This is a genomic window from Amycolatopsis sp. (assembly GCF_036008905.1).
Taxonomy (GTDB): Bacteria; Actinomycetota; Actinomycetes; order Mycobacteriales; family Pseudonocardiaceae; genus Amycolatopsis.
Window position 1 is genome coordinate 1 of the sequence record NZ_DASYMU010000107.1, and the last position, 56,269, is coordinate 56,269.

At 68.1% G+C, this 56,269-nt stretch carries 56 protein-coding genes (1 of these 56 cut by a window edge); 29 read left to right on the forward strand and 27 right to left on the reverse strand.

Annotation, left to right across the window (positions count from 1 at the left end):
* The 3 genes from VGP60_RS19635 to VGP60_RS19645 form a co-directional block, all read right to left on the reverse strand.
* A partial coding sequence (locus VGP60_RS19635) for an SDR family NAD(P)-dependent oxidoreductase (RefSeq protein WP_327549493.1) occupies positions 1-185 on the reverse strand: 185 nt, incomplete at its 3' end.
* 35 nt (positions 186-220) lie between these two features.
* Positions 221-964 carry an SDR family oxidoreductase gene (locus tag VGP60_RS19640; RefSeq protein WP_327549494.1) on the reverse strand — a complete coding sequence of 248 codons (744 nt, stop codon included), beginning with the start codon at positions 962-964 and terminating at the stop codon, positions 221-223.
* An 88-nt stretch (positions 965-1,052) separates the two neighbouring features.
* Complete coding sequence (locus VGP60_RS19645; protein WP_327549495.1) at positions 1,053-1,736, reverse strand: TetR/AcrR family transcriptional regulator; 684 nt, start codon at positions 1,734-1,736, stop codon at positions 1,053-1,055.
* Between the two features lie 245 nt (positions 1,737-1,981).
* Between VGP60_RS19645 and VGP60_RS19650 the strand changes: the two genes are divergently transcribed.
* From VGP60_RS19650 to VGP60_RS19675, 6 genes are all read left to right on the forward strand, one after another.
* Positions 1,982-4,762, forward strand: a complete 2,781-nt coding sequence (locus VGP60_RS19650) for an AfsR/SARP family transcriptional regulator (RefSeq protein WP_327549496.1) — start codon at positions 1,982-1,984, stop codon at positions 4,760-4,762.
* A 343-nt stretch (positions 4,763-5,105) separates the two neighbouring features.
* Positions 5,106-5,687 carry a sigma-70 family RNA polymerase sigma factor gene (locus tag VGP60_RS19655; protein ID WP_327549497.1) on the forward strand — a complete coding sequence of 194 codons (582 nt, stop codon included), beginning with the start codon at positions 5,106-5,108 and terminating at the stop codon, positions 5,685-5,687.
* Between the two features lie 94 nt (positions 5,688-5,781).
* Positions 5,782-6,285, forward strand: a complete 504-nt coding sequence (locus VGP60_RS19660; RefSeq protein ID WP_327549498.1) for an RNA polymerase sigma factor — start codon at positions 5,782-5,784, stop codon at positions 6,283-6,285.
* Positions 6,278-6,982, forward strand: a complete 705-nt coding sequence (locus VGP60_RS19665; protein WP_327549499.1) for a sigma-70 family RNA polymerase sigma factor — start codon at positions 6,278-6,280, stop codon at positions 6,980-6,982. The genes VGP60_RS19660 and VGP60_RS19665 overlap by 8 nt, the downstream gene beginning before the upstream one ends.
* 641 nt (positions 6,983-7,623) lie before the next feature.
* A complete protein-coding gene (locus tag VGP60_RS19670) occupies positions 7,624-9,039 on the forward strand; it encodes an FAD-binding oxidoreductase (protein WP_414640380.1) in 1,416 nt (471 codons plus the stop codon).
* A 16-nt stretch (positions 9,040-9,055) separates the two neighbouring features.
* Complete coding sequence (locus VGP60_RS19675; protein WP_327549500.1) at positions 9,056-10,321, forward strand: class I SAM-dependent methyltransferase; 1,266 nt, start codon at positions 9,056-9,058, stop codon at positions 10,319-10,321.
* 80 nt (positions 10,322-10,401) lie between these two features.
* Here the strand turns inward: VGP60_RS19675 and VGP60_RS19680 are convergent, their stop codons facing one another.
* Positions 10,402-11,562, reverse strand: a complete 1,161-nt coding sequence (locus VGP60_RS19680; RefSeq protein WP_327549501.1) for a GGDEF domain-containing protein — start codon at positions 11,560-11,562, stop codon at positions 10,402-10,404.
* A gap of 245 nt (positions 11,563-11,807) precedes the next feature.
* On the opposite strand from VGP60_RS19680, the gene VGP60_RS19685 reads away from it, so the two are divergent.
* Entirely contained in the window at positions 11,808-11,960 is a 153-nt protein-coding gene (locus VGP60_RS19685; protein ID WP_327549502.1) for a hypothetical protein, read from the forward strand.
* Here the strand turns inward: VGP60_RS19685 and VGP60_RS19690 are convergent.
* Entirely contained in the window at positions 11,957-13,204 is a 1,248-nt protein-coding gene (locus VGP60_RS19690) for an MFS transporter (protein WP_327549503.1), read from the reverse strand. The genes VGP60_RS19685 and VGP60_RS19690 overlap by 4 nt on opposite strands.
* 116 nt (positions 13,205-13,320) lie before the next feature.
* Between VGP60_RS19690 and VGP60_RS19695 the strand changes: the two genes are divergently transcribed.
* The 6 genes from VGP60_RS19695 (at position 13,321) to VGP60_RS19720 (ending at position 19,445) form a co-directional block, all read left to right on the forward strand.
* Positions 13,321-13,869 carry a MarR family winged helix-turn-helix transcriptional regulator gene (locus VGP60_RS19695; RefSeq protein WP_327549504.1) on the forward strand — a complete coding sequence of 183 codons (549 nt, stop codon included), beginning with the start codon at positions 13,321-13,323 and terminating at the stop codon, positions 13,867-13,869.
* 148 nt (positions 13,870-14,017) lie between these two features.
* Positions 14,018-14,821, forward strand: a complete 804-nt coding sequence (locus tag VGP60_RS19700; protein ID WP_327549505.1) for an alpha/beta hydrolase — start codon at positions 14,018-14,020, stop codon at positions 14,819-14,821.
* A complete protein-coding gene (locus VGP60_RS19705; protein ID WP_327549506.1) occupies positions 14,818-16,065 on the forward strand; it encodes a PP2C family protein-serine/threonine phosphatase in 1,248 nt (415 codons plus the stop codon). Before VGP60_RS19700 ends, VGP60_RS19705 begins: the two co-directional genes overlap by 4 nt.
* Positions 16,065-16,421: an STAS domain-containing protein gene (locus VGP60_RS19710; protein WP_327549507.1), complete on the forward strand. Its 357-nt coding sequence runs from the start codon at positions 16,065-16,067 to the stop codon at positions 16,419-16,421. The genes VGP60_RS19705 and VGP60_RS19710 overlap by 1 nt, the downstream gene beginning before the upstream one ends.
* A gap of 1,113 nt (positions 16,422-17,534) precedes the next feature.
* Entirely contained in the window at positions 17,535-18,248 is a 714-nt protein-coding gene (locus VGP60_RS19715; protein WP_327549552.1) for an NPP1 family protein, read from the forward strand.
* A gap of 174 nt (positions 18,249-18,422) precedes the next feature.
* Positions 18,423-19,445: a nucleoside hydrolase gene (locus VGP60_RS19720; RefSeq protein ID WP_327549508.1), complete on the forward strand. Its 1,023-nt coding sequence runs from the start codon at positions 18,423-18,425 to the stop codon at positions 19,443-19,445.
* 8 nt (positions 19,446-19,453) lie between these two features.
* Here VGP60_RS19720 and VGP60_RS19725 read toward each other — a convergent pair whose 3' ends face one another.
* The 3 genes from VGP60_RS19725 to VGP60_RS19735 all read right to left on the reverse strand — a co-directional run bounded on the left by VGP60_RS19725 (position 19,454) and on the right by VGP60_RS19735 (position 21,997).
* Positions 19,454-19,648 carry a trypsin-like serine protease gene (locus tag VGP60_RS19725; RefSeq protein WP_327549509.1) on the reverse strand — a complete coding sequence of 65 codons (195 nt, stop codon included), beginning with the start codon at positions 19,646-19,648 and terminating at the stop codon, positions 19,454-19,456.
* A gap of 204 nt (positions 19,649-19,852) precedes the next feature.
* The gene (locus VGP60_RS19730; RefSeq protein WP_327549510.1) at positions 19,853-20,764 is read right to left on the reverse strand and encodes an ABC transporter permease; all 912 of its coding nucleotides are present in this window, start codon (positions 20,762-20,764) and stop codon (positions 19,853-19,855) included.
* Between the two features lie 117 nt (positions 20,765-20,881).
* On the reverse strand, positions 20,882-21,997 hold the full coding sequence (locus tag VGP60_RS19735; protein WP_327549511.1) for a DUF3592 domain-containing protein: 1,116 nt from the start codon (positions 21,995-21,997) through the stop codon (positions 20,882-20,884).
* Between the two features lie 188 nt (positions 21,998-22,185).
* Between VGP60_RS19735 and VGP60_RS19740 the strand changes: the two genes are divergently transcribed.
* The 3 genes from VGP60_RS19740 to VGP60_RS19750 are packed head-to-tail and all read left to right on the forward strand — an operon-like array spanning position 22,186 to position 23,487.
* Entirely contained in the window at positions 22,186-22,647 is a 462-nt protein-coding gene (locus tag VGP60_RS19740; RefSeq protein WP_327549512.1) for an SRPBCC family protein, read from the forward strand.
* The gene (locus tag VGP60_RS19745; RefSeq protein WP_327549513.1) at positions 22,644-22,997 is read left to right on the forward strand and encodes a metalloregulator ArsR/SmtB family transcription factor; all 354 of its coding nucleotides are present in this window, start codon (positions 22,644-22,646) and stop codon (positions 22,995-22,997) included. The genes VGP60_RS19740 and VGP60_RS19745 overlap by 4 nt, the downstream gene beginning before the upstream one ends.
* A gap of 46 nt (positions 22,998-23,043) precedes the next feature.
* Positions 23,044-23,487, forward strand: coding sequence for an SRPBCC domain-containing protein (locus VGP60_RS19750; RefSeq protein ID WP_327549514.1), 444 nt, complete (start codon positions 23,044-23,046; stop codon positions 23,485-23,487).
* A 12-nt stretch (positions 23,488-23,499) separates the two neighbouring features.
* Here the strand turns inward: VGP60_RS19750 and VGP60_RS19755 are convergent, their stop codons facing one another.
* Together VGP60_RS19755 and VGP60_RS19760 are read right to left on the reverse strand one after the other, a co-directional pair.
* Positions 23,500-24,132 (reverse strand): hypothetical protein, encoded by a 633-nt coding sequence (locus VGP60_RS19755; RefSeq protein WP_414640381.1) that lies wholly within the window; start codon positions 24,130-24,132, stop codon positions 23,500-23,502.
* Positions 24,063-26,888: a glycoside hydrolase family 2 TIM barrel-domain containing protein gene (locus VGP60_RS19760; RefSeq protein WP_327549516.1), complete on the reverse strand. Its 2,826-nt coding sequence runs from the start codon at positions 26,886-26,888 to the stop codon at positions 24,063-24,065. Before VGP60_RS19760 ends, VGP60_RS19755 begins: the two co-directional genes overlap by 70 nt.
* A 215-nt stretch (positions 26,889-27,103) precedes the next feature.
* On the opposite strand from VGP60_RS19760, the gene VGP60_RS19765 reads away from it, so the two are divergent.
* The 3 genes from VGP60_RS19765 (at position 27,104) to VGP60_RS19780 (ending at position 30,201) form a co-directional block, all read left to right on the forward strand.
* Entirely contained in the window at positions 27,104-27,457 is a 354-nt protein-coding gene (locus tag VGP60_RS19765; RefSeq protein ID WP_327549517.1) for a YciI family protein, read from the forward strand.
* Positions 27,454-28,668, forward strand: coding sequence for an RNA polymerase sigma factor (locus VGP60_RS19770; RefSeq protein WP_327549518.1), 1,215 nt, complete (start codon positions 27,454-27,456; stop codon positions 28,666-28,668). The genes VGP60_RS19765 and VGP60_RS19770 overlap by 4 nt, the downstream gene beginning before the upstream one ends.
* A 450-nt stretch (positions 28,669-29,118) precedes the next feature.
* Entirely contained in the window at positions 29,119-30,201 is a 1,083-nt protein-coding gene (locus VGP60_RS19780; RefSeq protein ID WP_327549519.1) for an aldo/keto reductase, read from the forward strand.
* A gap of 23 nt (positions 30,202-30,224) precedes the next feature.
* On the opposite strand, the gene VGP60_RS19785 is transcribed toward VGP60_RS19780, so the two are convergent.
* Together VGP60_RS19785 and VGP60_RS19790 are read right to left on the reverse strand one after the other, a co-directional pair.
* Positions 30,225-30,737 carry a GNAT family N-acetyltransferase gene (locus VGP60_RS19785; RefSeq protein ID WP_327549520.1) on the reverse strand — a complete coding sequence of 171 codons (513 nt, stop codon included), beginning with the start codon at positions 30,735-30,737 and terminating at the stop codon, positions 30,225-30,227.
* Positions 30,738-30,780: 43 nt separating this feature from the next.
* A complete protein-coding gene (locus VGP60_RS19790) occupies positions 30,781-31,212 on the reverse strand; it encodes a PPOX class F420-dependent oxidoreductase (RefSeq protein WP_327549521.1) in 432 nt (143 codons plus the stop codon).
* 49 nt (positions 31,213-31,261) lie between these two features.
* On the opposite strand from VGP60_RS19790, the gene VGP60_RS19795 reads away from it, so the two are divergent.
* Both VGP60_RS19795 and VGP60_RS19800 read left to right on the forward strand, forming a co-directional pair.
* Positions 31,262-31,708 carry a MerR family transcriptional regulator gene (locus tag VGP60_RS19795; RefSeq protein WP_327549522.1) on the forward strand — a complete coding sequence of 149 codons (447 nt, stop codon included), beginning with the start codon at positions 31,262-31,264 and terminating at the stop codon, positions 31,706-31,708.
* 122 nt (positions 31,709-31,830) lie between these two features.
* A complete protein-coding gene (locus VGP60_RS19800; RefSeq protein WP_327549523.1) occupies positions 31,831-32,160 on the forward strand; it encodes a hypothetical protein in 330 nt (109 codons plus the stop codon).
* A 327-nt stretch (positions 32,161-32,487) separates the two neighbouring features.
* Here VGP60_RS19800 and mptB read toward each other — a convergent pair whose 3' ends face one another.
* Together mptB and VGP60_RS19810 are read right to left on the reverse strand one after the other, a co-directional pair.
* Positions 32,488-33,978, reverse strand: coding sequence for a polyprenol phosphomannose-dependent alpha 1,6 mannosyltransferase MptB (gene mptB / locus VGP60_RS19805; RefSeq protein WP_327549524.1), 1,491 nt, complete (start codon positions 33,976-33,978; stop codon positions 32,488-32,490).
* A 203-nt stretch (positions 33,979-34,181) separates the two neighbouring features.
* Positions 34,182-35,120 (reverse strand): DMT family transporter, encoded by a 939-nt coding sequence (locus VGP60_RS19810; RefSeq protein ID WP_327549525.1) that lies wholly within the window; start codon positions 35,118-35,120, stop codon positions 34,182-34,184.
* Here VGP60_RS19810 and VGP60_RS19815 point away from each other — a divergent pair.
* Positions 35,119-36,534, forward strand: a complete 1,416-nt coding sequence (locus VGP60_RS19815; RefSeq protein ID WP_327549526.1) for a PLP-dependent aminotransferase family protein — start codon at positions 35,119-35,121, stop codon at positions 36,532-36,534. The two genes, VGP60_RS19810 and VGP60_RS19815, sit on opposite strands and share 2 nt — an antisense overlap.
* A gap of 146 nt (positions 36,535-36,680) precedes the next feature.
* Here VGP60_RS19815 and VGP60_RS19820 read toward each other — a convergent pair whose 3' ends face one another.
* Both VGP60_RS19820 and VGP60_RS19825 read right to left on the reverse strand, forming a co-directional pair.
* Entirely contained in the window at positions 36,681-37,331 is a 651-nt protein-coding gene (locus VGP60_RS19820) for a TetR/AcrR family transcriptional regulator (RefSeq protein WP_327549527.1), read from the reverse strand.
* Between the two features lie 12 nt (positions 37,332-37,343).
* Positions 37,344-38,111: an SDR family NAD(P)-dependent oxidoreductase gene (locus VGP60_RS19825; protein ID WP_327549528.1), complete on the reverse strand. Its 768-nt coding sequence runs from the start codon at positions 38,109-38,111 to the stop codon at positions 37,344-37,346.
* A 128-nt stretch (positions 38,112-38,239) separates the two neighbouring features.
* Here VGP60_RS19825 and VGP60_RS19830 point away from each other — a divergent pair, with 128 nt between their 5' ends.
* Both VGP60_RS19830 and VGP60_RS19835 read left to right on the forward strand, forming a co-directional pair.
* A complete protein-coding gene (locus tag VGP60_RS19830) occupies positions 38,240-40,054 on the forward strand; it encodes an NAD(P)/FAD-dependent oxidoreductase (RefSeq protein ID WP_327549529.1) in 1,815 nt (604 codons plus the stop codon).
* Between the two features lie 110 nt (positions 40,055-40,164).
* Positions 40,165-40,563 (forward strand): hypothetical protein, encoded by a 399-nt coding sequence (locus VGP60_RS19835; protein ID WP_327549530.1) that lies wholly within the window; start codon positions 40,165-40,167, stop codon positions 40,561-40,563.
* Positions 40,564-40,643: 80 nt separating this feature from the next.
* On the opposite strand, the gene VGP60_RS19840 is transcribed toward VGP60_RS19835, so the two are convergent.
* The 5 genes from VGP60_RS19840 to VGP60_RS19860 all read right to left on the reverse strand — a co-directional run bounded on the left by VGP60_RS19840 (position 40,644) and on the right by VGP60_RS19860 (position 45,335).
* The gene (locus VGP60_RS19840) at positions 40,644-41,489 is read right to left on the reverse strand and encodes an ABC transporter permease (RefSeq protein WP_327549553.1); all 846 of its coding nucleotides are present in this window, start codon (positions 41,487-41,489) and stop codon (positions 40,644-40,646) included.
* Positions 41,489-42,472, reverse strand: coding sequence for an ATP-binding cassette domain-containing protein (locus VGP60_RS19845; RefSeq protein WP_327549531.1), 984 nt, complete (start codon positions 42,470-42,472; stop codon positions 41,489-41,491). The genes VGP60_RS19840 and VGP60_RS19845 overlap by 1 nt, the downstream gene beginning before the upstream one ends.
* Positions 42,473-42,924: 452 nt before the next feature.
* Positions 42,925-44,034: an SDR family oxidoreductase gene (locus VGP60_RS19850; protein WP_327549532.1), complete on the reverse strand. Its 1,110-nt coding sequence runs from the start codon at positions 44,032-44,034 to the stop codon at positions 42,925-42,927.
* 15 nt (positions 44,035-44,049) lie between these two features.
* Positions 44,050-44,625 (reverse strand): TetR/AcrR family transcriptional regulator, encoded by a 576-nt coding sequence (locus VGP60_RS19855; protein ID WP_327549533.1) that lies wholly within the window; start codon positions 44,623-44,625, stop codon positions 44,050-44,052.
* 113 nt (positions 44,626-44,738) lie between these two features.
* Positions 44,739-45,335: a cadmium resistance transporter gene (locus VGP60_RS19860; protein WP_327549554.1), complete on the reverse strand. Its 597-nt coding sequence runs from the start codon at positions 45,333-45,335 to the stop codon at positions 44,739-44,741.
* Between the two features lie 169 nt (positions 45,336-45,504).
* On the opposite strand from VGP60_RS19860, the gene VGP60_RS19865 reads away from it, so the two are divergent.
* On the forward strand, positions 45,505-46,050 hold the full coding sequence (locus VGP60_RS19865) for a hypothetical protein (protein ID WP_327549534.1): 546 nt from the start codon (positions 45,505-45,507) through the stop codon (positions 46,048-46,050).
* Positions 46,051-46,060: 10 nt separating this feature from the next.
* Here the strand turns inward: VGP60_RS19865 and VGP60_RS19870 are convergent, their stop codons facing one another.
* Positions 46,061-46,960 (reverse strand): helix-turn-helix transcriptional regulator, encoded by a 900-nt coding sequence (locus VGP60_RS19870; protein WP_327549555.1) that lies wholly within the window; start codon positions 46,958-46,960, stop codon positions 46,061-46,063.
* Positions 46,961-47,086: 126 nt separating this feature from the next.
* Between VGP60_RS19870 and VGP60_RS19875 the strand changes: the two genes are divergently transcribed.
* Positions 47,087-47,935 carry an SDR family NAD(P)-dependent oxidoreductase gene (locus VGP60_RS19875; RefSeq protein WP_327549535.1) on the forward strand — a complete coding sequence of 283 codons (849 nt, stop codon included), beginning with the start codon at positions 47,087-47,089 and terminating at the stop codon, positions 47,933-47,935.
* Between the two features lie 110 nt (positions 47,936-48,045).
* Here VGP60_RS19875 and VGP60_RS19880 read toward each other — a convergent pair whose 3' ends face one another.
* The 4 genes from VGP60_RS19880 to VGP60_RS19895 form a co-directional block, all read right to left on the reverse strand.
* Positions 48,046-48,909, reverse strand: a complete 864-nt coding sequence (locus VGP60_RS19880) for a dioxygenase (RefSeq protein ID WP_327549536.1) — start codon at positions 48,907-48,909, stop codon at positions 48,046-48,048.
* Between the two features lie 54 nt (positions 48,910-48,963).
* Entirely contained in the window at positions 48,964-49,776 is an 813-nt protein-coding gene (locus VGP60_RS19885; protein WP_327549537.1) for a citryl-CoA lyase, read from the reverse strand.
* Positions 49,769-50,956, reverse strand: a complete 1,188-nt coding sequence (locus tag VGP60_RS19890; RefSeq protein ID WP_327549538.1) for a CoA transferase — start codon at positions 50,954-50,956, stop codon at positions 49,769-49,771. The genes VGP60_RS19885 and VGP60_RS19890 overlap by 8 nt, the downstream gene beginning before the upstream one ends.
* Before the next feature lie 105 nt (positions 50,957-51,061).
* A complete protein-coding gene (locus VGP60_RS19895; RefSeq protein WP_327549539.1) occupies positions 51,062-51,871 on the reverse strand; it encodes an IclR family transcriptional regulator domain-containing protein in 810 nt (269 codons plus the stop codon).
* Between the two features lie 200 nt (positions 51,872-52,071).
* Between VGP60_RS19895 and VGP60_RS19900 the strand changes: the two genes are divergently transcribed.
* The 3 genes from VGP60_RS19900 to VGP60_RS19910 all read left to right on the forward strand — a co-directional run bounded on the left by VGP60_RS19900 (position 52,072) and on the right by VGP60_RS19910 (position 54,809).
* Positions 52,072-53,520 carry an amidohydrolase family protein gene (locus tag VGP60_RS19900; protein WP_327549540.1) on the forward strand — a complete coding sequence of 483 codons (1,449 nt, stop codon included), beginning with the start codon at positions 52,072-52,074 and terminating at the stop codon, positions 53,518-53,520.
* 48 nt (positions 53,521-53,568) lie between these two features.
* Complete coding sequence (locus tag VGP60_RS19905; protein ID WP_327549541.1) at positions 53,569-54,438, forward strand: aldo/keto reductase family oxidoreductase; 870 nt, start codon at positions 53,569-53,571, stop codon at positions 54,436-54,438.
* A gap of 128 nt (positions 54,439-54,566) precedes the next feature.
* A complete protein-coding gene (locus VGP60_RS19910; RefSeq protein ID WP_414640382.1) occupies positions 54,567-54,809 on the forward strand; it encodes a LamG-like jellyroll fold domain-containing protein in 243 nt (80 codons plus the stop codon).
* Between the two features lie 61 nt (positions 54,810-54,870).
* Here the strand turns inward: VGP60_RS19910 and VGP60_RS19915 are convergent, their stop codons facing one another.
* On the reverse strand, positions 54,871-56,269 hold the 3' portion of the coding sequence (locus tag VGP60_RS19915) for a LamG-like jellyroll fold domain-containing protein (protein ID WP_327549542.1). Its footprint extends 1,781 nt past the window's final position; the window shows 1,399 of its 3,180 coding nt (coding positions 1,782-3,180); its start codon lies off the right edge, out of view; its stop codon occupies positions 54,871-54,873.

A 56,269-nucleotide genomic window follows, 5' to 3' on the forward strand; every position in this document is an offset into this window, starting at 1 on the left:
TCGATGCCGCGCAGGTCCGTGCCGTGCTCGCCGTTGTACGCCTTGATTTCGTCGAGCCGCGGCGCGTTGCGGCCCGCGGTGTCGCGGATCCCGGCGTAGACGGTGTGACCGGCGTCGGCCAGCGCCCGTGCGGTGAGGGCGCCGATCCCGCTGGACGCGCCGGTGATGACGATGACCTTGCTCATGGCGGTGACTCCTGTCTGGGTTGCTGGGAAGGGAGTTAGATGATTCCGCCGTTGGCGCGGATGACCTGGCCGTTGATCCAGTGCGCGGGGCCGGCGAGGAACGAGACGACGTCGGCGATGTCTTCGGGCTTGCCGAGGCGCTCCAGCGGCGGCTGCGCGGCCATCCGCGAGATGGTCTCTTCGTCCTTGCCGTCGAGGAAGAGCGCGGTGGCGGTCGGGCCGGGCGCCACGGCGTTGACGGTGATGCCGCGGCCGCGGAGTTCGCGGGCGAGGATCAGGGTCATGGCTTCGACGGCGCCCTTGGTGGCGGCGTACGCGGCGTAACTGGGGATCGCCAGCCCGACGACCGAGGTGGAGAAGTTGATGATCGCGCCGCCGTCGCGGACCTGCTTCGCGGCCAGCTGGTCGACGACGAAGGTGCCGCGGATGTTGGTGCGGTGCATACGGTCCAGCGCGTCGAGGTCGATGTCGACGACCGGCGCGAGGTACATGGTCCCGGCGGCGTGCACGACGACGTCGACCCCGCCGTAGGTGTTCCGCGCCGCGTCGAACACGGCCGTCATATCGCCCTCGTCGGCGACGTCGCCGCGGACGGCGATGGCCTGCCCGCCCTTGCCGGTGATCGCGGTGACGGCTTCGTCGGCCGCGACTTTATTGCCGGCGTAGTTGATGACGACAGCGAAACCGTCGGAGGCGAGACGCTCGGCCGTTTCCCGGCCGATACCGCGGGATCCGCCGGTGACGATGGCGACGCGGGCGGTGTTTTCGGTGCTGGTCATGAGAAATCTCGCTTTCGAGGGTGTTTTGGGTGTGCGGTATCGCCGGAGGTCGCGGGGTGCGGCTTCCGTTGGTGGTACTGGTTTTTTCCTAGTCGGACAGCTTGGTGAGCCACTCGTCCAGCAGGGCCGTCTCGGGTCCGCTGAGCGCGTCCGGCGGTGTCTTCCGCAGGATCGCGCCGAGTGACGCGGCGGCGGTGGCGGTGTCCTGTGCCGTTCCGGGGGCCGAGTCGTTCCGGGGCGTCAACACCGCGGCGTGGACGGCGTCGCGGACTCGAGTGGAGACATCCGGAGTGTAGGTGTCGGTACGGCTGACGAGCATCAACGCGACACCCACATTCGCGGACATGATCATCTGCCCGGCGGTTTCGGGGGACACCCGCAACCGGCCGGCGGCGGCGCAGCGTTCGAGGACCTCGAGGAGAAGCCGGTGGGCTTCGGCGGCGGCCTCGGGCGGGGCACTGACAGCGGGGGAGTACATCAGCCGGTAGTACGCCGGGTGCCCCACGGCGAACGCGACGTGGCTGTCCCAGCCGTCACGGAGATCCTGGACCGGGTCGGCCGACGGGGTGGCGGCCCGCTTGCCGGCGAGGTACTGCTCGAACCCGTAGTCGACGACGGCGGAGAGCAGGCCCTCCTTGTCGCCGAACTGGCGGTACAGCGCCGGTGCGCCGACCCCGGCGGCTTCGCAGACCGCGCGAGTGGATACATCGGCCACCCGTGAGTCGGCGAGGAGCGTGGCCGCCGCTTCCAGGATCTTTGTTCTCGTACTCATGGGAATAACGTTAACACGTCTGCGATAGCAATGATACCGATGTGACGTAGCAATCTTACGGTCTTTTGTTAGCGGCGATTCGGATGAAGTTGATCGCGCTGAGGCAACCGTGGCGAGCCTTCAGGCGTAGGTCTCCCGGGGCGCATTACTACTCCGGAGTATCCCCGGATGTGTGTTTCGCAACCGCGCTAGTTGTGACACTCTGGGGTCAAATGTCACGTACGTTGATGTCCAAGGGGGATGTCGTGGCTTCAGGAGTGTGTTTCTACCGTTTGCTGGGATCGCCGGCGGTCGAGCTGGACGGCCGGGAGGTCGAGCTCGGGCCGCCGCAGGCGAAAACGGTGCTCACGGCGTTGCTCGTGGCGGCCAACCGGCTCGTTTCGAGCGACAAGCTGGCCGAGGAACTGTGGGGAGACTCGCCGCCGGCGTCGGCGAGAGTGCAGGTCCAGGGGCTGATTTCGCGGCTGCGGCGGGCGTTGCGGTCGCCGGACGGTGAACAGCCGATCCAGACCAAGGGCACCGGTTACGTCCTGCGGGTGGAGCCCGGCCAGGTCGACGTCGACCTCTTCGGGGAAGGGATCGCGGACGGCCGGGCGCTGCTCACGGAAGGGCGCTACGACGAGGGAGTCTCGCGGATCCGGGATACCTTGACCTTGTGGCGTGGCCAGGCATCGGCGATGGCGGCCGACGTCCTCGGGCAGTGGGAGGAGCTGCGGCTCGCCGTGCTGGAGGACTGCGTCGAGGCCGAGCTTCTCCTCGGCCGGCACGACCGGCTCGTGCCCGAACTGCGGGAACTCGTTGCGGCGTATCCGTTCCGCGAGCGGTCCTGTGGTCAGCTCATGACGGCGCTCGCCAGGGCCGGACGGATCGCGGAGGCGTCCGAGGCCTACCGGAAATGGCATCGGCGGCTCGCCGACGAGCTCGGTGTCGAGCCGTCACCGGCCATCCGCGCGCTGCACAGCGACATCCTGCGAGCCGAACCCGGGCTGAGCTCGCCGGGTTACACCGTCTACCGGAAGCTGGTCGCGCCTTGCCAGCTGCCGCCGGGCCTGCCGGACTTCGTCGGCAGGGAAGCACAGGTCCAGGACTTGCTCGCCGAGCTCAACCCGGACGAAAGTCGTGACACCCCACCGGTTCTCGTGCTCACCGGGGTCGGCGGGATCGGCAAGACGTCGATGGCGGTCCGCCTCGCCCGCCAGATCCGTGACGCCTATCCGGACGGCCAGCTCTTTTCCGCGCTGCGTGGCACCACGGCCGAGCCGCGCACGCCGGAAGCGGTGCTCGCGGGTTTTCTGCGGTCGTTCGGCGTGCCGTCGGACATGATCCCGCCCGATCTCGACGAGTGCGCGAGTTTGTTCCGTAGCGTGCTGCACGGCCGCCGGGTCCTGCTCGTGCTCGACGACGCCGCGTCCGAGACGCAGCTTCGCCCGCTGGTCCCGGCCGAACCGGGCTGTGCGGTGATCATCACCAGCCGGTTCTCCCTCGCCGGCTTGGAACTGGGCCGGTCCGTGCCGCTCGACGTGCTCTCCACCGGCGACGCCGCCGCACTGCTGGCACGGCTCGTCGGCTCGCTGGATCTCGACGAGGAAGCCGAGTCCGCGGGGCAGGTGCTCGAGTACTGCGGTGGGCTGCCGCTGGCGCTGCGCATCGTCGGCAGCAGGCTCGCCGACCGGTCCCTGTGGAAACTCGGGGACGTGGCGACGGCGTTGTCGGTCGAACGGCAACGCCTGGATTGGCTGCAGACCGGGGATCTGGCCGTCCGCAGCAGTTTTTCGCTCAGCTACCGGCAGCTGGATCCCGATCGGCAGAAGCTGTTCCGCCGGCTCGCGCTCCTGCCGTCGGCCGACTTCCCCGAGTGGGTGGCCGCGGCGGCCATGGACGTCGACAGCGTCGAAAGGCCGCTCGAAGACCTGCATCGCCGCAACATGGTTCAGCTGGTCGAACGCGGCGGAGGACGGCCGCGCTACCGGATGCACGACCTGCTGCGCTCCTTCGCGCTCGAAGCCGTCGCCGAGGAATCGGCCGCCGAGCGGGCCGCGGCGACAGGCCGCGCCCTCGGCGGCTGGCTCTGGCTGGCCGAACGCGCGGCGGCCCGGCTGCCGGGCAGCGTGCTGCGCCCGGCGCCGGGGGAGGCGACGCGCCGCCCGATGGACCCGGCGGCCGCTGACGCGCTGGTGCACGACCCGCTCGTGTGGTTCCAGGCCGAGCACCTGGGCCTCGAAGCCGCGATCTCCCGTGCCGCCGACGCCGGACTGGGCGAGATGGCCTGGGAACTGGCCGTGGTCGGCGCCGACTACTTCGACCACCGCGGGCAGTACGCGGAATGGTCGCGCTGCCACAAGCGGGCGCTGGGCGCGGCGATTTCCAGCGGCTGCGTCCGCGGGGAAGCGGCGTTGTTGCGCGGGCTCGGCCAACTGCATCTCTATCGGGACGAATTCCCGCAGGCCACCAAGTTGCTGAGCCGCTCGCTGAAGCTCAGCGAAGCGATCGGCGATCGACGCGGAATGGCCAGCGCGCTCACGGGATTGGGAGTCGTGTCGAGGGCGACAGGGCGGCCTGACGAAGCTCGTGAGCGGGGACAGCGGGCGCTGGTGATGTTCACCGAAGCCGGACACGGTCTGGGTGTGGCGCATATGCACACTTCGCTGGCCGTCGCGTACCTGGAAATGGGACGGCTCGGCGAAGCGGAAGCCGAGCTCGACCGGGCCATGGCCGTGTGCGCGGAACTGGGCGACGACCACCGGACAGCGTTGGTGCTGCGGCGTTTTGGCCAGCTGCACCTCGCGCGCGACGATCCGCGCCGGGCGATGACCTGCCTGCGGCGGGCGCTGGGCCTGCTGGAATCGCTGCGGGACGAGCAGTGCGCCGCCCAGGTGCGCCTCGACATCGGCCGCACGCACACGATCCTGGGCGAACGCCAAGCCGCGGCCAGGGTGCTGACGGGCGCGTCTTCCCAGTTCGTGGGAGTGGGGAACCACAGCAGCGCGGCCGCGTGTGAGCGCCTTCTCGGCAGCCTTGTGACATAGTCGGATATAAATAATTCGGCTATTACGGGGAAACCGCAATTGTGCGGTAGTGACTGGCCGCTGCCCTGTTGGTGGCCGGTCTCGTCCTGCTGATCCGGATGAGCAAGGTGCCGCGCGGACCAGTGCCCAGCGCCTGAATGGCCGAGTATGTCGTTGCTTTTCCACCCATATTCGGCCTAACGAGTGAAGTCGAATCGAAGGCAACCTTCACCGTTGTCAAGTCGTTGTACTCAGAGGTGCTCGTGCGGCACCTATCCCGTGAGGACTGCTTGCGATCCGAAGCTGATGAGGGGGCGCCAGAGCATGGACGACGGGGACTACGACGCGCAGCCAGGCGCGTGCCATGTTGCGTGAATCGGTCCGGACGACCCCGGATCGGGAGATCGGTGAGATCGCCGCGGCAGCGGTCGACGGCGACCAGGACGCCGTCGCGAGGTTGCTGGCCTATCTGCGTCCGCTCGTGGTGCGGTACTGCCGCGGCCGGTTCGGCGGGCAGGAACGCTCGTTCGGCTCGGCGGACGACGTCGCCCAGGAGGTGTGCGTCGCGATCCTGAAATCGCTGCCGTCCTATCGCGATCAGGGCCGGCCGTTCCTCGCGTTCGTGTACGGCATCGCCCAGCACAAGGTGGCCGACGCGCACCGGGCGACGGCCAGGAACCGTGCCGAACCGGTGGGGGACCTGCCCGAATCGGCGGCTCCGGGGGAAGCCGGCCCCGAGGCGAGCATGCTGCGGGTCGAGCTGAACGAACAGATGTCCCGGCTGCTGGAGAAACTGCCGGAGAAGCAACGGGAAATCGTGCTGCTGCGCGTGGTGGTGGGGTTGTCGTCCGAGGAAACCGCGGAGGCCGTCGGGTCGACGCCGGGTGCCGTCCGCGTTTCGCAACACCGCGCGCTCGCCCGGTTACGCCAGGAACTCGGCGGCTGAGCCGCAAAAGCGGCCAAGTCGTTGCACGTAGCGGCCTTTTCGGCGTACTTACCCCTTGAGGGCTGGTTACGGCGGTGAGGGGCGGTGGTGCCGGGTGGGCGGTGACAACGGTTTCACCGAGTTCTTCGCGGCCGACTTTCCTTTGCTGGTGGGTTTTCTGTGCAAACACGGCTTCGAGACCGAGGTCGCCAGGGACGCGGCGTCGGAGGCCATGCTGTGCGCCTTCCAGGCCTGGGACTCGATCGGCTCGCCCGGCGCGTGGGTGCGGCAGGCGGGGATCCGGCTCGCGGCCCGGCAGGTCGCCAGGGCCCGTGACGGCGTCAACCGGGCGATCCGCAGCGACTGGGCGTGCCCGGACGAGTACGCCGAGGACAAGCTGATGGTCCTGCTCGAGAACTCGTCGCTGGTCGTGACCGTGCTCGCGCGGCTGCCCGAGCGGCAGCGCGTGGTGATGGCGTGGTCCCTCGACGGGTACACCCACGCGGAGATCGCGGAGCGGCTCGGTGTCCGGCAGGGCACGGTCCGCTCGACCGTCCGGCACGCGCGCAAACGGCTCAGGCGGATCTACGTGGAGCTCGGAGGTGTCGATCGTGGATGACTTCGACCGCTGGTTGCGTGATGCCGACACTGCCTTCGCCGACGCTCTGCGCTCGGGCCTGGACGTCAAGGGCACCCTGGCCCGCATCAAATCGCGCGCCGAAACCGGGCACTGCGTCGCCGTCCGCGTCCGAGGTTCGTGGGATCCGCAGGAATCGGTCGCCGAAGCCGTCGACGGCGATCCCGAGGCCGTCGAGCGGCTGCTGCGGTTCATCTGCCCGCTGGTGCTGCGATACTGCCGCGCCCGGATCGGCAGCCGGGAACGCTCCTTCGCGTCAGCGGACGACGTCGCACAGGAAGTGTGCCTCGCCGTGCTGATGGCCCTGCCGTCCTACCGCGACGAAGGGCGGCCGTTCCTGGCGTTCGTCTACGGCATCGCGCAGCACAAGGTCGCCGATGTGCGCCGTGCTGCGGCGGTGAACCGTATCGAGCCGGTGGCCGAGATCCCAGATGAGGTGGAGAGTGACGTCGGGCCCGAGCAGCTGGCACTGCGGCATGAGCTGAACGAGCGGATGTCCCGGTTGCTGTCGATGTTGCCGGCCAAGCAACGGGAAATCGTGGTGCTGCGGGTCGTGGTGGGACTGTCGGCGGAGGAGACCGCGGAGGCTGTGGGGTCGACGCCGGGGGCGGTCCGGGTCGCTCAGCATCGGGCGCTGGCGCGGCTTCGGCAGGTGTTCGATGCTGAGGAAGCCCTTTAGTGGCACGGTAAATGGGTGGGCACGGCTGGGTGTGGCCGGGTTTGCCGTGGTGTGAAGGGATCCTTCCTTGCGGTTTTTGGCAGGAAGGGTTCCTTCATGGCAGTCCTGAGGTATGTCGCCATCACTGGTTTTTTGGCGGCTTTGCGCGCTGACGGTTTCGCGTCGCCAGGGCGTGACCAGGTGTGGAAGTCGCGTGTTGTAGGCGCCCTGCCGCCGCGAAACCGTGGGCCTTCGGCCAAAGAGGGCGCGCGTGGTGGTTTTTTCGCCTGCCGCCCAACGGGCTTACTGCGGTAGCTCGAGACTTTGCGGCCGCATGAGTGCAGTAAAAGTGGACCGGGTTTGTGGTTGGCCACGCAAGTCTTGACTCGAGATGGCCTGGCTGGGTTAGCCGTGGCACGTGGGTGGGCACGGCTGGTTGTGGGCTTGGTGCGCCCGGCTTGTCGCGGATGCGCGCCATGTGGTGTCGACGGTTTGCTGGAGATGAAGAGCTTGCTCCCCGCCTGCTTGTAGCTGTCCGGCCAGGCGGGGGGCGGGCTGGCCGTCCCATCCGCCGGTTCGTGCTGAATCACCCTCCCGTGTAGGTATCGGACATCTGGCGCGGGGGAGGTGCGGATGCGCGGCGAATAATGGATCATTGCAGGATGGCTGGTAGACGCAAGGGCGTTATGGACCGGTCGCCGGGTGACGTGACCTCGCGTCGTTCCGAGCACGACGCACGCGTCGCCGGGTTACGGAGGCAACTGGCCGACGTGCCGGCGGACGCGGCGGTGCGGCTCGCGAAGCGCACCTCGAACCTTTTCCGGTCGAGGTCCGCCACGAAGACACCCGGCCTGGACGTCTCCGGGTTCATCCATGTCCTGGAGGTCGATCCCGAGGCGCGGATCGCCGAGGTCGAGGGCATGGTCACCTACGAGAAGCTGGTGGACGCCACGCTGGCGTACGGCATGATGCCGCTGGTCGTGCCGCAGCTGAAGACCATCACGCTGGGCGGTGCCGTCACCGGCCTTGGCATCGAGTCGTCGTCGTTCCGCAACGGGCTGCCGCACGAGTCGGTGCTGGAGATGGAACTGCTCACCGGCGACGGCCGCGTGCTCGTCGTGCGGCCGGACAACGAGCACAGCGAGCTGTTCTACGGCTTCCCGAATTCGTACGGCACGCTCGGTTACGCGCTCCGCCTGAGGATCCAGCTGGAGCCGGTGAAGGAGTACGTCCGGCTCACCCACGTCCGGCACCACGATCCCCGCGAGTACTTCGAGGACATGGGCCGCCTGTGCGAGACCCGCTCCCACGAGGGCGCGGCGGTGGACTTCGTCGACGGCACCGTGTTCGGGCCGGACGAGATGTACCTCACCATCGGGACGTTCGTCGACGAAGCACCCGCGGTGAGCGACTACACCTGGCTCGACATCTACTACCGGTCGATCCAGCGACTGAAGGTCGACCATCTGACCGTCCGGGATTACCTGTGGCGCTGGGACACCGACTGGTTCTGGTGTTCGCGCGCCTTCGGGGTGCAGAACAAGTTCGCCCGGTTCTTCCTCGGGCGGCGGCTCCTGCGGTCCGAGGTGTACTGGAAGCTCGTCGCGCTCGACCGCAAGCACAAGGTGGCCGCGAGGATCGAGCGGATGCGCGGAAACCCGCCCGAGGAGACGATCGTCCAGGACATCGAGGTGCCGCTGGACCGTGCCGTCGAATTCCTCGACTTCTTCCAGCGTGAGATCCCGATCAGCCCGGTGTGGGTTTGCCCGGTCCAGCAGCGTCCGCAGGGCGTCAACTGGCCACTGTACGAATTGGACCCGGAAGCGCTGTATGTCAACTTCGGGTTCTGGTCGGCGGTTCCGCTCGAGCCCGGTGAGCGCGACGGGACGCACAACCGGATGATCGAGACGAAGGTTTCGGAACTCGGTGGCCGGAAGTCGTTGTACTCGGAGAGTTTCTACCAGGAGGACGACTTCTGGCAGAGGTATAACGGGAAGGCGTACCACGCCTTGAAAGACCGATACGACGAGAAGCACAGGCTGCTCGACCTCTACGACAAGTGCGTCCGGGGCCGTTGAGCAAGGAGAAGAACACATGAGCAGGTCACGGACTCCCGTCGCGCAGATCCTCGAACGTCTGGTGGGACCGCGCAGCGAGTTGTCGATCACGGCGTACGACGGCAGCTCCAGCGGACCGGCCGGGGCCAAGGTCGGCATCGAGGTGCGATCGCCACTGGCGTTGAGCTACCTGCTGTCGTCGCCGGGGGATCTCGGCGTCGCTCGTGCTTACGTGGCAGGGCATTTGGACGTTTCGGGCGATCTCTACACGGCTCTTCACGCGCTGGCCGCGCAGGCCGATCAGGTGACCGCGGCGGACAAGGTGTGGCTGCTGCGCGAACTCGGCCCGCAGCATCTGCGCCGGGTGGAGCCACCCGTCGAGGAGCTGCCCAGCCGGTTCCGGCGCGGCCTGCACGGCTTGCGGCACTCCAAATCCCGGGACAGCAGCGCGATTTCCCGGCACTACGACGTTTCCAACCGGTTCTACGAACTGGTCCTCGGCCCGTCGATGGCGTACACCTGCGCGGTTTTCCCCACCGCGGACGCGACGCTGGAAGAGGCGCAGAAGAACAAGTTCGACCTGGTGTGCCGCAAACTCGACCTGAAGCCCGGCATGCGGCTGCTCGACGTCGGCTGCGGCTGGGGCGGCATGGTGGAGCACGCCGCCGAGCACTACGGCGTCCAGGCGCTCGGTGTCACCCTTTCGCGGGAACAGGCACAGTGGGCGCAAAAGGACATCGTCGCGAAAGGGCTGGCCGACAAGGCCGAGGTCCGGCACCTGGACTACCGCGACATCAAGGAAACCGGTTTCGACGCGGTGTCGTCGATCGGACTCACCGAGCACATCGGCGCGCGCAACCTACCGTCGTACTTCTCTTTCCTGGCTTCGAAAGTCAAGGTCCACGGCCGGTTGCTGAACCACTGCGTCACGAACCCGAACACCCGCGTGCCGCACCGCTCGCGCGGCTTCATCGACAGGTACGTGTTCCCCGACGGCGAGCTCGAAGCCTCCGGCGAGATCGTGTCCGCCATGCAGGACAACGGTTTCGAGGTCCGGCACCTGGAGAACCTGCGCGAGCACTACGCCGAAACCCTCGCGGGCTGGTGCGCGAACCTCGACGCCAACTGGGACGAGGCCATCGCCGAAGCCGGTGCGGGCCGCGGCCGGGTGTGGGCGCTGTACATGGCCGCGTGCCGCCTCGCGTTCGAACGGCGCGAGATCGAGCTGACCCAGGTTCTCGGCGTCAAGGTCGGTGCCGAAGGCGACGCCGGCATGCCCCTGCGCCCGGACTGGGGCGTCTAGGAGACCGCGGGACCATGTGCCCAGGCGCGGCTGGTGGGTGGCTCGTGAGTGGCTACGAGTGTTCTAGCACTCGTAGCCACTCACGAGGGGGTGTCGTGGGCGGGGCTTAGGCGGACTTGGTTGCGTCCGGCGTTCTTCGCGCCGTAGAGCTGGGTGTCGGCGGCGAGGAGCAGTTGCTCGTAGGTCTGCCCGGACTGGGGGAACACCGCCGCGCCGATGGTCGCCGTCATGCCGGTGACGGTTTCCGGGCCGCCGTTCAGCGTCTGCGAAAGGATGATCGGACGGCCCAGCGCCGCGCGGATGCGTTCGGCGACGGCGAGTAGTTCGATCGGGTCGATGTCGGGCAGGACGATGGCGAGTTCGTCGCCGCCGAAGCGGGCCACCAGGTCGTCGCGCCGGACTTCGGCGAGCACGGCGCGCGCGATGGCTGTCAGCGCTTCGTCTCCGGCGGGGTGGCCGTAGACGTTGTTGATATCGGAGAAATGGTCGAGGTCCAGCATCAGCACCCCGACCGAGGTCCCGGCCGACTTCGCACGCAGCAGCTCGGCCTTGACCACCTCGGCCCAGTACGTGGGCGCGGCGAGGCCGGTCTTCGCGTCCGTGCGCGCCGCCCGCTGGAACTGCGGGAGCAGCAGGTCTCGGTGGACGCACAGCACGGTGACGGCCAGCACCGGCAGCACCCACGGATGGTCGGCGATCAGCGCGGCCGCGGCGATGCCGAGCCCCAGTGCCGCGGCGACGACGAGCTGGTCCGACAGGTCGCCCAGCGCCTTCCTCAGCGTGGAACCGGGAATGGACAACAGGATCACGCCGACGACGAGCGCGTAGTTGACCAGCCACCAGGTGGCCGCGGCGGTGAGCACGACGAGCAGTGACCACAGGCTGGTCGGGATCTTCGGCACCGTGGTCAGCCCGCCGACCTGCAGCATCGCGGATGCCGCCACCGAAGCGACGACGAAGGTCGACGCGGAGAAGATCTTCCGGTGGGCCTTGGCCTGCCCGTAGACCCGCAGCCAGGAGTAGACGTACGACGCCACGATCAGCGCGACGACGAGCGGCAGCGGGATCAGCAGGACGGCCGCGCAGACCCACAGCGATTTGAGGTTCGTGTACGGCGCTCCGGCGACGGCTTTCTCCCGGCGACGCTCGATCGTGCGTACGGCTTCGAGGTGCAGGACGGCGGCCGCGGTCAGGATCGCGAACCAGCCCCACTGCTGATGGGTCGGAGCGGGTGTTTTCACTGTGCAGATGCACGTGAAGATCAGGGCCAAAACGTCGATGACCAGCACATACCAGGTTGCTGATCTGGGCAGAGTCCACATCGGCCATTGCCGGGGTGAGCTCCGCCGCGCTCGGTCGTTCACACTGAACGCACCCTTCGATGGCAGCAGATGTGAGCACCTCACCGTAAGAGGCGGCTCACCTGGTGTCGATCACCGGGGCCCTGTTCAACCCGAGTGGACCAATGGAAAGGACTGTGATCACCATGAGTGACAACCGGCGAGGCAACGAGTGGACCATGCGCGGCAACGAGTGGACGCTGCGGGGCAACGAATGGACCATGCACGGCAATGAATGGACGATGCGCGGGAATGAGTGGACCTTGCGCGGGAACGAGTGGACCTCAGCGGCCCACTAGGCGGGATCGGCAGTGCCCGATCCGACGGCCGTCGGTTCGCGGCGGGCCCGCCTCCAAGCGAGTCCCGCCGCGGCCGCAGCCACCACACCCAACCCGCCGGTGACGGCGATGACCGTCGACGGCACCGCGTACTCCGCGCCCACCCCGACCAGCACGATGCCCAGTCCCTGACTGGTTTTCAGCGCGGCCGCGGCCAGTCCGAACGCCTGACCGCGCCGATGGTCGGGCACCGCGCGCACGAACTCCGCCGACGCGGGCAGGTGATACGCGCTCGCCGCCCCCGAGAGGAACCACAGCAGCACCGTCACCGAAAGTCCCGGGTTCAGCGCACACAACGTCAGCGGGACACACGAGCCGATCGCCAGCGGCCCCAGCAGGCGTAACCGCGTCGCCGGCGCCCACCGGCTGACGATCCACATGCCCACCACGGCCCCTGCCGGGCTCGCGGCGAGCAGCAGTCCGAGCGCTTGCGGTCCGCCGCCGATTTCGGCCGCGTAGGGCGCCGCGAGGCCTTCGACGGTCACGTAGAATCCGGCCACACAGGCGACGGCCACGAGTGCGCGCAGCTTCGGTGTCGTCGCGACGAGTACGGCACCCGCGCGCAGGCTCGGCCACCAGCGTTCGGACTCCGAGCCGGGCGTCGACGGTTTCGGTCTCGCCCGGATCCCGAGGCGCACCAGCGACGCCGACGCGAGGAACGTCGCCGCGTCCGCCAGAAGTCCTTGGGACACCCCGATTCCCGCGACGAGGATGCCCCCGGTGGCGAACCCGATGACCTGGGACAGCTGGACGGTGATGTCCATGACGCTCTTGCCGAGCACGTACCTGTCGCCGACGAGCGCCACCGCCAGCGTCGCGGCCCGAGCCGCGTTGCCCGGCGCGCCGATCGACTGCACCAGCACCAGCAATACGCCGACGAGTACCAGCGGCATGCCGGGGATGGCCATCAGCGCCACCGTCACCGCGCGGGCGACGTCGGCCACCACCATCACCTGACGTCGTGGCCAGCGGTCGGCGAGCCCGGACAGCAGTGGTCCGGCGACGACGTCGGGAAGGTAGGTCAGCGCGTAGGTGAGTGCGGACCAGCCAGGGGATTTCGTGCGGTCGAAGACGAGGACCGACAGGGCGACGCGAGCGAGCTGGTCGCCCGCCACCGACACGAGCTGCCCGGCGAACACCGCCTGGAACTCGCGCAGCGCGAAGACCTGGCGGAACGTCGCCGCCGGCTCTTCCGTGCCCGCCACTCGCGCCCCCAGGCAACTACGAAGTGCAGTGCTTCCGGCACCGACCGTACAACATCTTCAGTAGCCGCAGCAGCGGATTGACAATTGGGAAGTACGTATTAAAGTACGACTTCACTATGAAGAACGTACATAAACCCACCCTGGAACATGACCCGGACGGTCAGCTCTTCGACGTCCGGGTCAGGACGGCGATGGCCGAGTTCACCGCCGGCGAAGACACGCTCGCCCTCGAAGCCGCGGCCGCCACCCGTACGGCCAGTCAAGCGATGGAACGCTTGCGGGGACACGGAACCGGGAGCCGCGGCCTGAGTTCCGGCGCCCTCGACGTCCTCATCCGGCTCAGTGCGGCCGGGACGGGGGTCAGCATCGGCGACCTCGCGCGGTCGGCCGGGGTGAGTTCCCGCAACGTCACGGGCTTGGTCGACACCTTGGAGCGCGAAGGACTGGCGGAACGGGTCGCGGACAAACAGGACCGCCGATCCGTCCTCGCCGGGATCACCGCGGCCGGGCAGGAATGGCTCGAATCCTTCCGCGGGCCCACGAAAGCCGCGATGGCCGCGGTCTTCCACGGCTTCACCCCGGCCGAGATGACCCAGTTGCGGCACCTTTGCCTGCGCCTGGTGGAAAATCACCAACGAGTCGAGGAACACCTGAACCGCCCGTGACGCGACGATGACCGCCGGTGGGTGATGCGCGCCTGATACGGCAGAGCGTGGCCGAACTTTGCTGATCGGCTGAAACACCGGCGAGGCCGCGCAGACGAGCGGCGTCGCCGATGCCCGCCGCGGGCAGGTGAGTGCAAGGATGGTCCGCATGGACGTCCGTGCCAGAAATCATGTGGTGGTCACCGGCCGGGAAGACGGTCCGGTCGTCGTGCTCGCGCACGGATTCGGCTGCGATCAGCACATGTGGCGGCTGGTCGTGCCCGCGCTGGAGGAACACTTTCGGGTGGTCGTTTTCGACTATGTCGGCGCGGGCCGCTCGGACCTCGCCTCGTGGCGGGAAGACCGCTATTCCGACCTGGCCGGCTATGCCGACGACGTCCTGGACGTCCTCCACGAGCTGGGCCTCGAGCAGGTCGTGTTCGTCGGGCATTCGGTGAGTTCGATGGTCGGCGTGCTGGCCGCGATCCGCGAGCCGGACCTGTTCGCGAAGCTGGTCCTGATCACGCCGTCACCCCGGTACATCGACGACGGCGAATACCGCGGCGGGTTCAGCCGCGAGGACATCGACGAGCTGCTGGAATCGCTGGAGAGCAACTATCTCGGCTGGTCGGCGGCGATGGCGCCGGTGATCATGGGCAACCCGGACCGCCCCGAGCTGGGCGAGGAGCTGACCAACAGCTTCTGCGCCACCGATCCGCTGGTCGCGCGGACGTTCGCGCGGGCGACCTTCCTCTCCGACAACCGGGCCGACCTGGCGAAGGTCGGCGTCCCGACGCTGGTGTTGCAGTGCTCCGACGACGCGATCGCCCCGCCCGAGGTGGGCGCCTTCGTGCACGCCGGGATCGACGGCAGCCGGCTGGTCACCCTGGACGCGACGGGACACTGCCCGCAGCTGAGCGCACCCCGGCCCACGGCCGAGGCGATCGTCGCCTTCGCCGCCGGGCCTCCATGATGTGCAGCACCGGGCGTGACCCGGGCCGGGACCAGGATGGGGATGCCGGGAACGCCTCCGACGCGACGTTCTCGGCCCTGCTCGAAGACAGCGCCGAAGACCTCTACGAGAACGCGCCCTGTGGCTATCTCTCGACGATGCTCGACGGGCAGATAGCCAGGATCAACGGCACGCTGCTGGGCTGGCTCGGCTATTCGCGCGAAGAACTGGTGGGGCGCAGGCGGTTCACGGATCTGCTGACCGTCGGCGGCAAGCTGTACCACGAGACGCATTTCGCGCCACTGCTGCAGATGCAGGGCGAGATCGGCGGGGTGGCCCTCGAACTCAAGGGCGCGGACGGCGCCCGGCTGCCCGTGCTCGTTTCGTCGGTGGTGAAGACCGGGTCCGACGGGCGGCCGCTCCTGATCAGGACCACCGTTTTCGACGCCCGTGACAGGCGTGCCTACGAACGCGAGCTGCTGCGTGCCCGCCAGGAAGCCGACGTCGACAGGGCCCGCCTGCAGCGGCTCGCGACTACGTTGCAAGGCACGCTGCTGCCGCCCGCACTGCCGTCCGTGCCGGGCCTGGAGATCGCCGCGCACTACCGCATCGCCTCCCACGACCAGGTCGGCGGCGACTTCTACGACGTCTTCCCACTGGCCGACGGCCGGTGGGGGTTCTTCCTCGGCGACGTCTGCGGCAAGGGAGCCACGGCGGCGGCGCTGACCTCGCTCGCCCGCTACACCATGCGTTCCGCCGCGATCTACGATCCCGATCCGGTCGCGGTGCTGGGCAATCTCAACACCGTGATGAACCAGGAGTACCACAGCGACGACCCGAGGTTCTGCACGGTGATCTTCGGCGTGCTCGTGGTCGAGGGCGCCAGCTGCCTGATCACCTTCGCCAGCGGCGGACACCCGCCGGCACTGGTGCTGCGCGCCGACGGCACCGCGGAATACCGGTTCACCCCTGGCGGCCAGCTCATCGGCATCCTGCCCGACGCGCGGTTCGTGGCCGGTTCCGTCCGGCTCGGGCCCGGTGACGCGATGATGCTCTACAGCGACGGCCTCACCGAAGCGCGGCCCGGCGCCGGAAGGGAACGGTACGGCGAAGAGGCGTTGGAGGACTTCGCCCTCGAGCTCGCGCCGACGTCCGCGCGAAAGTCCGTCGAGGCGGTGAGCGCGCTGCTTGACACCTTCGGCGACGGGCTCGACGACGACACGGCGGTGCTCGCTTTCAGTGTCCCTGCGCTGGAGCGGCTGTAGTGGCAGAGCTGACCGCCACCGTGCACACGAGCGCCGGCGGCCATTTGCTCGTGCTGGCCGGGGACCTCGATTTCCGCCACACGGCCTACCTCCGCGAGGTGCTGGGGGAGCTCGAACTGGGGCCGGGCCAGCAACTCATCGTCGACATGTCCGCCTTGACGTTCTGTGACTCCAGCGGGATCACCGTGCTCGTCGTGGCGCGGAACCGGGCGCTGGCCGCGCACGCCGGTGTCGCCTTGGCGGCGTTGCCTGATCGGGTGGCTCGGATCTTCGAGGTCGCGGGACTTGACCAGGTCTTTTCGCTCTACTCCTCCCCGGAAGCCGCCTCGGAGGCGTGGACGCGCTCGGCCGGGTGAAAGACAGCGGATCGTGTCCTAGCTGACATTCCCCCGAACGGCCGAAGTACTTAGGTTAGGCGACGCTAACCCTTACCGATCATGTGGCAGGGCTTGGGGGCGGCGTGGCGGGTAAGGATTACCCCAAAGCGGCGTTGGGGGCGTTGAGTGCCCCCAACGCCGCGTTGGGGTAATCCCGGAGGGCTTGGTGGGGTACGGCTCAAAGTTGGTGGTTGGGCTCTGGCTTGTGCGGCTCAGAGCTGCGTGGTGCGGTCAGAGGTATGGCTAGAAGCCTGTGTTTATTGGCAGGCGCGCGATCAGGTTTGCGTGACCAGGGCGTGGCATGGGGAGGTATGCGCGAGATGGGTGCCGGGGGCGCCCTGCTCCCGCAAACCTGGCCTTCGGCGAGCGCGCGCGGTGAAGACTTCCGGCCGTGGACGGCCGTAAGTCGTGGTGACTGGGTTTACGGACTAAGGACCCGCGTGGCTGGCGCGGGATTATTCGGCGAGATCGGCCGGGTCACGCAGGCCCGCCCCGGTGAGTTCGGTGAAATGGGCCGGCCGGTGGCTCCACAGAGCACACCACCGAACGCCAGATGTCCTTGCCGTACGCGCCTTTAGCGCGAAGTGGCACGAGCAGGCGTTCGACAAGGATACGTGTCATCTCGGGCTCGGTCGGGGGTCGAGCCCGAGATGCCAGAGATGCCGCTGGGCGGCAGTGCCCGAGTTCGGCTGGGTCAGCACCGCGCGCAGGACGTCCCCGGATCGGACCCCAAGATCGTCGCGTACACCGCCCCGCCGGAACGCCGCCCGCGGAGCAACTCGACTTCCTTCGCGTCAGCGCCGTGCGAACCCATGTGGCCGTTGTTGACCTCGCGTGACCGGTGTGTTCATGGCACGTCCCTCGCGGCGCCACCTGCGTTTGATCTCATTTTCGTGACATTTACTCACATTTGTCCCTGTGACTGCCCTCACGTTGGTAGTTAGTCATTTACTCACTGATCCACATCGGTGAATCCCCGACCCACTCCAGGAGAGCACTATGCGAGAAGTGACATCCCGAGAACACGCGCCCCCGGCCAAGGGCCGACGTCGGATCGGGAGGCTGTCGTTCGTGTTCGGCTCCGTGATCGCGATGCTCCTCGGTATCTCAGGCGTCGCTTTCGCGGACCCGCCCCAAGCCCTCGACTGGTCCGCTCCCTGGCCGGACCGCACCTACGAGCCGGCCTTCGACTACGACGGCGACGGCTGCTACCCCACTCCCGCGATCGGCCGTGACGGGACGATCGCGCCCGGCCTGAACACCACCGGCGCGGTCAACGGCAGCTGCCATGACTCGTGGGATCTCGACAACACCAACGCGTACTCCCGCGTGAAGTGCAACAACGGCTGGTGCGCCTACATCTACGGCCTCTACTTCGAGAAGGACCAGGCGGTGGCGGGCTCCGGACTCGGCGGGCACCGGCACGACTGGGAACACATCGTGGTCTGGGTCGAAGGCAACACCCCGCAGTACGTCTCGGCGTCCGCGCACGGAAATTACAACACCTACCCCCGATCCCAGGTCCCCTGGGACGAAACCGGCGTCCACCCCAAAGTCATCTACCACAAGGACGGTGTCTCCACGCACTGCTTCCGCATCGCGGGCTTCGATGAGCAGCCGGAGAACCACAAGGGCGCGTGGCAGTACCCGCCGCTGGTCGGCTGGGACAACTACCCGGCGGGCCTTCGCGACAAGCTGACCCAGGCCGACTTCGGCTCCGCCCAGTTCGGGCTCCGGGACGGCTCCTTCAACGGCGAGCTCGCGAAAGCCAAGCCCGCCAACATCCCGTTCGACCCCAACGCCTGATCCCTTCGGCCCGACCCCAACGCCTGCCCCACAAGGTCAGGCGTTGGGGTCAACCCCACTTCGCCATCTCCTCGACCGATGGCGGTAGTTGCGGACGCGGGGTATCACGCTATGTCGACATCTCGTGGGTCGGCTGACTATCCTTGTTCGCTCGGCTTGCCTGGGGAGGCTTCGATGCGAACTGTTTTGCTCGTCTTCGCCGTCGCTGTCGCGGGGTTGGTCGCACCGGTGGCACAGGCGGAAACCCGGCCCACACCGGTGATCTACGACAGTGATCTGGACGTCGACGACGCGTCGACCCTCGCTTACCTCTGTGTCCAGCACAAGCAGCGCCGGATCGACCTGCGCGCGATCACCGTCAACAACAACGGGTTCGGCACCCCGGGCCGGGCCCGTCAGCACGCCATCAGCGTGCTCGAGCAGTGCGGACTGCCGGGAATCCCGGTAGCCGACGGCTCGAACACGGGCGTGCACCCGGCGCCCGCCGCCACGGTACGAGACATGGAGACGGTCCTCACCGGAGCGCTCGGCGACGCCGGGCGCACCCCTCCGCCGTCGAAACTCACTGCCGCACAACTGATCGCGTCGACATTGCGCTCGACGCCGGGCGAGGTCACGGTGCTGGTGACCGGACCGCTGAGCAGCCTCGTCCGCGCCGTGCCCCCAGGAAGCCCACTGACCCGCAGGATCAACGCCGTGCACGTCATGGGTGGCGCGGTGCATGTCCCCGGCAACCTGTTCGGCGAGGCCCTGCCCGGGTTCGACAACACCCAGGAGCTCAACATCTGGATGGATCCGCCGTCGGCACGGGACGCGTTCCGTGCGCTGCCGGTGATCCTCACCCCGCTGGACGCCACCAACGACGTGCCGATCACCCAGTCCTTTGTGGACAGTATCGGCGCCGGGGGCACCACCCCGAGCGCACGGATCGTGCACGCGATCATGACGCAGCCGATCATGCGCGACGGGATCGCGTTGAAGTACTTCTACTGGTGGGACGCGCTGGCGGCCGTGATGGCGTTCGACAACGACGGTGTGGTCACCGATATCCGCGGGACCCGGATCGTCGTCGTGAAGCACGGGCCACAGTCCGGCCGCACCGCGCCACGCGCCGACGGAGACCGGCTGACCGTGGCGTACAACGCGAATCCCGCGCGGTTCGAACAGGTCTTCCTCGACGGACTCAACGGGGCCTGAGCACCCGGCTACCCCGCCATCTGCTCGCGTATCCAGTCGGCCACGACATCCACCCGCGCGATGATCTCGCGGCCGGCTTGCGGGCACGACGGCCCGCCGTTCACGATCGCGACCAGGACTCCCGTCCGGTCGTCGTCGGAAACGAAATACGGCGCGCCCGAATCCTCGGGGCACGGGGTGAACCCGCTTCGCAACGAGCGCATCGCGATCGAACGCGGCGGCGCCGGCCGGACGGGACGCCTCGCGGCCGGTGGTACTTGTTCACACCGTCGGCCGCGATGTCGAGCCAGGCTGTCCAACCGAAACCGGCATGACCGCCGGGCTGCAAGCTTGTCCCGTCCAGAAAAGGCGGACCGGCGTCTGTTACGTCGCACCGGAAGGCGGCCCGGAGGCTGGACCGCGTGTGCTCAGACCCAATACGAGACGCGGGAACGGTAGTTACGCATAACCACCAACGCGACAAACCAGCCGACTACGGCGATTCCCCCGGCGACGACCCAGTGGTGCCAGCTGTCCTGGGCACCGATCAGCGGCGCGCGCACGATCTGGATGAAGTGATAAAGCGGATTGAGCTCGGCGATGTATCCACGCCAGCCCGCCGCGTTCTCGAACTTCTTGGTGAGGATGTCGGTGGACCAGACGATCGGCGTCATGTAGAACGCCAGGTTGATCAGGCTCGCGATCACCTGCGGGATGTCCCGGAACCGGGTCGAGATGATGCCGAACAGCAGTGTCACCCAACCGGCGTTGATCGCCAGCAGCAGGAAACCGGGGATCGCCAGCAACACGCTCCAGCTGAGCCCCGGCTGCGGAGTGCCGCCTTCGGTGATGACGTAGCCGGCTTTGGTGATACCGCCCCAGAAGACCACGACGATGATGAAGTAGATGATCATGTTGTGCGCGAACATCAGGGTCTGCCGCCACACGGTCCGGAACACGTAGACCGAGATCGGCGCCGGTAGATGTTTGATCAGGCCTTCGTTCGCGATGAAGGTCTCCGCACCTTCCGTGACACAGCCGTTGATGAAGTTCCAGACGATGAAGCCGACGGTGATGTAGGGCAGATATGTCTGGATCGGCGAGTCAAGCAGCTGAGAGTAGAGCAGGCCCAGGCCGAGCGCGGTGATGCCCATGCTCAGGGTCAGCCAGAACGGGCCGATCGCCGAGCGTCGATAGCGCTGCTTGATGTCCTGCCAGCCGAGGTGGAGCCACAGCTCGCGGTTGCTGAAGCCGTCACGGAGGTCGGCGAACGCACGCGCGAACGTCTTACTGTCCGAAATGGCCGGTGCGGCTGCGGCTTCGCTCTCAATGGCATGCACGAGAACCGACACTACCCATGATGATCAACCACGGGACGAGAGGCTAGGTCGCCTAGACAATCCTTGACCTCCACGAGCTACGCAGCGCGGCCGTCAGACAGCGCGCGATGTCGTCCACTAGCGACGCTTACGCCGTGCTTTCCACCGATGCCTCAACGTCACCTCGCGCAGCCCGTCTGACCGTGCCGGCACGGCGTACGGGCGCTTGCCGTCGTCGCGGGGAAAGAGCACCACCATCGCCCGATCCTCGCCGCCGACCCAGGCCTGCTGGGGTTTGTCCTGCGCCAGTCGCATCGCTCCGTGGCTCGACGCGACCGACCGCATCGTGATCTCACCGCCACCTCCGGCGGTGTAGCGCACATAGATGGTCGGCAGGGCGCCACCGAACTTCACCGCCTTCACCGACGCTGGATGCCAGCCGGTGCGCCGCACCGCGCGGTATCGCCGGAACCAGCCTGTGGCGGCCACGGCGGCGAAGGGAAACCCGAGGAGCGCCGCGCCCAGTGGCACGAAGAACATCCCCATGAACCGCGAGTCGTTCGGGTCGTCCGCCGTGCGGACGCGCGTGGGCTCGGCCGGATCGTAGGTGACCTCCACCTTCGCACCCTGGGCGAACGATCGTTTGGAGAGCAGTTCGATCTGGGCGGTCACCATGATGCTCCCGACCGGGTAGTACACCTCGATCGATCCGCCGTTGCTCAGAGATGAGCCGTACACGGTGCCCGTCGCCTTGGTGCCGGTGTCCAGCAACCGCTGCGAGGATTGCGAAAGCTGGCCCAGTCCGATGAACCCGCCTGCCATCACCGCCATCCACAGCGCCGCGATTCCCGCCGCGCGCCACGCCACTGTGCGCAGTTGCGGGATTTCGACGGACAAGTCGACACCGTCGTGGCTGGTAACACCGGGACCCGGTGGCACCCAGCTGTCCGGAGGATGGACGATCTTGCCGTCACCCAAGTCATAGAGTCGCTGGCGGAGCCGTTTGTTCCACCGCGCGGTCTTGACGGCGGTGACCGGCACCGGCAAGGCCAGCAGTCCGAACGTGATAGAGATGAGCGTGACGAAATCGTCGTCATGGAGTGACTCGACGCCTTGGGTCACCGCGACGACCACCCAGGCGACGGCGATCGCCAGCGCGCCGGCACAGGCCAGGCAAACGACGCGGTACCGCGTCCGCTTTCGCCGATACCTTCGCACGTCGTCGTCTTCGCCCAGCTCGAGCCCCAGTTTCATGGAGGGAGCTTACGGCCGGGAATGCCGCTGTTTGGCGACTCCCCCACTCCCTGCCGCGGTTCGCTGGCCCGCTACCAGTCCATGGCTCGCGATTGGCCGAGCCGGCAACCAATAAGCAACCAATGGTTGCGCGACGATGAGCGGTCGGCTAGCGTGATGTGCAACCAAACATTGCACATGGAGGAAGCGTGACCGGCACGGAGTACGGCAGTATCGAACGAGAGATCCACGTCGACGCCTCGCCCGAGGTGGTCTTCGAAGTCGTCAGCAGCCCTGAGCACATCTCGGAATGGTGGACCGACGCCGCCGAGGTCGAAGCGACTCCCGGCGCGGTCGGCGAGCTTGTCTGGGGCGACCGGGCGCAGGTCGTCCCGATCACCGTGGTGAACGCTGAGCCGCCTCGCCTGTTCTCGTTCCGCTGGTGCTATCCCGAGGGCAAGATCGACGACTCCGCCAACTCGCTACTGATCACCTTCGAACTCACCCCGTCGGGCACGGGCACCAGGATCCGGCTCACCGAGACCGGGTTCCGGGAGATGGGCTGGGAGGCCGCGAAGCTCGAGGAGCAGTACCGCGAACACAGCGTCGGCTGGGACACCTACGTTCCCCGGCTCGGGGTGTACCTCGCGCGGCTGGTGTCGACCCCGTGACCGCGGCCGTCGACGACGACTTGTGGTCCGCTGTCGGGGATCCGACCCGCCGCCGGATGCTCGACCTGCTCCTGGCGGAGGGCGATGGCACGGCCACCAGCCTCAGTGAACAGCTTCCCGTGACACGTCAGGCCATCGCGAAACATCTCGGCGTGCTCGACCGCGTCGGCCTGGTGCACGCCACACCCGCCGGGCGAGAGCGGAGGTACCGGGTGGACGAGGCACAACTCGCTCGCGCGGTCGCGCAGTTGTCCTCGGTGGGAGCGGCGTGGGACTCCCGGCTCCGCCGTATCAAGCGGATCGCCGAGGCCATTCAGCGCGGAAAAGACCAGCGCGGCATTCAGCAGTGAATTCATCGAGATCATCCGAGCACCAACACTGGAAAGAAGAATCGAAATGGTGGACATCCTGCACAGGGTCGGAATCACGTCGCCGGTGGCCGAGGTATACGCGGCCTTGACCACCGCCGAGGGGCTTGCCGGCTGGTGGACGACCGACACCCGAGGCGACGGCGACGACGTCGGCGGCGTGCTCCGATTCCGGTTCGGGGCCGGCGGATTCGACATGAAGGTCCTCGAACTCGTCCCTGGCGAGCGTGTGCTGTGGGAGGTGGTCGACGGACCCGAAGAATGGATCGGCACACGGGTGGACTGGAGCCTCGAACAGGTCGACGACTACACCGTCATTCTCTTCAAGCACCAAGGCTGGAAGGAGCCGGTGGAATTCATGCACCACTGCAGCACCAAATGGGCGGTCTTTTTGCTGAGCCTCAAGTCGCTGATCGAAACCGGGAAAGGCGCCCCGGATCCCCACGACGTCAAGATCGACAACTGGAACTGAGGTTCCGCCCGATCAGCGCAGCAGGGAACCGATCGCTTCGAGTTCGGCGAGTTGCAGGAAACCCGTCGAGGTCCCCGGCGTCGTACTGGTCATGTCGAGCCGCAAACCGGTGGTACTCACCGGTTCGAAGGTCAGGCTGGACGCGGAGTTCGACGTCGTGGCCCACTCGGTGCGCAGTCCGCGCACCGGGACCCAGCTACCACCGTCCCAATAGGACACCCGCACCGAAGAAGGCAGCGCACGTTTCGCGTCGATGGTGAAGTACGCCTTCAGCTGCCCGGCCGTCTGCTGCGCCGCCCACCCGACGGAAGTCCATTCCCCGCCGTGGGAAAGGTTGACCGCGGGCAACAGGGCTGTCGCCGACTTGTTGTGGTAGTTCGACCAGCCACCGCTCGTGGTGACACCGTCGAGCAGCGCTCCCGGCAAAGTGTCCGGGGCACCGGAGTAGCTCGCGTCGGCCGACGGCCGGGTGGGACCGCTCGCGGCGGCGAGGTTTTGACCAGGCTCGAAATCGGCGGTGACCCGCACCTTCGCCGTGGCTCGGATCGCCGTGCCCGTGACGTTTCCGCGAACGGTCACGGTGCCCGGTTTTCCGTAGGCGGCGGCCGGCACCCGGTCCCAGCGGACCGGAAGGTGGCGATCCACGCCGTCGGGTAGACCGCCCGCACCGTCGGCGGGAGCGTTGCGGCGGTACCGACCGGAACAACGGTCGCCCACGGATCCACGGACTTGACCACGCGATAGCGAGACGACCCGGCGTCAGTACCCAACGCTCCTGGAGCGTTATTGCCGGTCGACCACACGGTTGTGATGCCGGGGTCGAGTCCCGCGCTGCGCGCTCGGATCCGGATCGGACCGCTGCCCGTCGACTCGACGATCGCGAGCGCCTTGCCGTTGAAGGCGCGCCGCGACGGCGATTTGTAGTTCGTGCTGTCCTCTTGACGGCCGTTGTCGGCTCCGGCCAGTTCGCCGCCGGCGACCTCGAAATCGATCAGGTTGTCCGCGCCGGGAACGACCACCCCGTGTTCGTCGACCACGTCGGCGGTGACGTAGGACAGCGCACGCCCACCGGCGGCGATCACCGGCTTGTCGGGAGTCAGCCGGATTGTGGCGGGCTTGCCCGCGGTGTCGACCCGGTCCCGGGCCACTTCCCTGCCGTCCTTCCTCGCGACCGCGACCAGGCTGCCCTCCGCGAACGGCACGGTCCAAGCGAGATGCAGCTTTCCGGCGGTGCCGTTCGGACTCGTGTAGCTGCCGGGGAAAGCGCCGGTGGTGACGTTCTTGTCGTCGCCCGACGGCTCGGTCGTCTCGAGGTACGGGCGGCCGTCCGTGGTGGTCTTGTGATCGAACTTGCGTACCCCGAGGGACTTCCCGTTGAGCAAGAGCTCCACGGTGTCCACATTGGAGTACGCCCACACGGCGACCGGTTCACCCGGTTTGTGCTCGGTCCAGTTCATCGGCAGCAGATGCACCATCGGGTCGGTGGTCCACTGGCTTTGGAACAGGTAGTAGAGGTCCTTGGGGAATCCCGCGGTGTCCATGGCACCGAAGAACGAGGCCTTCACGGGGAAGACGTCGTACGGCGTGGGCTCGCCGAGGTAGTCCATGCCCGCCCAGAGGAACTGGCCGGCGAACCACTTGCGGTCACGGTCCTTCTTCAAGCCGTACTCACCGCTCATGGTCCAGGAAGCCATGTTGTTGTCGTAGGAGGACGTCCCCCGCTTGCCGGGTGTGTAGTTCTCCCCGGTGTTGAGCTGGCCGGGATCCTGGTAGACCCCGCGGGTCGAGGTCGCCGAGGAAGACTCGGACTCGAACAGGAACTTGTCCGGGTATTTCGCGTGCAACGCGTCGACGGAACCGGCGGTGTTGTAGTTGAGCCCCAGCCCGTCCAGTTCGCGCAGCACCACGTCCTGCCCCGAGCCGTCCGCGGGCACACTGCGGTACTTGTCCGAACCGATCACCACCGGGCGGGTCGGGTCGACCGCCTTGACGTCGGCGATGAGCCGCTTGGCTATGGGAAGCCCGACCGTCACCGACGTGGAGTCGGGGATTTCGTTGCCGATGGACCAGAGGATCACCGCCGGCGAGTTCTTCGCCGCCTGGACCATTTCCGTGATGTCGGCGTCGCTGTTGGCGTCGAAGAACCGGCCGTAGTCGTAGGGGACCTTCGGTGTCCGCCAGGTGTCGAAGGCTTCGACCATCATCACGATGCCCAGTTCTTCGCAGACCTCGACCAGTTCGGGCGCCGGCGGGTTGTGCGAAGTCCGCAGCGCGTTGACGCCCATGCTCTTCATCAGCTTCATCTGCCGGTACAGCGCGTCCTTGTTGACCGCCGAACCCAGGGCTCCCTGATCATGGTGGCGGTCGACGCCCTGCAACTTGGTGTACTGCCCGTTGAGCGAGAATCCCTCCTGCGGATCGAGTTCCGTCCAGCGCAGGCCGACACGCGTACTGGTCGAATCGACGGTCCGGCCGACGACGACGTCGGTCCGCAGGGTGTACAGGTACGGGTTCTCGATCGACCACAGCGTCGGACGCGGTATCCGGATGCCGGTCACCGCGGTTTTCGCCTGGGTGCCCAGATCGATGTCCGCGGTGTCACTGCCCACCGTTCGGCCGTTCGCGTCGCTGATCGTCGAAACAACCTTCGCGTGCGAGCCGGCGCCGCTCTCGTCGACAGCCGAGGTCGTGACGTGCACATCGCCGTGACCGGCGGCGTAGCTCCGGGCGAGATCCGGTGTGGTGGCGAAAACACCGTGCCTGCTCAGGTGCACCGGGTCGGTGACCACCAGATGCACGTTGCGGTAGATCCCGCTGCCGGAGTACCAGCGGCTGCTGGGCAGCTGGTTCCGCACCTTGACCGCGAGTACGTTGCCTGTCTTCCCGTCGGCGGTGACCAGTGAGGTCAGGTCGACCGGGAACCCGGTGTAGCCATAGGGATGGGACGTGAGGAGTTTTCCGTTGAGGTAGACCGAGGAATCCATGTAGACGCCGTCGAATTCGACCGAGATCCGCTTTCCCGCGAGCGACTCGGGAAGGGTGAAGTCCTTGCGGTACCAGCCAAGGCCGCCCTGCAGGAAGCCGGTCCCGCTGCTGGTCCCCGCGGCGTCGGCCGGATCGAGTTCGATGCTCCAGTCATGCGGCAGGTCATCAGATCGCCAGGACGAGTCGTCGTAACCGGGGGCGGCCGCGTTCGCGAAGGCGCCGGTGGGGTCGGTGATCCCGGTTCTGTTGGCCAGCGCGAACTTCCACCCGGTTCCGAAGTCCGTCGATCGTTCGACGCGTGGGGAGTTGCCGGCTGCGGCATGCCCCGGGGAGATCGCCGCTGCGAGCGACAACGCCAGCACCGCCGCGGCGAGAAGGGGTGACCAGCGGAACCGACGACGACGCAAGGCGGACATGGAACGCCCCTCTGATCGTGGTGCTCTCCAACACTGGAGCGCGATGATTGACGGTGACACTTGTTGGTGTTTGGTGTCAACAGGCGAGGTAGTTTGAGTGATCTTGTTTGGTTGGTCGGCGAAACTTTCGTTGGTGTGTTGTCGAATATCGGCGTCCGGCGGAGTCATTACCTCGAAGGCGCCGCACCGGTGCCGCTCGGAGAGAGGACAAGGTCATGGAGTACGCATTGCTGATCTACGGCGATGAGAAGGTCTGGGCGTCGCGCGACGAGGAACAGGGCCGCGACAACAACGTGAGGCACGAACGGTTCGCCGGCATGCTGGCACGGCGGGACGCGATGCGCGGCGGTAAGCAGCTGGCGCTCGCGAGCTCGGCGACGACGCTGCGGCACAGCGACGGGGACGTGAGCATCACCGACGGCCCGTTCGCGGAGACCGCCGAGGTGTTCGGTGGGTTCTACCTGATCGAGGCGGCCGATCTCGACGCGGCGATCGCGCTGGCGAAGGAGCTGCCGGAAGGCGTGGTCGAGATCCGGCCGATCGTACCGATGGCAGAGAGCGGCAGTTGACCGCGAAGGACGCGGTGGAGCAGGCGTACCGGGACCACTGGTCACGCCTGCTCGCCCTGCTCGTGACCCGGCTTCGCCGCTTCGACGTGGCCGAAGACGGTTTGCAGGACGCCTTTCTGGCCGCCGCGAGGACCTGGCCGCACCAAGGCGTCCCGGCCAATCCGGCCGCCTGGTTGCTGACCGCCGCCCACCGGCGCGCCCTCGACAGGATCCGCCGCGAGGACAACGACCGGCGGCGGCTGCCGCTGCTGGTGACCGACCTGATCGCGGAGGACGTCGTGCCACCTGATCCCGACCCGGACGCCATCGTGGACGAGCGGCTGCGGCTGCTGTTCGCCTGCTGCCACCCCGCCCTGTCCCCCGACGCGCGGGCCGCGCTCATGCTGAGGTTCGGCGCCGGTCTGAAGACGGCCGAGATCGCCCGCCTGTTCCTGGTGCCCGAGTCGACGATGGCCGCCAGGCTGACGAGGGCCAAGGCCAAGATGGCGCTGGCCGGGATCCCGCTGCGCCGGCCGGCCGCCGAAGACCTGCCGCCGAGGCTGAGCGTCATGGTGAAGGTCGTCTACCTGCTGTTCGCCGAGGGCTACCGGGCGACCTCCGGCCCCGAGCTGCAACGACCGGAGCTGGCGGCCGAGGCGATCCGGCTCGGTTACCTGCTGGGTGAGTTGCTGCGGGGAGACGACGAGATCCTGGCCCTGCTCGCGTTGATGATCCTGCAGCACGCCCGTCGCGACGCCCGCATCGACGGCGAGGGCAGGCTGGTGCTGCTTGCCGACCAGGACCGGACGAAGTGGCACCACGACGAGATCGACCGCGGCCTGGAACTGGTGCGCGGTCTGGGTCCGGCATCCGGTGACTACCACCTCCAGGCACTGATCGCGGCCGAGCACAGCACATCCGGCGTCACCGACTGGCCGCGGATCGCCGGGTTGTACGCCGAGCTCGAGCGACGGACCGGGTCGCCGGTCGTCCGGCTGAACCGGGCGGTCGCGATCGCCGAGGCCGGAGCACCGCAGGAAGCATTGATCGTCCTCGACAACCTGGACGAAGCGCTGCCCACGAACCACTTGGTGCCCACGGTGCGCGCGGAACTGTTGTCCCGCCTGGGTCGCCGCGCGGAAGCGGTGGCCGCGTTCGACGCCGCACTGCTGCTCGTCCGTACCGATGCCGAGCGCGCTCATCTCGAGCGGCGTCGTGCCGATCAGGCATAACCCTTACACAGCGCCATAAACGGCCTGCGCTGAGCCTGATCAGCGCGCGGCCGGGTCTTGCCCGGCGCGCTGGCGCGGCTCCGCGCGATCCTCTGTCGCGGCGGCGGGTCGCCGGCGCGGTGCGGCCGCGCGAGGTCGTACAGGTACGCGTGCTCCGACGGCGTCAGCCGAAGCGCCCGGCTGACCGCGTCGAGTACCGCATCGGAGACCTGACGGCCCCCGGCCCTGTTCCAGCCGGATGTAGTAGTCGGTGCTGACCCCGGCCAGCTGAGCGACCTCTTCGCGACGCTACGCCGACATGACCTTCACCTCCGCGGGCCGCGAATAGTCCCCGGTCGACGAACGAAGTCGAGAGGATTGTGCAACCCCACGCGTGGATTGGTCTATCACCGCGACTCAGCTCGCGTTTCGATGGAGACAACCGATTCCGACCCGCATGGGAGCACAGTCATGCCGCTCGATCACTACGTCACCCTCGGCCGATCCGGCTTGCGGGTCAGCCCGTTCGCCCTCGGGGCGATGACCTTCGGGGAGGATCCCGGAGGCGCCGGATGCAGCGTCGAGGAATCGGAGAAAATCCTCGCGACCTACCTCGACAATGGCGGGAACTTCGTCGACAGCGCCAACTTCTACACCAACGGCCACTCGGAGAAGATCCTCGGCGACTGGTTCGCCGCGAACCCCGGGCGGCGCGAGCGGGTGGTGCTGGCGTCGAAGTTCTTCGGCAATCTCTTCCCCGGTGACCCCAACGGTGGTGGCGCGGGGCGCTCGTCGATCATCGCCCAGCTCGACGAGACCCTGCGCCGCCTGCGGACCGACTACCTGGACCTGTATTGGCTGCACAACTGGGATCGAAACACCCCGATCGAGGAAACGCTGCGCACCCTCGACGACCTGGTCCGGGCCGGGAAGATCCGCTACCTCGGGTTCTCCAACACCCCGGCGTGGGTCACCGCCCAGGCCCAGACCACGGCGTTGTTCAAGGGCTGGACCCCGCTCATCGCGCTGCAAGTCGAGTATTCGCTGCTGGCCCGGACAGTCGAGGGTGAACTCGGCCCGCTCGCGCTCGACCAGGGCATGGCGCTGGTTCCCTGGAGTCCGTTGAAGAACGGTTTCCTGTCCGGGAAATACCGGCGCGACACCGTGGTCACCGACTCCGCCCGCTCCGCTTTCGTCGGCGGTCCCAGTGAGGACGAGTTCGTGGTCATCGACGCCGTCGACGCCGTCGCCGACGAGCTCGGAACCACGTCAGCGGCGGTGGCACTGGCCTGGCTGCGCGCTCGCGAAGGCACTGTCGTGCCGATCGTCGGCGCCCGGCGCGTGGAACATCTCGAGAGCAACCTAGCCGGACTGGAGGTGCGGCTCACCCCCGAACACATCAAGACTCTGGACGAGGTTTCGGTCCCCACGTTGAACTACCCGGCCGCGATGCACGGCGCGCTGCGAGCCATGCTGCAGTTCGCCGGGACCACTGTCGACGGCGAAACGTCCGCGATCTACCCGCCGCTGGTGCAGAGCGACGTCCGCTACTGAGTGCGGGCTGCCAATGCGGTGGTCTAGAGGGTGATCCAGTAGCGCCACGCGGTGCCGAGTCCGGTCTCCTGAACCTCTTCGAGGACACCGCCGTGGCGCTCGATCGTCTTCGCCGAAGCGAAGTTTCCGGCCTCGCAGACCACCAGCACCCGCTCCAGTCCGAGTAGCCGCGCCTCGTCGAGCATCCGGCCCAGCGCCCACGTGGCCACTCCGCGACGGCGCGCGGAAGGCCGGACGCCGTAGCCGATGTGACCGGCCCAGCGCACGAAGTCGTTGAACCCGTGCCGCAACGCGATTCCGCCGAGCACGCGGTCGGTCTCGACGATCCAGCGGTACGTGCACCGCGCCTCATCGGTCGTCACCTGGTCCGACTCGTCAGCCAGCCGTGCCACCCAGGCCGTGAACCCGGCCGGCGAGTCGACCTCGTCGGCCGGTAGCAGCCCGAAACCGTCCTCGTGGACACCGAGGCCCCAGTCGTCACGCGCTTCGAGCCAAGCCGTGTGCAGACGGGCGGTCGGCGCGATCAATTGGGGCATACGGCGAAGATACCCATCCGCGCCATGGCAGTCAGAAACGCCGTCAGCGGACCTCGGCGCCGTACACGTGGCCGACCGTCATCGTCATGAGTACCCGGCGGTCGGCCACCATCGCCGACCGGTACTCGTCCCAGTCGGGGTGTTCCCCGGCCGCGACGCGGTAGTAGTCCACCAGTGCGTCGACCTCGGGACCGCGGGGGTCGGTACCCGGCCCGACGAGCGTCACCGTGCCCTCCGCGGTAGCCCACGCCAAGCCGTCGGGACTGGTGACCTCCAAGGCCGCTCGCGGGTCCCGACGCAGGTTCGCCGTCTTCGCCAGTCCTTCCCTCATCGACACGTAGAGGACACCGGCATCCTGGTCGTAGAAGGGCATGACGGGGGAAAGCTGGGGGCGGCCGTCCGGCTTGATCGTCGCGAGGACGCCCAGCCGGCTTTCCGCGAGCAGCGAACTTGGGGTGAACGGGATGGCGGTCATGGAAGAATCATCAACCCTCACACCGGTATGAAGGTCAAGAGGAGTGGATGTGCTGATCGGAGAACTGAGCCGTCGGACCGGAGTCCGCGCGCATCAGTTGCGCTACTACGAGACCCAAGGCTTGCTCAAGCCCGGCCGCGCCACCAGCGGCTACCGCGAGTACACCACCGACGCCGTCCTGACCGTGGCGCAGATCAGGAAGCTGCTCGAGGCCGGACTGTCCACTGAACAGATCAGGTTCCTGCAGCCCTGCGTCACCGGTGCGGCGGCCGATCTCGAGCCCTGCCCCGAATCCCTGAGCACCCTGCGAACACGCCTGGAGGAGATGGACGAACGGATCGACACGCTCGTCCGCTCCCGCCGGGCGCTTCACGACTACATCGACGTCACCGAACGGCGTGCGTCAGCTGTCGCCGCCAGAGGCGGGCTGTGCCCGGCCGAGGTGGTCTTGGAGCCTGGCGTGGCGGAACTGGTAGACGGCCCCGGCCTGGCGTAGCACACCACGCCGGTAGACGGTGGGGACGAAGCTGGTTCAACGGCGTCTATTTTCCCTGACCGGGAAACCGCAAAAATATAAGCGAGGCCGGTCGGATCCCGGCCGACGCGAAAGGGGGCCAAATGGGCGCGAGTGATCCGCACATTCACGTCGGGGAGAATCTGAACGCCGACGCCATGTCCCGCAACATGATCGCGTCGACGTTCGGTCTCGTCAGCGATCTTCCCGGCGTGGTCACCACCGGCTGCGGGCTGCGGGTGCCGCGGGCGATGACGTCTCCGCTCCCGGAGCGCGTCACCTGCCTGGCCTGTCGCGAACACGCTCGCCGGCTGCATCTGGGCTACGCCGAACAGGCCGAACGCCTCGGCGATATGCCGGGAATCGACATCGGCCGGGAACAAGCGCGCCTGGCGGCAGAGGCGCATCGTGGCCTCGCCGAGAAGTTCTCCTGAACCGCTCAGCTCACGAGTCGTACCATCCGCCGTCGATCTCCATCGTCGCGCCGGCGAGGTAGCCCGCCGATGCGGCCGATATCGTTGGGGGACATGGCTTCGACGGCAAATGGACCCGCAAGTCCACTTCTGCAGGCCCGGCCGGTCAGTGATTGATCCGGCAAGGGATGCCGTGGTCTACTGCAGGTGTGCTCAACCTCACCGCGGGACCGGCCGTACGCGCGCGGCTGGCCGAGGCCGGGCGTCCCGTGATCGGCGTCGATGTGCACGACGCCGAGATCGAGGCAGGCCCCGCGCTCGACGCAAGTTCTGACGACGACCTGAAACTCACCGCTGCTCGTCACGCCCGGCGCCACTCCGTACAAGCAGCGGCGGGTAATCCGCGACCAACGTCTGCAGCTGCTTCTCAGCGAGCGCGACACGCTTCTTCCTCAGCAGCAGCAACGTTCCGACGAGCAGCACGGCGGCGAACAGGTAGCCCAGCACCAGCGCGGCGACGCCGCCGGCGGGCGGGAGCAGGAGGGCGAACACCGAGCTGACCCCGGCGAGAATCCAGCGTGCCCGGTCCGTCGTAAGGCTCACGGCGAGCAGCGCGATCGTCCACAGTAGATACCAGGGCTGCACGACCGGGCCGAAGACGAGCATCGCCGCGAAGGCCAGCCCGGCGCCGAGCAGCGGATGCAGCTTCTCGCGGTAGGTCAGCCACAGCAGCCGCGCTCCGGCCAGCAGCCCGAGGATCGCGCCGATCGCCGAGAACACCTTGATCGCGCTGTCGGTCAGGTCGAGCCCGCCGAGCTTGCCGAGGCCGCCGACCAGGAACCCGAGTTCGTTGGTCGGCGCCAGCCAGCTGTGCACCTGCCCCGAAACACCGGCGAGCGCGCGGATCCAGCCGAACCCGAGCCCGCTGCCCGCCGAGATCGCGACGGTGGTCGCGGCGAACACGGCGGGCAGTCCGAGAACCACCGCGATCCGGCCGGCCGGGCGTGCGCGTCGGAACAGGTCCACTCCGACGAAACACAATGCCGCGACGGCCACGATCTTGACGTTCGCCGCGACGCCCACGACGACGACGCCTGCCGCGATCAGGGCCGGTCGTGCCGCACCGGCCCGGGAAGCGCCCATGAGGACCAGTTCCACCCCGGCGACCATGAGCCCCACCATGAGCCCGTCGTTGTGCACACCGCCGACGACGTGCCACAGCACCAGCGGGTTGAGCAGCGCCAGCCACAGCGCGACGGACGGCGAAACCCCCACCCGCCGGGCGAGCCGGGGCAGCGCCCACGCCAGCAGCACGACCCCGGCGACCTCCACCAGCCGGTGCAGCAACACAGTGGCGAGCAGATTCTCGCCGGCGAGGTGGGCGATCGTGCGGGACAGGGTGACGAACGCGGGCCCGTAAGGCGCGGGCGTGTCCTGCCAGTAGTGACTGACCTGCTGCGTCACCGGGGAATCGGCGCCCAGCGCCGCGGCCGGGCCGAGCAGGTAGGCGTCGAATCCCTTGGCCGCGATGACCCCCTGCGCCAGGTAGCTGTGGACGTCACCGCTGAACAGTGGGCGCGCGGCCAGCAGCGGAAGGCACCACGAGGCCGCGATCCCGTACAGCCGCCGCACCGGCAACTCGGCGGCGTGCCGCCCGATGCCCAGCCAGGTCAGTACCAGCGTGCCCATCCCGGCCACACCCAGCGTCACCACGGCGACGGCGGGCAGCGGGATCCCGGACGTCACGAGGACCAGGACGGCGACCCCGGCGAACCCCGCCCAATGCAGCGCGCGGACGTTCGTAGCGGTCTTGTCCGGCACAAGTGAGACGTTCTCCATCGGCGGTTCCTTTTGCATGCGACACACTGGTTGGACGGGCCAACGTTAGGAAGGGGCGTAGTGCGCGCACATCAGCCCCCAGGCGGAAGCGAGATCATCACCGCGGATGACAACGCAAGTCCCGTGGTCTGACGCCCGGAAAGGAGTGCTGGTGGGAGCGCTAGGAGCGCGGCCACGCCGCCGCCTCGATCACGCGATCGAGCTCACCGAACACCTGGAGCGCTGCGCCGCCGGGCGCGGACGGCGACTCCGGCGCACGCGATTACGGCGATGCCGCCGAGGACGGTCGGCCAGGTGAGTCGTTCGTGCAGGAACAGCGCTGCCCAGCAGATGCTCAGCACCGGCTGGACAAGCTGGACCTGGCTGACCCGCACCATCGGGCCGATCGCGAGTCCGCGGTACCAGGCGAAGAAGCCGAGGAACATGCTCACCACGCCCAGGTAGGCGAAGGCGGCCCATTCGGTCGTCGTGCCAGTCGGCGGTTGCCAGGCCACCGAAATACCGACGAGGACGATCATCAGCGGCGCGGCGAGCACGAGCGCCCAGGACACGGTCTGCCAGGCGCCGAGCTCGCGGGCGAGGAGCCCGCCTTCCGCGTAGCCGATCGCGGCCGCGATCACGGCACCGAACAGGAGCAGGTCGGACCAAGTCAGTCCGTCGAGTCCGCCGCCCTGCAACGCGGCGAACACCACGGCGGCGATCGAGCCCACGATCGCCATGATCCAGAACGACTTCGGGGGCCTTTCGTGCCCGCGCAGCACCGCCGTCACCGCGGTGGCGGCGGGCAGGAGGGCGATCACGACGGCACCGTGGCTGGCCGGTGCCGTGGTGAGAGCGAAGGAAGTCAGGATGGGGAAACCCACGACAACGCCACCGGCGACGACCGCCAACCGGCCCCACTGGATGCCGCGCGGCGGGCGCTGCTTCGTGAGCGCCAGCGCGACGGCCGCGAGCAGCGCGGCGACGACAGCACGGGCCGAGCCGACGAACAGCGGCGAAATCCCGCCGCCCTCGACGACTACGCGAGTGAACGGCATCGTGAACGAGAACGCCACGACTCCGACCAAGCCCCACCACAGACCGGCATGGGACGGCGATAGCACTGTCGGCTTCGGAAGAGTAGCGCTACTATCCAGCTTCATGACTGACGATAGCAGCTCGCGTATCGTCGCGGGACTTCGCGAATGGATCGCGGGAGCTCCGCCGGGCGCGAGGCTGCCGCCGACACGGACGCTGGTGGCTCGCTACGGCGCGAGCCCGGTCACGGTGCAGAAGGCGTTGCGCACGTTGACTTCGCAGGGAATGGTGGAGAGTCGTCCCGGCGTAGGCACGTTCGTGCGCGCGATCCGCGTCGCCCGCCCGAACGACTACGGCTGGCAGACCTCCGCGCTCGGGTCGCCGACGAACCGCGTCCCGGCGCTGCCTTCCCCGTTGCGCACCACGTCGAACGACGTGATCGCGCTGCACTCGGGCTACCCGGATCGGGAGTTGCTGCCCGAGCGCCTGGTGCGGGCCGCGTTCACCCGCGCCGCCCGCAGCGACGCGGCCGTCAGCAGGTCCCCGGCCGCGGGGCTTCCGGAACTACAGGCTTGGTTCGCGGCCGAGCTCGGCATGGCCGCCCCGGTCGGCGTCGCGCCACCGGCCCCGGGCGACGCGATTATCCTTCCGGGAAGCCAAAGCGGGCTCAGCATCGCCTTCCGCGCACTGGTCGGCGCGGGCCGTCCGCTACTGATGGAGTCACCCACCTATTGGGGCGCGATCCTTGCCGCTACCCAGGCCGGTGTGCAGGTCGTCCCCGTGCCCAGCGGCATCCGAGGACCGGACCCGGACGAGCTGGCCCGAGCCTTCGAGCGCACCGGGGCACGCGCCTTCTACGCCCAGCCGAACTTCGCCAATCCCACCGGCGCACTGTGGTCGTCCGCACTGGCCGATCAGGTGCTGGACACCGTGCGCCGGTACGGGGCGTTCCTGATCGAGGACGACTGGGCGCACGACTTCGGGATCACCGCCGACCCGGTACCCCTCGCCGCGCGCGACGACAGCGGGCACGTCGTGTACCTGCGTTCGCTGACCAAAAGCGTGTCCCCGGCCGTGCGCATCGCCGGGATCGTCGCCCGCGGTCCCGCCCGCGAACGCATCCTCGGCGACGCCCAAGCCGTGTCCATGTATGTCAGCGGCATGCTGCAGGCCGTCGCGCTCGACGTCGTCACGCAACCCGCCTGGCGTACCCATCTGCGGAACGTCCGCCACCAACTGGCGGCCCGCCGGGACCTTCTCGCTGAGGCTCTCCGGGAGCACGTCCCCACCGCGCATCTGGAAGCCGTGCCTCAGGGCGGGCTGAACCTCTGGGTACGACTGCCGGACACCACCGACCTGGCCCGGCTCGTCCGGGACTGCGAAACCCGCGGAGTCATCATCGCCCCGGGCAACGAATGGTTCCCCGCCGAACCCACCGGCCCGTACCTCCGGCTCAACTACTCGGGCCCGAACCCCGGGGCCTTCCCCGACGGGGTACGCGTGATCGGCCAGACGCTCGCACGCAATAACCGATCCTGACACCGGTCGCGGAATTATCGCGAGCGACCGTCAGCGACGTTGAGCATCCCTATCGGCGCGTTCGCGACATCGCCGATCAACGGTGTGCAACCCGACGCGGACAGTCGGGAGCGCGAACCGTCGTGCGGAACCTGCGGTCAAGCTACTCACCGGGCCGAGGTCACCGGTGCCAGCCACAGGCCGGCGATTCCGTCGATCAGCCCGGTCGCGGCGTCCTGCCAGCTGCCGCGCGGGGTGGGGATGCCTTCGTCCAGGGCCCGTTCGCGCTCGGCGGTCATGTGGATCAAGAGGTGGCGGGCCATGTCGCCACGCTCGGCGCGGACGTCGGCCGGTAGATCGGGCAGGCAATGGCTGAGCCCGTCGACGGTCCGGGACAGCGCGGGCGAGGTGAGCGACTCCTCGGTCATGATCTCGCGCAGCGCGGGATCGGTCATGATCTGGGCGCTGAACCGCGCGAACCAGGTCGGGGAGCCGAGTTCCTGGAGATAGGCGGTGGTCGGCCGCACCAGGCAGGCCACCCACTCGCGCAGGTCCCCCGTCTCGGTGATCGCGTCGACCATCTCCGCGCGCAAGCCTTCGATGCGCTCGGTGTGCTTGCGGGTGATCGCGCGGACCAGGTCCACTTTGGTGCCGAAGTGGTAGTTGACCGCGGCGTTGTTGCCCTGCCCCGCCGTCTCGCTGATGTACCGGTTGGACACCGCGTGGACGCCGTGCTCGGCGAACAGCCGCTCGGCCGTGACGAGGATGCTCTCCCGCGTCGCACTCGCACGGTCCGCCCGGACGGTCTTCTCACTCATGACCACACCTCATCATCCCGCCGCCGACACTGCCAGGCGACCTCGGCCTACTGAACGGACCAGCCGCCGTCCGACGGCAATACGGCGCCGTTGATGTTGACCCCGTCGTCGCCGAGCAGGAACGTGATCGACGCGGCGAGCTGCCGCGCGGTGGCGATGGGCGGGATGAGACCGAGGAAGTCCTTGGTGCGGCGCGTACATGAACGCGCAGCTGCGGGTGATCCCCACGACCGCGTGTTTCGAGGCGGTGTAAGCGATCCCGGCAGCGGATCCGCGCAACGCCGCTTCGGACGCGACGTTCACGATGCTGCCGCCGCCCGCCTCCAGCATCGACGGCACAACCGCGCGGATGAGCCGGAACGTCCCGTCGACGTTGACGGCGAAGACGCGTTGCCAGACCTCGTCGGTGACCTCGTGGGCCGCGGAGAAGTCGTCGGCGATGCCCGCCACGTTGGCCAGCCCGTCGACGCGGGGCCCGGCGGCGGTCATGATCCGGTCGATACCGGCGGCGTCGGTGATGTCCGCGACCACGGTGACCAGGTCGGCCGAGCCGGCGTCGGCGGCGAAGATGTCCAGCCGCTCGTGCGAGACGTCGACAGCGACGACCCGGCCACCCTCACGGAGGACACGCGACGCGGTGGCGCGGCCGATTCCGGAGGCCGCGCCGGTCACGATGACCGTCCGGCCGTCGAACCGGCCAGGGACGACCCGCTCCTGCCAGCCGGTGGCCTGGTCCCCGACCGGGCTGTTCGCGGTCAGCGGCCGGAGGTCTTCGCTCATTTGGGTCTCCTGGCGGTCGTATCGGAGGTGGTGCCGGGGTAGCCTACCTGAATTTAAATCACTTGCTTGACTAGTGGGCCGAAAATGGCTTACCTGGTGTCAGTGATCTCCCGTCCAGAAAGGCAAGCATGTCCCCCTCCGGTACCCCGTTGATCCCTGCCCAACTGGATTTCGACCCCGACGCCCTGCGCGCGAAATACCGGGCCGAACGCGACCGGCGCCTCCGCCCGGACGGCAGCGCCCAGTACCAGCGCGCGACGGGCGAGTTCGGTTACTACGCCGCCGACCCGTACGCCGGCTCCACCGCCAACCGCGAGCCCTTGCACGACCAGGTCGAAGCGGTGGTCATCGGCGGCGGCTTCGGCGGCCTGCTCGCCGCGGCGCGATTGCGCCAGGCGGGCGTCGAGAGCATCCGCGTGATCGAGAAAGCCGGCGACTTCGGCGGGACCTGGTACTGGAACCGCTTCCCCGGCATCCATTGCGACATCGAGTCCTATGTGTACCTTCCGCTGCTCGAAGAAGTCGGCTGTGTGCCCGAGTGGAAGTACGCCCCGGGCGCGGAGATCCTCCGGCACGCCCAGGCGATCGGCCGGAAGTTCGACCTCTACCGGGACGCCTGTTTCCAGACCGCCGTCCAGGAACTCCGCTGGGACGACGACGCGGACGAATGGGTCGTCCGCACCGACCGCGGCGACGTGATGCGGGCGCGGTACGTGGTCGTGTCGAGCGGAACCCTCGACCAGCCCAAACTCCCCGGTATCCCGGGCATCGAGACCTTCGCGGGCCATACGTTCCACACCAGCCGGTGGGACTACGACTACACCGGCGGCGACGCGGACGGCGGCCTCGTGGGGCTGGCCGACAAGCGGGTCGCCGTCATCGGCACCGGCGCCACCGCCATCCAGGTCGTGCCGCACGTGGGCCGCGACGCCCAGCACCTGTACGTCTTCCAGCGCACGCCGTCGACGGTCGACGTGCGGGGAAACCACCGCACCGACCCGGACTGGGCCCGATCGCTGACCCCGGGCTGGCACCGCCAGCGCCGGGACAACTTCCTCTCGGTCGTCAGCGGCGGTCAGGTCGAGGAGGACCTGGTGGCCGACCGCTGGACCAGCAGTGCCCGCCTGCTCGCGGAGCTCATCCCGACTAACGCCTACGCCGATCTTCCCCCTGACGAACGGGAACGTGCCGGAGAGATCGCCGACTTCCAGAAGATGAACGAGCTGCGCGCCCGCGTGGCCGCCGAGATCGAGAACCCGGCCACGGCGGAGACACTCAAGCCCTGGTACCGCTACATGTGCAAGCGGCCCACCTTCAGCGACCACTACCTGCAGACGTTCAACCGCCCCAACGTGACCGTGGTCGACACCGCCGATCACGGCGGCGTGGAACGGGTCACCGAAAAGTCCATTGTGGTCGGCGATCAAGAGTACGAGGTCGACTGCATCGTCTTCGCCACCGGGTTCGAGGTCGGCATCTCGGACGTGCTGGCCGGACGGCTCCCGGTGTACGGCCGCGACGGCGTTTCACTGCTGCAGCACTGGAGCAGCGGCCCGCGGACCCTGCATGGCTTCTACAGCAACGGTTTCCCGAACCTGTTCCACCTCGGTCCGCTGCAGAACGCGAGTTCGGTCAACTTCGTGCACGTCCTCGACGAGCAGGCGACGCATATCGGCGAGGTCGTCGCCGAAGCCCGCAAACGTGGCGCCCACCGGATCGAACCGAGCGCCGAAGCCGAAAGTGGCTGGGTGGACGCGATCCGGCGGAACGCCCCGGACCGGTACCAGTTCCAGGTCGAATGCACCCCTGGCTACTACAACAACGAAGGCAAGCCGTTCCAGCGCGGTTTCTCGTTCGCCGACGGTCCCGTCGCGTTCCACGAACTGCTCCGGCAGTGGCGCACCAGCGGCGGCATGGACGACGTCATGGCGGACCCGGAATGACTGGATCGACGTGCCCGACGAGTACGCGATGAGATGTTCGGCGACTCACCGGGCCGAACCGGCTCTGGGGCTCCAACGGTGTCACGTTCGGTCCCGATGGACGGCTGTACGTGGCGCAGTTCCTGGCCGGGCTGATCAGTGCGGTCGACATCGTCTCGGGCGAGGTCGAGACCGTGGTGCCGATGGACGGCCCGGTCCAGTCACCGGACGACCTCGCCTTCGGCCCGGACGGCGAGTACACCCTGGTGTCCGAAGAAGTGTTGGTGCCCAATGGAATCGCTTGTGTGGGCGACCGGCTGTTCGTCAACGAGATGCGGCCGGGCGGCCGTCTGCTCAAGCTGTTCCAGGACGGCCGCGAACCGGTGGTGCTGACCGGCGGGCCGCGGCCGTTCGCCGGTCTGGCGGTGGGCCCGGACGGGTCGCTCCACCTGTCCGCCGACGGCGAGGGGAGTGTGCTGCACCTGTCGCGGCCCGGCCCCATGGGGCGGACACTTTGTGACAGGTCGTGAGTGGCAACAAGTGAGAACACTCGTTGCCATTCACGAGCCACCCACCCAAGCCGGCTGGTCCCGCCGAACTCACGACGCGGCTAGTGGTTGTTCTTGTTGCCGTACAGGTACATCGTCAGTGGACCGAACACCGCCAGGATCCCCGCTGAGATCAGGACCACCCAGGTGATCTGGCCTGCCGTCACGGTTCCGTGCATGAGGCCTCTCGCCGCGGTCGCCGCGACGCTGATCGGGTTGACCTCGGCGATCGCCCGCATCACCCCCGGCATGCTCTCCGTGGGCACGAAGACGTTGCTGGCGAAGACCAGCGGGAACATCACGATCATGCTCAGCGACGAGACCGTCTCGGGCGCCTTCGCGATCACGCCCAGCGCGGCGAAGACCCAGCTGACACTGAACGCGAACAGGATCAGGACCAGCACGGCCAGCACACATCCGAACAGGCTGGACGGCCGGAAGCCGATCAGCATGCCCGCCGCGATGGTCAGGGTCAGCGCGATCACGTAGCGCACCATGTCGGCCATCAAGCTGCCGACGATGGTGGCCGGCTGCCAGAACGACAGCGTGCGGAACCGGTCGAAAATGCCTTTGACGATGTCGGTGTTGAGGGCGGTCCCGGTGTAGACCGACATCATCACCACCGTCTGGACGAGGATTCCCGGCAGGAAGTCCTGCAGGTAGGCGCCCGTGGACCCGCCGATCGCGCCACCGAAGAGGAACGTGAACACGAGCAGGAAGATGAACGGGAACAGGATCATGTCGATCAACTGGCCGGGCCCGTGCTTGAAACCCAGCATGGCCCGCCAGAAATGCGTGAGCGACGCGGACAGCGGCCCCGGCCTGCCCGGTCTTTCGCGGACCGCCAGCACCCTGGGCAGCGATTCCGCGAGTACGTCATCCGCCGATTTCGTCGAGGTTGGTGCCATCACGCTAGTGCCTCCTCTTTGGTGGTGACCTCTTCTTCGGCCCGGCGGCCCGTGAGCGCCAGGAAAACCTCGTCCAGGCTCGGCTGACCGAGCGCGAAATTGGTGATCACGACTCCGGACCTGGACAGTTCGGTAAGCGCCAGCGAAACCCTTTCCGGGTCGGTGATACGGGCCGACAGCGCGACCGGATCCGATTCGAGGTGGATGGGCACGCCCAAGGCCTGATGGAGCACCCGCTCGGCCGCGGGCCTGCTCTCCGGGTCGTCCAGCCGCACGTTCAGCGCGCCCGTGCCGACCGAAGACTTGAGCTCACCGGGGGTCCCCTCGGCGATGACCTTCCCGTGGTCGATCACCGCGATCCGATCGGCGAGCTGATCGGCCTCCTCCAGGTACTGCGTGGTGAGCAGGACCGTGGTCTCGGCGGCGACCAGCGCCCGGACGATTTCCCAGACCTGCTTGCGACTGCGCGGGTCGAGCCCGGCTGTCGGCTCGTCCAGGAACAACAGGTCCGGGGTGACCACGATGCTCGCCGCGATGTCCAACCGGCGCCGCATTCCCCCGGAATACCCCTTCACCAGGCGGTCGCCCGCCTCGGCCAAGCCGAACGCTTCGAGCAGCTGACTGGCCCGCGCTTTGGCGTCGGCCCAGGAATGCCCCAGCAGTCTCGCGACGAGGACGATGTTCTCCAAGCCGGTGATGCCTTCGTCCACCGAGGCGAACTGCCCGGTGAGACTCACCCGGCGGCGTACCGCGTCCGCCTCTCGCACGATGTCGTGCCCGAAGACCTTCGCCGAACCACCGTCCGGACGGAGCAGCGTGGCGAGCATGCGGATGGTCGTGGTCTTGCCCGCGCCGTTGGGGCCGAGGAAGCCGTATACCCCACCGGCCGGCACGACGAGGTCGACGCCGTCGACGGCTTGGGTCTTGCCGAAGGCCTTGACGAGCGCTGACGTTTCTATGGCCGAACTTGACTGTGTTTTCAAAGCTGACTCCCGATTACTCCGGAAAACTGCGGAGCGGCCGCGGCGGAGCAGATATGCCCCTCCGGTCAGCCCACCGTACACCGTTTCCCCATTCAGATGCACATGAAATTTCCAAACAAAAATCCTTGACAGCATGCGATTCATGCTGTCAAGGATTTATCGTGATTTCGGGCTCGAACCGATCATGACCAGGACTCGAGGGCCGCCGTGAGGCAACCGGAAATGACCACGGGAAACGGTCCGATAAAGCCACGAAACAGAAGTCGTTCGTTTCATTATCTAATTACGCAAATTCATTTACCATATTCAAGGTTGCCGAATTGCGCCCACCCTGATCGATTATCGGAGCGCTGACATAAAGTTCTAGCCGATAGAACGGACCAGGGGAAACAATGAACGCGGAGTTCCGCCAAGCGGACGCCCAGATCCGCCCGCCCGGCGGACGACTCCTTCTACGACTCCGCGGCCTGGCTCGTCGAAGCGCGGCGCGCCTGGCTCGCGTACGCCGGGCCCATCCCGAAGTCGTCGGCCACCAGTCGGTCGGCCCAGCGGCGCAGCGCCGTCTCGACAGGAGCGTGCCGGAGTCCGGCGGCGTTGGCGACCCTGTCGGCCGATGCGGTGTCGTAGCGGTCCTCGGTCAGGAACGCCAAGGTCTCGGGGTTGGCGCCGGTCAACGCGGCGGGGAGGCGGCGGAGCAGGGCCACCGATATGTGGAGCCGCGGCGCCCGTACGCCCAGATGACCGGCGAGGAGGCGAATCATCTCGGTCAGGCCCGGGGTGTTGCCGTCGAGTACCCAGTGCCGGCCGCCGGGCGCCGGGTCGTGTTCGGGAATCGCGGCCAGGAAACGGGCGAAGTAGTCCACGGTCACGACGGGCACGAACGTGTGGGCGGTTCCGGGTAGCGCCGGGAGCCGGCCTGCCCACAGGTCGCGGACCAGTTCGGCCAAGCCGATGTACTGACCGGTCTCGCCGGTGGCCGAGTGGCCGATCACGCTGCTGGGATTGACCACGGTCAGCGGTACGCCCAGGTGCGCTGCGACGACTCGCACGGCCGCGTCGCCTTCGGTTTTGGAGCCTTCGTAAGCCCCTTTCCTCCGGTACAGCTTCACGAGTTCGGCTTCCGGGATCGGATACCGCGGTCGCGGGTCCAGCCCGACCCGGTAACCGGACACGTGGACGAGCCTGCGCAGGCGGGGTCTGGTGGCGGCCCAGCGCAGGACGTTGAGCGCGCCCTCGACGTTGACCGCGCCGGCCTCCTCGCGCCGCAGCCCGAACCGGTAGAGGGCGGCGGTATTGAAGACGTCTTGCACGGCGGCGAGTCGCTCGTCGTCCGCCGCGCTCAGTCCCAGAGCCGGACCGGCGGTGAGATCACCGGTGATCACGGTAAGCCGTTCAGCGGGCTCGCCGTGGTCGTGCAACCACGCGCGTAGCCCGCCCTCGCGACGGACGACCGCCGCGACCGTGCGGCCCTGCTCCAGCAGGTGCAGCAGCGTCCACCTGCCGAGGAAACCGGTCGCACCGAATATCACGGCATCCGGTGCGCCGGGCGAAGTCTCTTCCATCCCACCACCCCCTGATCAGTCGACGTCGAGCAGTTTGGCGATACGGCGACTTGTCCGTTCGACGGGAATCCGGCTCCGGCTCGCACGGGCCAGCACCAACGCGCCTTCGACCAGTGCGAGCACCGTCGCCGCGAGATCTTCGGCTTCGGCCGCCGCGTGACCGTCTGCTTGGAGAGCGTCGGCGAGTGCCCGCTGCCAGCCCGCGTAGATGCCGCCGCAGATCGACTGGAGGTCGTCGTTGGTCGCGGCGACCTCCAGTGCCACGGTCGCCACCGGGCAGCCCTTGGCGTAACCCGCCGCCACCATCCTGTCGGCCAGCGCGTCCAGCAGGCCCAGTACGAGCTCACGGGAGGTGGCTGCCTTCGTGGCCAGCTCCCCCACGATGCCGTCGACCTCCCGGCCCGCGGTGGCCAGTGCCTCGCCGACCAACTGGTCCTTGCCGCCGGGGAAATGATGGTAGAGCGAACCGCGTGGAGCGTCGGCCAGCACGAGCACCTCGTTGAGACCGGTGCCGTGATAGCCCTTCGCTTCCACGAGCGTCCGAGCCGCCTCGATCAGCCGCGCCCGTGTCTCGTCACCCTTGACCGCCATGGCTAGAAAATAGACCGGTCTGCATATTCTTGTCCAGTCGACTACCGGTCAGGACGCCGCGAGAACGATCTTGCCCTGGTATGCCCGTTCCAGGATCCCGGCGAGCTCGCTCCTCAGAAGCCGAAGGCACCGCCTTCGACGAGGATCACCAGCCCGATTCCGATCAGCACCACGGGAAGCACGACATGCCCCCAGCGGGACAGGCCGCGGGCGATGATCGGCCGGGTGGCGAAGAACCGCCCCGCGGCACACCAGACGGCCACCAGCACGAGAAACACCACCGCGAACACCACCAGGCCGCCGGTGCCGGCGGTGGCGAAAACCGGGACGTAGACGCCGATGTTGTCGCCGCCGTTGGCGAAAGTCACCGCCGCGACGGCCGGCACCGTCGGCCCGGTGCCGGCCGTGACTGTTTCCTGGTCGACGCCTTGGCGGCTGCGCCACGCCTGCCAGGCCGCGCGCAGTCCGAGCAGCAACGGCAGCAGACCGAGGTACGGGATCACCGCGTCCGGCAGCAGACCGGCACCGAGCGCGCCGACGATCGAGGCGGCGAGGATTCCCGCGAAACCCAGGTACTGCCCCGCCACCACCCGCACGGCGCCGCCGCGCTGTCCGGCCGCCTGCCCGAAGAACAGCGCCAGCAGCACGATGTCGTCGACGTTCGTGACCGCGAACATCCCGGCCGCCTGCCCGATCAGCCCGAGCTCCACCCTGCTGCCTTCCTTGCGCGACCGGTGGTCGAGCGGCAGTACACCATCGAAGGCGCCACGATCGCGGCCATCAGGATGTACTACGACGTCCACAACGGCTCCAGCGACACCGCGAGTGCGGCGGACGGAGTGATACGTTCCACTACCACTCGAGGAGGGCGTAGCGATCATGGGTAATGCACTTCCCCCGGCCTTCGACGAGCTGTGGGTCTCCGACCGGCCACGCCAGAACGCCGCCTACACCGAACTGATGGCGGCGACCGAGGGTCCGGTGCCGTGGACACCGGACGCCTGGGACGAGGTGGTCGCCAACCTCACCCACGCGGACAACCACAACCGGGCGATCGCGGCCCAGATCCTGTGCAACCTGGCCGCACATGACCCGGCGGAACGCATTCTCGGCGACCTCGACGCGCTGATGAAGGTGACCAAGGACGAACGCTTCGTCACGGCGAGGCACAGTCTCAAGTCACTGTGGAAGATCGGCCTCGGCACTCCGGCACAGCGCCAAGCCGTCGTGAAAGCACTCGAACACCGGTACGGGGAAAGCGCTTCGGAGAAGAACGGAACCCTGGTCCGCAGCGACATCGTCGAAAGCCTTCGCCGGCTTCACGACGCCGTCGAGGATCCCGAAATCGAGACGGTCGCCCGCGCCTTGATCGAGGACGAACCCGATCTCAAGTACCGGCGCAAATACGCGAAGCACTGGCAGTAATTCAGGAACACTATGGCGCGTTCTCGTCCGCGGCTTCGGCCCGGTCCTGCTGGTCGAGGGTGGCGGCCCAAGTCGCGAGAAGCTTGAGCCCGTCGTGCGACGCCGATCCGGGCTCGACGCTGTAGGCGGTCAAGGTCAGGCCGGTATCGGCGGAGAGATCCATGGCCTCGAAGTCGAGGCGGAGATCGCCGACGACGGGGTGGTGGAACCGCTTGGCGCCGGTCTGATGCAGCCGGACGTTGTGCGCGGCCCAGCGGGTGCGGAACTCGTCGCTGCGGGTGGAAAGCTCGCCGACGAGGTCCGAGAGGCCTTTGTCGTAGGGGTCGCGTCCGGCTTCGGTGCGCAGGAGCGCGACGGTCGTGTTCGCCGCGTCCGTCCATTCTGGATAGAACTCGACCGCCTGCGGGTCGAGGAAAGCGAATCGCGCGAGGTTGACCGGCCGGGCGGGATCGGTGAAGAGCGGTGCGTAGAGCGCGCGGCCGAGCCGGTTGATCGAGAGGACGTCGAGGCGTCCGTTGCGCACGAACGCCGGTGAGTCCGTCATCCCGTCGACAATGCGCTGTACGCCCGGCCGGATCCGCTGCTGAGCCGGCCGCCTGCGGCGCGTCCGCGGTGTCGAGTTGGTCGCCTTGGCGAGGTCGAACAGGTGCGCGCGCTCGGCCTCGTCGAGCTGCAAGGCTCGGGCGACCCCGTCGAGCACGCTCTCGGAGACGCCGCTGAGGTTGCCCCGCTCGAGGCGGGTGTAGTAGTCGACGCTGACCCCGGCCAACAATGCGACTTCCTCGCGGCGCAGGCCGGCGACCCGGCGGTTCCCGCCGTAGAGGGGAAGCCCGGACTGTTCCGGGGTAATCCTGGCCCTCCTGGTCGCCAGGAACTGGCGAATGTCGTCCCTGTTGTCCACGAGCTCCAGGCTACGACTGCGCGCCGGCGGCTGGGAGGTTCTGCCGTTACCTGGGACAAGCGACACTCCCACGCGCGCGCCGCGCCCGGTTGCATCGGTGGTGACCAGCTCATCGACAACGAAGGACACAAAGACATGACGGACAAGAAGGTCTGGTTCATCACCGGCGCCGGGCGCGGGATGGGCGTCGACATCGCCAAGGCCGCGCTCACCGCGGGGCACGCGGTCGTGGCCGGCGGACGCGATCCCGAACGGGTCCGCGCCGCCGTAGGAGAAGCCGTCGACCTGCTCGTGGTCAAGCTCGACATCACCAGCGCGGACGACGCCGAAACCGCCGTGCGGGCGGCTGTCGACCGGTTCGGCCGGATCGACGTGCTGGTCAACAACGCGGCCACCGCCCAGATGGGCTTCTTCGAGGAGATCAGCCTGGCGGCGTTCGAGCGGCAGCTCACCACGAACCTGCTGGGCCCAGTCACCGTCACGCGCGCCGTGCTGCCGGTGATGCGCGGGCAGCACTCGGGACTGGTCATGACGATCTCGTCGACCGCCGGGCTGACCGGGATGGAGTTCACCTCGGCTTACGCCGCGTCCAAGTTCGGCCTGGAGGGCTGGATGGAGTCGCTGGCCCCGGAGGTCGCGCCGTTCGGGATCCACACGACCATCGTCGAGCCCGGCTTCTTCCGCACCGAACTGCTCGAGGACGCGTCGGTGTCCTACGGCGACCTCTCGGTCGACGACTACGCCGAGCGCACAGCCGAAACCCTGAAGTGGTGGACCGCCCAGAACGGGCAGCAGTCCGGCGACCCGTCGAAGCTCGGGCACGCGCTGGTCACGATCGCCGGCGTCGCGCGGCCGCCGCGTCGCTTCATGGCCGGTGCCGACTCGATCGGGCTCGCCGAGCAGAAGATCGCCGACCTGAGCGAGCAGATCGGCGCGTTCCGCGCACTGTCCACCTCCCTCGACTACGACGATGCGAGGGTGTGACCTGCGGAGGGATACGCCACCGGCGTCGCCGCTGCGACGGCGTTTCAATGCCGGGATCGTTGAAAGGTTCCGCTGGTCAGGGGGGTCGTGAGTGTTTACAAGTGTTTACCTCATGACGTCGGCTGCAGGACGAAGTCGTACCGTGCTTCGAGCCACGGCTCGGCGGATTCCGCGCCGTCGGGAGTCGGGCCCGGCTCCCGGTGCTCGAAGGCGACGAGCAGTTCCTGTTTCGTGCCGAACACGACGTCGCTGTCGAGATATTCGGCGCCCTCCTGGAAAAGATGGGTGATCAGGGGCTCGTAGCCCGCCGCGTTGATCAGGAAGTGCACGTGCGCGGGCCGGAAATGGCTGATGTCGGTACGGCCGATGAGCTCGCCGACCGGGCCGTCCATCGGGATCGAGTAGCCCTTGGGCGCGATGGTCCGCAGGCAGTAGCCGCCGTCGGCGCGCGTGGTGTACTTCGCGCGCAGCCGTGCCTCGTCGATGTCCGGGATCTGCGACTCGTACGCGCCTTCCTCGTCGGCCTGCCAAACGTCGAGAACCGCGCCACCGGCGGAGGAACCATCGAGCCCGCGGACCACACCGGTGATGTAGAGCGGGACACCCGGGAGCCCGTCGGACATGTCGCCGCCGTACGCCAGTTCCGGTGAACCGTCGATGTGGAACGGGCCGAGCACGGTGGCGGGGGTCGCCTTTTCGGCGAAGGCGTGGTTCATCTGCACGACCAGCATGCTCAGGCCCAGCACGTCGGAGGCGAGGATGAACTCCTCGCGCTTCTCGTCGCTGATCTGCCCGGTCGCGGTGAGCCACCCGATCGCCGCCATCCACTCGGCTTCGCTCAGGCGCACCTCACGCGCGAAGGCGTGCAAATGGCGGACGAGGGCACCCATCACTTCGGCGGTCCGCGGGTCGTGGGCGGTCGCCCACCGCGCCGCGGCGAGTTCGGTGATGTTGTCCTCGGTGACGAGCTGCATCGTCGTTCCTCTCAGCGCTTTCAGATCAGGGCAGTTCAGGCCAGTCAGCCCAGTTCAGGACTGTGCGGGCGGTTCGGGATCCGGTGCCACGGAACGGTTGTTGAGGTCCACAGACAGGAAGATGTCGTTGGCGACCGGATGGCGAAGTTCCTCCGCGAGCTGCCCGATCAACCCTGCCGTACGGGCGAGTAACGCGAACCCGCGCAGCAGTTCCAGTGGCAGGCCGAGATCGGCCAAAGCGGCACCGCAGACACCGGCTCCGTTGAGCGGCAACGTTTTCCCGAGCACCTGCGGATGCACGCGGCCGATCGCGGCGAACAGCGACAGGTGCGGACCGTAGAGCTGTTCTTCCGTGGCGATCCGGAACAGCCGCGCGGTGCGCGGATCGCCGTCCTTGTGCACGTGGTGCCCGAGACCGGGGACGAACTTGCGTTCGGCGCGCCGCGTCTCGACGGTTTTCAGGGCAAGGGCGTCCCAACCGGCGTCGTCCGACGGCAACTCGCCGTCGACGGAGGTGAGCACGTCGTGGAGGAAACGGCCGCAATCCTCGGTGACACCAAGGAAACGCGAGCCGCCGCCGAGCAGCCCGGCGGCGAGCGCGCCTTGGACCGAGTCGGGCGCGGAGAGGTACGTCAGGCGCGTGACGATCGCCGTCGGGGTGAATCCGTGGTCGGCCAGCGCGGCCAGCACCGCTTCGAAGACCCGGGTCTCCCCTGGCGTCGGACGTCGTTGTGTGGCAAGCCAGAACGCCAGCTCGCCGAACCCGACCTTGCCCATGACGTCCTCGGCGAGATCCTGGCCGAGCAGCGTGATCTTGTCTCGCGAAGAGGCGCCGAGGGCGGTCTCGTAGACGTGCTCGTCAGCCATGGTCGCCCTTCGGCCGGGTGGTCAGCCAGGCCCGCAGCTCGGCACCGTGCTCGTCGAGTTCGGGCGGTGGCAGCCGATACGCGGCGGGCGTGGCGGAGAACCGGATGGGATGCCGGGTGGTCGGCACCGCGCGGTCACCTTCGCCGACCTCGACGATCGGGTCGAGCCCGAAGCGTTCGGCCATCGCGAAACCGCCGTCGATGGTGTTGATCGGGCCGCACGGCACACCGACCTTCGTGAGCGCCTCGAACCAGTCCGCCGCGCCGCGGGTGGCGAGCCGCCGCTCGAGGATCGGTCGCAGTTCCTCGCGGTTGCGGGTGCGATCGGCGTTGTGCGCGAACCGCGGATCGTCGGGAATGTCCGGCAGGTCAAGGACTTCGCACAGTTTGCGGAACTGCCCGTCGTTCGCCGCGGCGACGATCAGGTCGTTGTCGGCGGTCGGCAGCGGCTCGTACGGGAAGACGCTGGGGTGGGCGTTGCCCATCCGGAACGGCACCACCCCACCGGCGGCGTAGGCCGAGCTGTGGTTGACCAGCCCGGTCAACGCCGACGAGAGCAGGTTGACTTCGACGTGCTGCCCTTCCCCGGTCGCGTCGCGGTGGCGCAGCGCGGCGAGAATGCCGATCACCGCGTGGTTTCCGGCCATCACGTCGAACACCGAGATACCGGCCCGGAACGGCGGCCCGTCCGGCGCGCCGGTCAGGCTCATCAGCCCGGAGATGGCTTGCACCATCAGGTCGTAGCCGGGCACGTGACTGCCTTCGCCCGAGCCGAACCCGCTGATCGACGCGTAGACGGCGCCGGGGTTGACCACGTTGACGCTATCGAAGTCGAGACCGTACTTCGCCAGTCCGCCGGGCTTGAAGTTCTCGATCACCACGTCCGCGCGGTGGGCGAGTTCGCGGGCGATCGCGGCGTCGGCCCCGTCGCGGAGGTCGAGCGCGATCGAGCGTTTCCCGCGGTTGACCCCGAGGTAGTAGGTGGAGACCTCCTCGCGCACCGGGGGCATCCAGGTGCGCGTTTCGTCGCCCTGCGGGCCTTCGACCTTGATGACCTCGGCGCCCATGTCGGCGAGCAGCATCGTGGCGTAAGGGCCGGCGAGCACGCGCGAGAAGTCCGCGACCAGCACCCCGGACAACGGGCCGGGCGCGGTGGCCGCTTCCGGTGCGGCGTCGTTCACGAGGGCCCTCGCTTCCAGATGTCCGTCTAGCGGACTGATGTCCGCAGCCCAGTCTGCGCCGGAATCGTCGCCGCGGTCAAGGGCTGGGAGCTCCGTGACGCCGGGTCAGGAGACGGCGGGCACGGTGACGTGCGGGACGTCCTGCAGCCGGGCGAAGTCGGCGCTGATGTCCCCCGCGGCCTGCAGCAGCAGCGGCAAGTGGTGCTCCAGAAGCCGCTCCACCGCCGTCTCCGCGGCGTGGCAGTTGACGTTGACGCCGGCGATCACCCGGCCGGTCCCGTCGCGCAGCGGTGCCGCCACCGACCGGATCCCCAGGGTGAGCTGTTCGTCGGTCAGTGCCCAGCCGCGCGCTCGGACCTCGCGCAGTTCGGCGTCGCGTTCGGCCCGGCCCGGCTGCCACCGCGCCACCAGCCCGGAGCGGGTCGGCTGAGCGAGCACGGCGTCCAGTTCGTCGGGCGGCAGAGCCGCGAGCTGGACCTTTCCCAGCGAAGTCGGCAAAGCCGGGAACCGGGTGCCGATCTGTACCGCCAGCGACACGATCTTCGGCACCGCCACCCGCGCCACGTACACGATGTCCGACCCGTCGAGCTGCGCGATCGAGCACGATTCGTTCGTGCGCGCGACCAGGCGCTCGAGATGGGGGCGGGCGATTTCCCACAGGCCGGTCGAGCGCACGTAGGCGACGCCGAGGTCCAGGACCCGCGGCGTCAGCGAGTAGCCGCGTTCGGCGGCGCGCACGTACCCGAGTTCCTCGAGGGTGAGCAGGATCCGGCGGGCGGTCGGACGGGCCAGGTTCGCCGCCGAGGCAACCTCGGCGAGCGTCATCGCCGGTTGGTTGGGCCGGAACGCGGTGATCACCTCGAGCCCGCGCGCCAAGGCCTCGATGAAGTCGGGACCGGTTCCCTCGCGTGGCATGACGACCTCTCCTCCGAAACGGACTCAACGCGCAGCGTAGCCGCCCTTGACCGCGATCCGGGCAGTCAGCGCGCCGACGAGGCGAACGCGGTGCCGGGAAGTGATTGACACCGGGAGGGGTGCTGCGTAAGGGTGACTGCACCCACCAGACGTCCGCCTAACGGACAAGTGTACGCAGAACGCGTGGAGGAGAGGCAGCGATGACGCAGCCCACCGATGACACCTCGGGCCGTCCGGTCGTCCTGCGAGGTGGCACCGTGCTCACGCTCGACGCCACCCGGCAGGTCCTCACCGGACACGACGTCCTGATCGTCGGCGACAAGATCGCCGCGATCGGTCCCGCGCTGGAGGTCCCCGAAGGCACCGTCGAGATCGACGCGACCGGCGGGATCGTCATGCCGGGGATGATCGACACGCACCGCCACCTGTGGCAGACGGCCATGCGCGGCTACGGCGCCGACTGGACGCTGACGCAGTACTTCGTCTGGTACTACCTCGAATGGGGCAAGGTCTTCCGCCCGGAGGACATCTACGCGGGCAACCTGCTCGGCGCGCTGGAGGCGCTCGACGCCGGTGTCACGACCACTGTGGACTGGTCGCACGGACTGCAGACCACGCAGCACGCCGACGCCGCCGTCGACGCGTTGCAGGCAGTGCCCGGCCGGTTCGCGCTGGCCTACGGCAACATCCAGGACTCCCCCGCGACCTGGACAGGCACGCCGGAGTTCCGCGACTTCGTCTCCCGGCGCATGACCGGCGGCGACCTGCTCGGCTTCCAGATCGCCTTCGACGTCACTGGCGATCCCGCTTTCCCGGAGAAGCCCGCCTTCGAGGTCGCCCGCGAGCTCGGCGTGCCGGTGACCACGCACGCCGGGGTCTGGGGCGCGACCGGCGACGACGGCATCAAACTGATGCACGACAACGGGTTCATGACCCCCGAGACGATCTACGTGCACAGCGCTTCGCTCTCGGCGGACTCCTACCACCGGATCGCCGCGACCGGCGGCTCGGCTTCCGTGTCCACCGAGAGCGAGCAGAGCGCGGGCCAGGGGTATCCGCCCACCTGGGCGCTGCGCACCTACGGGATCCCCGTCTCGCTGTCCATGGACACGTCGGTCTGGTGGAGCGGCGACCTGTTCTCCGCCATGCGCGCGACGCTGGGCGCCGACCGGTCCCGCGAACACCTGGAGGCGCACGCGAAGGGCGAAACCGTCACCCACGCATCGCTGCGCGCCGAGCAGGTCGTGGAGTGGGCCACCCGCGGCGGCGCCAAGGCCCTGGGTCGCGAGTCGGAACTCGGGAGCATCGAGATCGGTAAGAAGGCCGACGTCGTGCTGCTCAAGAACGACCACTCACCGGTGTCGTTCCCCCTGCTCAATCCGTACGGCCACGTGGTCTTCCAGGCACAGCGCGGCGACGTGCACACCGTGCTGGTGAACGGGCGGATCGTGAAACGGGACGGCCGGCTGGTCGGCGCCGACCTCGCCGCGGTCCGCCGGACGGTCGAGCAGACCGTCGACCATCTCCGCGGGCAGCTCGGGGAAACGGCGTGGCAGCAGGGAATGAACCCGGAAGTGCCCGAGACGAAGGTCCTCGACAACCCGTACACCTACACCGACTACCAGAGCGGCCGCACCCACGGCCATTGACCGCCGCCTGTTTCGCGCGACTGATCGGAGTGTGATGAACTGGCGCTCATGGCCACGAAAGCACTTCCCGGCGGCACCTTCACCATGGGCGAGAGCCTGACAGTCACCCGCATGGGATACGGCGCGATGCAACTGGCGGGCCCGCACGTGTTCGGCCCGCCCGCCGACCGCGACGCCGCCGTGGCCGTGCTGCGCGAAGTGGTCGAACTGGGGATCACCCATATCGACACCAGTGACTACTACGGCCCATACGTCACGAACGAGATCATCAAGGAAGCCCTGCACCCATACCCCGGCTCGCTGCGCATCGTCACCAAGGTCGGGGCACTGCGCGACGCCGAGGGCGGCTGGCCCACGGCGCTGGCTCCCGAGCAGCTGCGCCAGGCCGTGCGCGACAACCTGGACCGGCTCGGCCTGGACGCGCTCGACGTCGTGAACCTGCGCGTCGGGGCCTTCGACGCGCCGACTCCCGGCTCGATCGCCGAGCCGTTCGCCGTGCTCGCGGAACTGCGGGAAGACGGGCTGATCAAGGAGCTCGGTCTCAGCACCGTGACCGCCGAGCAGGTCGCCGAGGCACAGACCATCGCGCCGGTCGTGTGCGTGCAGAACTACTACAACCTGGCCCACCGGGTCGACGACGAGCTGCTCGACTCGCTCGCCGCGCAGGGCATCGCCTATGTGCCCTACTTCCCGCTCGGCGGTTTCTCCCCGCTCCAGTCCGAGGAACTCAGCGCTGTCGCCGGCCGGCTCGGCGCCACCCCGATGTCCGTCGCGCTGGCCTGGCTGCTCCAGCGTTCGCCGAACATCCTGCTCATCCCGGGCACCTCGTCCGTCGCGCACCTGCGCGAGAACGTCACCGGTGCCGCGCTGACGCTTCCCGAGGTCGAGCTGGCCGTGCTGAACGCCATCGCCGGCTGAGCCCCACCGGCGTCGCCGATTACCGCCATCTGTCGACAGATGGCGGAGGTCCCGCGGCCGGATGACCTTGCGCGGGCGGGCCCCGCCACCGCGACGCCGATCCGACGTCATGGAGCCATGCCCTTCCGGTGGGACGGTGGATCCACCTGGCCGTGGTCAACGACGGCCGCCGCACGGTGATCTACGTCGACGGATCGAAGATCGCCCGCAACCCCACCCAGGAATCACGCGGGATCACCACCATGGGCAAACCGTTCGTCCTCGGCGGAACCCAGTTCACCGGGCAGTACGGCCAGGGCTTCTACGGCTGGATCGGCGACGTCCGGATCGTCTCGCGGGCCTTGTCGACGCGCGAGTTCCTGACGCCGTAACACCACAACCGTTACGGCGCACCGCGTCCGGGGTGGCGCGAAGCCACCCCGGACGCGAGTGTCAGGAACGCTCGGCGGCGTACAGGTCCGCGACCTCCTGATCGGTCAGCGCGCTGCTGTAGCCGTGGACGGCGTCCACCGCGCCGGACCAGTAGTCGCCGTTGCTGCCCGCGTACTTCGCCCGTCCGACGGACAGCGGACCCGTACTCACGCCATCGGGTCCCGCGGGGGCGGCGCCGACCCGCCGGCCGTCGACGAACAGCCGCACCTCACCGGTGGTGTGGTCACGCACGCCGACCAGGTGGTACCAGCGGTTCAGCTCCGGCGTGACGGCCAGCCGCGCCCGGTTCCCGCCCGGCGTGCTGAACGCGAACGCGCCCTGGCCGTACTGGAGGTAGAACGGGTTCTCTGTCTGCCGCCCGTCCTGGCTGACCACGGTGGCGTAGTTGCCCGGCAGCTTGTCCAGGGTCACCCATGCGGCCACCGAGTAGTCGCGGGTGGTGTCGAGCACCGGGGCCGCCGTCTCGGCGAAATCGCCGTCGCCGTCGAACTTGAGGGCGGTTCCCCGCACGCCGGGCACCCAGGAAGTGTTGCCCTGCAACGTCAACGTGCTCGTACCGCCACTCCGGTCGCGGGCCGTGGTGCCGGTGCCTTCGTCCAGTGCCCAGTCGCCGCGTCCGGGGAAGGTGGCGTCCTCGGCCGCCTTGGCCCCGGCGCGGATGACCTTCCGGTTGATTTCCCGCACCGGCCCGGGATCGACCTTGATCTCCCGCCGGTCGTAGGTCCACAGGCCGTTGAGCTCGGTCTCCAGGTCGGTGACCTGGGTGTAGACCGAGCCGGACAGTTCGGCTCCCGCGGCCGCCAGGTAGAAGGTCTGCGTGTTCTCGACGTACTTCGCCGTCAGCGCCGCCTTGTCCTTGACCCCGCTGTAGATCGCCGCCGGGGCGCCCGGCCACATGTGACCCGGCGTCCGCAAGGTGAAACCGCCGTGCTCGCCGTCCATCGCGATGCGCTTGGCGTCGGGGTACGGCGCCTCGCGGTTGAGGTAGTCGTGATGGTCGATGACGTCACCCTTGCCGGAGTCTCCCTTGGAGGAGCAGCAGTTCACGCCACTGTGCGCGTTCACGATCCGGCTGGGATCGGCGGCCTTGACCGACTCGGCGATGCGGCCGGTCTCCTCGCGGTTCCACTCGCCCCAGCCCTCGTTGAACACCACCCAGCCGATGACCGCGGGAGAGTCGTGGATCTGTTCCATGGCCCGGCGCCCCTCGGTGAGGAACGCTTCCTGGCCCTGGGTGCCGGTGATGTCGGCGGACACGAAGTCCTGCCACACCAGCAATCCCAGCTTGTCGGCGTGGTGGTACCAGCGGGCGGGTTCGATCTTGATGTGCTTGCGCACCGCGTTGAACCCGAGGTCCTTCTGGGCCTTGAGATCCCAGCGCAACGCCTCGTCGCTCGGC

Coding starts and splice junctions, on each gene's coding strand:
- VGP60_RS19875 (WP_327549535.1), top strand. CDS start 47,087: ATGACGGACAAGAAGGTCTGGTTCATCACCGGCGCCGGGCGCGGGATG.
- VGP60_RS19715 (WP_327549552.1), top strand. CDS start 17,535: ATGCTCCTCGGTATCTCAGGCGTCGCTTTCGCGGACCCGCCCCAAGCC.
- VGP60_RS19895 (WP_327549539.1), bottom strand. CDS start 51,871: ATGCCACGCGAGGGAACCGGTCCCGACTTCATCGAGGCCTTGGCGCGC.
- VGP60_RS19720 (WP_327549508.1), top strand. CDS start 18,423: ATGCGAACTGTTTTGCTCGTCTTCGCCGTCGCTGTCGCGGGGTTGGTC.
- VGP60_RS19700 (WP_327549505.1), top strand. CDS start 14,018: ATGGACGTCCGTGCCAGAAATCATGTGGTGGTCACCGGCCGGGAAGAC.
- mptB (WP_327549524.1), bottom strand. CDS start 33,978: ATGGAGAACGTCTCACTTGTGCCGGACAAGACCGCTACGAACGTCCGC.
- VGP60_RS19840 (WP_327549553.1), bottom strand. CDS start 41,489: ATGGCACCAACCTCGACGAAATCGGCGGATGACGTACTCGCGGAATCG.
- VGP60_RS19830 (WP_327549529.1), top strand. CDS start 38,240: ATGTCCCCCTCCGGTACCCCGTTGATCCCTGCCCAACTGGATTTCGAC.
- VGP60_RS19900 (WP_327549540.1), top strand. CDS start 52,072: ATGACGCAGCCCACCGATGACACCTCGGGCCGTCCGGTCGTCCTGCGA.
- VGP60_RS19705 (WP_327549506.1), top strand. CDS start 14,818: ATGATGTGCAGCACCGGGCGTGACCCGGGCCGGGACCAGGATGGGGAT.
- VGP60_RS19640 (WP_327549494.1), bottom strand. CDS start 964: ATGACCAGCACCGAAAACACCGCCCGCGTCGCCATCGTCACCGGCGGA.
- VGP60_RS19695 (WP_327549504.1), top strand. CDS start 13,321: ATGAAGAACGTACATAAACCCACCCTGGAACATGACCCGGACGGTCAG.
- VGP60_RS19810 (WP_327549525.1), bottom strand. CDS start 35,120: ATGAAGCTGGATAGTAGCGCTACTCTTCCGAAGCCGACAGTGCTATCG.
- VGP60_RS19645 (WP_327549495.1), bottom strand. CDS start 1,736: ATGAGTACGAGAACAAAGATCCTGGAAGCGGCGGCCACGCTCCTCGCC.
- VGP60_RS19670 (WP_414640380.1), top strand. CDS start 7,624: ATGGCTGGTAGACGCAAGGGCGTTATGGACCGGTCGCCGGGTGACGTG.
- VGP60_RS19850 (WP_327549532.1), bottom strand. CDS start 44,034: ATGGAAGAGACTTCGCCCGGCGCACCGGATGCCGTGATATTCGGTGCG.
- VGP60_RS19790 (WP_327549521.1), bottom strand. CDS start 31,212: ATGACCGCCATCCCGTTCACCCCAAGTTCGCTGCTCGCGGAAAGCCGG.
- VGP60_RS19735 (WP_327549511.1), bottom strand. CDS start 21,997: ATGAAACTGGGGCTCGAGCTGGGCGAAGACGACGACGTGCGAAGGTAT.
- VGP60_RS19865 (WP_327549534.1), top strand. CDS start 45,505: ATGGGTAATGCACTTCCCCCGGCCTTCGACGAGCTGTGGGTCTCCGAC.
- VGP60_RS19820 (WP_327549527.1), bottom strand. CDS start 37,331: ATGAGTGAGAAGACCGTCCGGGCGGACCGTGCGAGTGCGACGCGGGAG.
- VGP60_RS19675 (WP_327549500.1), top strand. CDS start 9,056: ATGAGCAGGTCACGGACTCCCGTCGCGCAGATCCTCGAACGTCTGGTG.
- VGP60_RS19880 (WP_327549536.1), bottom strand. CDS start 48,909: ATGCAGCTCGTCACCGAGGACAACATCACCGAACTCGCCGCGGCGCGG.
- VGP60_RS19785 (WP_327549520.1), bottom strand. CDS start 30,737: ATGCCCCAATTGATCGCGCCGACCGCCCGTCTGCACACGGCTTGGCTC.
- VGP60_RS19885 (WP_327549537.1), bottom strand. CDS start 49,776: ATGGCTGACGAGCACGTCTACGAGACCGCCCTCGGCGCCTCTTCGCGA.
- VGP60_RS19750 (WP_327549514.1), top strand. CDS start 23,044: ATGGTGGACATCCTGCACAGGGTCGGAATCACGTCGCCGGTGGCCGAG.
- VGP60_RS19780 (WP_327549519.1), top strand. CDS start 29,119: ATGCCGCTCGATCACTACGTCACCCTCGGCCGATCCGGCTTGCGGGTC.
- VGP60_RS19685 (WP_327549502.1), top strand. CDS start 11,808: ATGAGTGACAACCGGCGAGGCAACGAGTGGACCATGCGCGGCAACGAG.
- VGP60_RS19905 (WP_327549541.1), top strand. CDS start 53,569: ATGGCCACGAAAGCACTTCCCGGCGGCACCTTCACCATGGGCGAGAGC.
- VGP60_RS19725 (WP_327549509.1), bottom strand. CDS start 19,648: ATGCGCTCGTTGCGAAGCGGGTTCACCCCGTGCCCCGAGGATTCGGGC.
- VGP60_RS19855 (WP_327549533.1), bottom strand. CDS start 44,625: ATGGCGGTCAAGGGTGACGAGACACGGGCGCGGCTGATCGAGGCGGCT.
- VGP60_RS19655 (WP_327549497.1), top strand. CDS start 5,106: ATGTTGCGTGAATCGGTCCGGACGACCCCGGATCGGGAGATCGGTGAG.
- VGP60_RS19815 (WP_327549526.1), top strand. CDS start 35,119: ATGACTGACGATAGCAGCTCGCGTATCGTCGCGGGACTTCGCGAATGG.
- VGP60_RS19760 (WP_327549516.1), bottom strand. CDS start 26,888: ATGTCCGCCTTGCGTCGTCGTCGGTTCCGCTGGTCACCCCTTCTCGCC.
- VGP60_RS19765 (WP_327549517.1), top strand. CDS start 27,104: ATGGAGTACGCATTGCTGATCTACGGCGATGAGAAGGTCTGGGCGTCG.
- VGP60_RS19800 (WP_327549523.1), top strand. CDS start 31,831: ATGGGCGCGAGTGATCCGCACATTCACGTCGGGGAGAATCTGAACGCC.
- VGP60_RS19825 (WP_327549528.1), bottom strand. CDS start 38,111: ATGAGCGAAGACCTCCGGCCGCTGACCGCGAACAGCCCGGTCGGGGAC.